The organism is Gardnerella sp. c10Ua_244, assembly GCF_055818055.1.
Genome location: NZ_JARFVS010000003.1, coordinates 115,343 through 173,013, shown reverse-complemented (window position 1 = coordinate 173,013; position 57,671 = coordinate 115,343). Strand labels below are relative to the sequence as shown.

Annotated in this window: 36 protein-coding genes and 3 tRNA genes (2 of these 39 running past the window's edge); 30 read left to right on the top strand and 9 right to left on the bottom strand. The window is 39.2% G+C overall.

The features are described 5' to 3' along the window. From uvrB to glgX, 14 genes are all read left to right on the top strand, one after another. Positions 1-1,544, top strand: the 3' portion of a protein-coding gene (gene uvrB / locus P0108_RS06055) for an excinuclease ABC subunit UvrB (protein WP_116431778.1). It extends 571 nt beyond the left edge of the window; only the last 1,544 of its 2,115 coding nucleotides appear in the window; the start codon falls outside the window, past its left edge; it ends in the stop codon at positions 1,542-1,544. A gap of 235 nt (positions 1,545-1,779) precedes the next feature. Continuing rightward, positions 1,780-3,219 carry a pyruvate kinase gene (gene pyk, locus P0108_RS06050; RefSeq protein ID WP_116431777.1) on the top strand — a complete coding sequence of 480 codons (1,440 nt, stop codon included), beginning with the start codon at positions 1,780-1,782 and terminating at the stop codon, positions 3,217-3,219. A gap of 232 nt (positions 3,220-3,451) precedes the next feature. Beyond that, positions 3,452-3,525: transfer RNA gene (locus P0108_RS06045), tRNA-Leu, on the top strand. 224 nt (positions 3,526-3,749) lie between these two features. Further along, entirely contained in the window at positions 3,750-5,327 is a 1,578-nt protein-coding gene (locus tag P0108_RS06040; RefSeq protein ID WP_415691623.1) for an alpha-amylase, read from the top strand. Between the two features lie 229 nt (positions 5,328-5,556). Next, positions 5,557-11,241 (top strand): type I pullulanase, encoded by a 5,685-nt coding sequence (gene pulA, locus P0108_RS06035; RefSeq protein WP_473730865.1) that lies wholly within the window; start codon positions 5,557-5,559, stop codon positions 11,239-11,241. A 669-nt stretch (positions 11,242-11,910) separates the two neighbouring features. Continuing rightward, positions 11,911-12,537, top strand: a complete 627-nt coding sequence (locus tag P0108_RS06030) for a hypothetical protein (RefSeq protein ID WP_004111317.1) — start codon at positions 11,911-11,913, stop codon at positions 12,535-12,537. Positions 12,538-12,680: 143 nt separating this feature from the next. Next, on the top strand, positions 12,681-13,262 hold the full coding sequence (locus tag P0108_RS06025; RefSeq protein WP_012914058.1) for a tryptophan transporter: 582 nt from the start codon (positions 12,681-12,683) through the stop codon (positions 13,260-13,262). Between the two features lie 202 nt (positions 13,263-13,464). Beyond that, entirely contained in the window at positions 13,465-15,348 is a 1,884-nt protein-coding gene (locus P0108_RS06020; protein WP_103013977.1) for an ABC transporter ATP-binding protein, read from the top strand. A gap of 59 nt (positions 15,349-15,407) precedes the next feature. After that, positions 15,408-16,181, top strand: coding sequence for an energy-coupling factor transporter transmembrane component T family protein (locus P0108_RS06015; protein WP_004111322.1), 774 nt, complete (start codon positions 15,408-15,410; stop codon positions 16,179-16,181). Positions 16,182-16,235: 54 nt separating this feature from the next. Beyond that, positions 16,236-17,321, top strand: coding sequence for a 1,4-dihydroxy-2-naphthoate octaprenyltransferase (gene menA, locus P0108_RS06010; RefSeq protein ID WP_033888750.1), 1,086 nt, complete (start codon positions 16,236-16,238; stop codon positions 17,319-17,321). Positions 17,322-17,553: 232 nt separating this feature from the next. Then, entirely contained in the window at positions 17,554-18,342 is a 789-nt protein-coding gene (locus P0108_RS06005; protein ID WP_004111325.1) for an ANTAR domain-containing response regulator, read from the top strand. A 78-nt stretch (positions 18,343-18,420) separates the two neighbouring features. After that, positions 18,421-21,468, top strand: a complete 3,048-nt coding sequence (gene polA, locus P0108_RS06000; RefSeq protein ID WP_421783135.1) for a DNA polymerase I — start codon at positions 18,421-18,423, stop codon at positions 21,466-21,468. Between the two features lie 21 nt (positions 21,469-21,489). Beyond that, a complete protein-coding gene (locus tag P0108_RS05995; protein ID WP_004106979.1) occupies positions 21,490-22,374 on the top strand; it encodes a Nif3-like dinuclear metal center hexameric protein in 885 nt (294 codons plus the stop codon). Positions 22,375-22,455: 81 nt separating this feature from the next. Beyond that, a complete protein-coding gene (glgX, locus tag P0108_RS05990) occupies positions 22,456-24,585 on the top strand; it encodes a glycogen debranching protein GlgX (protein ID WP_012914065.1) in 2,130 nt (709 codons plus the stop codon). A 107-nt stretch (positions 24,586-24,692) separates the two neighbouring features. Here glgX and P0108_RS05985 read toward each other — a convergent pair whose 3' ends face one another. After that, the gene (locus P0108_RS05985; RefSeq protein ID WP_421783137.1) at positions 24,693-25,796 is read right to left on the bottom strand and encodes an ABC transporter permease; all 1,104 of its coding nucleotides are present in this window, start codon (positions 25,794-25,796) and stop codon (positions 24,693-24,695) included. A 184-nt stretch (positions 25,797-25,980) separates the two neighbouring features. Here P0108_RS05985 and P0108_RS05980 point away from each other — a divergent pair. Together P0108_RS05980 and aroA are read left to right on the top strand one after the other, a co-directional pair. Then, positions 25,981-26,054, top strand: a tRNA-Pro gene (locus tag P0108_RS05980). A gap of 81 nt (positions 26,055-26,135) precedes the next feature. Next, on the top strand, positions 26,136-27,497 hold the full coding sequence (gene aroA / locus P0108_RS05975) for a 3-phosphoshikimate 1-carboxyvinyltransferase (protein ID WP_033888764.1): 1,362 nt from the start codon (positions 26,136-26,138) through the stop codon (positions 27,495-27,497). An 80-nt stretch (positions 27,498-27,577) separates the two neighbouring features. On the opposite strand, the gene P0108_RS05970 is transcribed toward aroA, so the two are convergent. The 3 genes from P0108_RS05970 to P0108_RS05960 all read right to left on the bottom strand — a co-directional run bounded on the left by P0108_RS05970 (position 27,578) and on the right by P0108_RS05960 (position 33,429). Then, positions 27,578-28,807 (bottom strand): acetate/propionate family kinase, encoded by a 1,230-nt coding sequence (locus P0108_RS05970; protein WP_064621523.1) that lies wholly within the window; start codon positions 28,805-28,807, stop codon positions 27,578-27,580. A gap of 150 nt (positions 28,808-28,957) precedes the next feature. After that, positions 28,958-30,664, bottom strand: coding sequence for a phosphate acetyltransferase (gene pta / locus P0108_RS05965; RefSeq protein ID WP_473730864.1), 1,707 nt, complete (start codon positions 30,662-30,664; stop codon positions 28,958-28,960). Between the two features lie 287 nt (positions 30,665-30,951). Next, positions 30,952-33,429 (bottom strand): phosphoketolase, encoded by a 2,478-nt coding sequence (locus P0108_RS05960; protein ID WP_004111342.1) that lies wholly within the window; start codon positions 33,427-33,429, stop codon positions 30,952-30,954. 402 nt (positions 33,430-33,831) lie between these two features. On the opposite strand from P0108_RS05960, the gene guaA reads away from it, so the two are divergent. The 11 genes from guaA to P0108_RS05905 all read left to right on the top strand — a co-directional run bounded on the left by guaA (position 33,832) and on the right by P0108_RS05905 (position 48,679). Further along, the gene (guaA, locus tag P0108_RS05955; protein ID WP_004111344.1) at positions 33,832-35,394 is read left to right on the top strand and encodes a glutamine-hydrolyzing GMP synthase; all 1,563 of its coding nucleotides are present in this window, start codon (positions 33,832-33,834) and stop codon (positions 35,392-35,394) included. Between the two features lie 969 nt (positions 35,395-36,363). Beyond that, positions 36,364-36,495 (top strand): lacticin 481 family lantibiotic, encoded by a 132-nt coding sequence (locus tag P0108_RS05950; RefSeq protein WP_004111352.1) that lies wholly within the window; start codon positions 36,364-36,366, stop codon positions 36,493-36,495. A gap of 34 nt (positions 36,496-36,529) precedes the next feature. Continuing rightward, entirely contained in the window at positions 36,530-39,235 is a 2,706-nt protein-coding gene (locus P0108_RS05945; RefSeq protein ID WP_116440595.1) for a DUF4135 domain-containing protein, read from the top strand. Then, the gene (locus P0108_RS05940) at positions 39,222-41,312 is read left to right on the top strand and encodes a cysteine peptidase family C39 domain-containing protein (RefSeq protein ID WP_004111355.1); all 2,091 of its coding nucleotides are present in this window, start codon (positions 39,222-39,224) and stop codon (positions 41,310-41,312) included. The genes P0108_RS05945 and P0108_RS05940 overlap by 14 nt, the downstream gene beginning before the upstream one ends. A gap of 52 nt (positions 41,313-41,364) precedes the next feature. Next, positions 41,365-42,246, top strand: a complete 882-nt coding sequence (locus P0108_RS05935; protein ID WP_421783139.1) for an ATP-binding cassette domain-containing protein — start codon at positions 41,365-41,367, stop codon at positions 42,244-42,246. Next, positions 42,243-42,995, top strand: coding sequence for an ABC transporter permease (locus tag P0108_RS05930; protein WP_004111358.1), 753 nt, complete (start codon positions 42,243-42,245; stop codon positions 42,993-42,995). The genes P0108_RS05935 and P0108_RS05930 overlap by 4 nt, the downstream gene beginning before the upstream one ends. After that, entirely contained in the window at positions 42,992-43,732 is a 741-nt protein-coding gene (locus P0108_RS05925) for a hypothetical protein (protein WP_004111359.1), read from the top strand. The genes P0108_RS05930 and P0108_RS05925 overlap by 4 nt, the downstream gene beginning before the upstream one ends. Continuing rightward, positions 43,675-44,958: a sensor histidine kinase gene (locus P0108_RS05920; RefSeq protein ID WP_157754340.1), complete on the top strand. Its 1,284-nt coding sequence runs from the start codon at positions 43,675-43,677 to the stop codon at positions 44,956-44,958. The genes P0108_RS05925 and P0108_RS05920 overlap by 58 nt, the downstream gene beginning before the upstream one ends. Further along, positions 44,951-45,634: a response regulator gene (locus P0108_RS05915; protein WP_004111361.1), complete on the top strand. Its 684-nt coding sequence runs from the start codon at positions 44,951-44,953 to the stop codon at positions 45,632-45,634. Before P0108_RS05920 ends, P0108_RS05915 begins: the two co-directional genes overlap by 8 nt. 709 nt (positions 45,635-46,343) lie before the next feature. After that, the gene (locus P0108_RS05910) at positions 46,344-47,732 is read left to right on the top strand and encodes a PTS ascorbate transporter subunit IIC (RefSeq protein ID WP_116440596.1); all 1,389 of its coding nucleotides are present in this window, start codon (positions 46,344-46,346) and stop codon (positions 47,730-47,732) included. A gap of 215 nt (positions 47,733-47,947) precedes the next feature. Continuing rightward, positions 47,948-48,679, top strand: a complete 732-nt coding sequence (locus P0108_RS05905; protein ID WP_473730863.1) for a GntR family transcriptional regulator — start codon at positions 47,948-47,950, stop codon at positions 48,677-48,679. 94 nt (positions 48,680-48,773) lie between these two features. Here P0108_RS05905 and P0108_RS05900 read toward each other — a convergent pair. From P0108_RS05900 to P0108_RS05880, 5 genes are all read right to left on the bottom strand, one after another. Next, positions 48,774-48,861 (bottom strand) — tRNA-Leu (locus P0108_RS05900). 114 nt (positions 48,862-48,975) lie between these two features. Beyond that, a complete protein-coding gene (locus P0108_RS05895; RefSeq protein WP_004111364.1) occupies positions 48,976-50,922 on the bottom strand; it encodes an FAD-binding protein in 1,947 nt (648 codons plus the stop codon). Positions 50,923-50,962: 40 nt separating this feature from the next. Then, positions 50,963-52,507 (bottom strand): DNA-processing protein DprA, encoded by a 1,545-nt coding sequence (gene dprA, locus P0108_RS05890; RefSeq protein ID WP_004111365.1) that lies wholly within the window; start codon positions 52,505-52,507, stop codon positions 50,963-50,965. Beyond that, a complete protein-coding gene (locus P0108_RS05885; RefSeq protein ID WP_473730862.1) occupies positions 52,504-54,147 on the bottom strand; it encodes a YifB family Mg chelatase-like AAA ATPase in 1,644 nt (547 codons plus the stop codon). The genes dprA and P0108_RS05885 overlap by 4 nt, the downstream gene beginning before the upstream one ends. After that, on the bottom strand, positions 54,147-54,695 hold the full coding sequence (locus tag P0108_RS05880; RefSeq protein WP_116431760.1) for a YraN family protein: 549 nt from the start codon (positions 54,693-54,695) through the stop codon (positions 54,147-54,149). The genes P0108_RS05885 and P0108_RS05880 overlap by 1 nt, the downstream gene beginning before the upstream one ends. 320 nt (positions 54,696-55,015) lie before the next feature. Here P0108_RS05880 and P0108_RS05875 point away from each other — a divergent pair, with 320 nt between their 5' ends. The 3 genes from P0108_RS05875 to P0108_RS05865 form a co-directional block, all read left to right on the top strand. After that, positions 55,016-56,338: an O-acetylhomoserine aminocarboxypropyltransferase/cysteine synthase family protein gene (locus P0108_RS05875; RefSeq protein WP_421783695.1), complete on the top strand. Its 1,323-nt coding sequence runs from the start codon at positions 55,016-55,018 to the stop codon at positions 56,336-56,338. A 270-nt stretch (positions 56,339-56,608) separates the two neighbouring features. Further along, positions 56,609-57,448, top strand: coding sequence for an ABC transporter ATP-binding protein (locus tag P0108_RS05870; RefSeq protein WP_473730861.1), 840 nt, complete (start codon positions 56,609-56,611; stop codon positions 57,446-57,448). Positions 57,449-57,465: 17 nt separating this feature from the next. Next, positions 57,466-57,671: the beginning of an ABC transporter permease gene (locus tag P0108_RS05865; RefSeq protein ID WP_415697784.1), read on the top strand. Its footprint extends 2,488 nt past the window's final position; 206 of the gene's 2,694 nt are visible here — the first part of the coding sequence; it begins with the start codon at positions 57,466-57,468; the stop codon falls past the right edge of the window.

The following is a 57,671-nucleotide window of genomic DNA, read 5'->3' as shown; positions in this document are numbered from 1 at the left end:
ATGACATTGCGTTTACGCGCGGAACTTTTAGAGTGCGCGGTGACACGGTTGAGATTATTCCAGTGTACGAAGAATTAGCTGTGCGAATTGAGTTCTTCGGTGACGAAATCGACAGAATTACTATGTTACATCCTCTTACAGGAGAAGTAATTCGCCAGGAGAGTAGCGTTCATATTTTCCCAGCATCTCACTACATTGCAGGACCGGAGCGCATGGAGCGCGCGTTAGAGGCGATTGAAAAAGAGCGCGACGAGAGAGTAGCTCAGCTTAAAAAGCAGAACAAATTGCTGGAAGCTCAGCGTTTGGAAATGCGAACTACGTACGATTTGGAGATGCTTCGCCAAGTTGGTGTATGCCCAGGAGTGGAGAATTATTCTAGGCATTTTGACGGACGCGATGCAGGCACGCCTCCGCATACTCTGCTTGACTTTTTCCCGGATGACTTTTTGCTAGTTTTAGACGAGTCGCATGTAACAGTGCCGCAAATTGGAGCTATGTATGAAGGCGATGCTTCGCGCAAAAGAACGCTTGTAGAACATGGCTTTAGACTGCCATCGGCAATGGATAATCGACCGTTAAAGTGGAAAGAATTTTTGGAGCACGTTGGTCAAACTGTGTATCTTTCTGCAACGCCTGGAGATTACGAGCTTGGGCTTTCAGATGGTGTAGTTGAGCAAATTATTCGCCCTACCGGCTTGCTTGACCCTAAGATTGAGGTTCGCCCTGTAGAAGGTCAGGTTGACGATTTGCTTGCGGAAATCAAGGAGCGAGTAGCAAAAGATGAGCGCGTGCTTGTTACTACGCTTACAAAGAAAATGGCGGAAGACTTAACTGATTACTTCCTTGAGCTTGGTATTAAAGTTGAGTACTTGCATTCAGATGTTGATACTTTGCGCAGAGTGGAGCTTTTGCGTGAGCTTCGCGAAGGCAAAATTGATGTGATTGTTGGCATCAATTTGCTTCGTGAGGGTTTGGATTTGCCGGAAGTCTCGCTTGTTGCGATTTTGGATGCAGATAAGGAAGGTTTCTTAAGATCCTACCGTTCGCTTATTCAAACGATTGGCCGTGCTGCTCGTAACGTTTCTGGAACTGTTCTTATGTATGCGGATACTGTTACTGATGCTATGAGCAAGGCGATTAGCGAGACAGAGCGCCGTCGCGAAAAGCAAATCGCGTATAACAAGGCTCATGGAATTGATCCTAAGCCTTTGCGAAAGAAGATTAGCGATGTGAACGATATGCTCGCTAAAGAGGATGTTGATACGCAAACTTTGCTAGCAGGCGGTTACAGGAATGCTAATAAGGCTGGGAACTCGCATTATGGCGTGCCAAAAGAGCCGAATCTTGGGCAGCAAAGCAAAGAAAAGCGTATGGCGAATGTTTCTGAGCTTCCGCAAGACGATATTATGTCGCTGATTAAAAATTTGAGTGAGCAGATGCATGTTGCTGCAGAGCAGTTGCAATTCGAGCTTGCAGCGCGTTTGCGCGACGAGATACGCGATCTAAAGAAAGAGTTGCGCCAAATAAGCGATGCTCAAAGTTAGAAAATAACTATTATTCTCAATTATTATTCAACTATTGTTCAAGCATTATCTGAGCGTTATTCAAGTATTATCTGCGATTTTATGTTATTTTCTGTGAGCGTTCACAAAACGCCGAATAAATACAATAAGCGGTCACAATACGTTGATACACTGGAAAGCGGAATTGGGCGTTTTATGGTTTCTATCATTAAATCGCTCATAAAAAATAAACAGAAATAGAAAATAGGTAGGCATTATGCGTAAAGCCAAAATCGTTGATACTATTGGTCCAGCTACCGAATCCTTGGAAGGTATTACCAAGCTTGTTGAAGCCGGTATGGATGTTGCTCGTTTGAACCGTTCTCACGGCACTCCTGAAGATCATTTGCGCGTTTACAACAACGTTCGTGCAGCTTCCAAGTCCACTGGCCGCAATGTTGCTGCTCTTGTTGATTTGCAAGGTCCAAAGATTCGCTGCGGTTGGTTCAAGAAGAACGCTGAAGACGAAGATAAGGTTTATTTGGAAGAAGGTCAGGAGTTCATCATCACTACTGATGATGTTGAAGGTGACGAGCACCGCACTTCTACAACTTTTAAGGGCTTGCCAGGAGATTGCCACGCAGGCGACCCAATCCTTATCGATGACGGTAAGGTTCGTCTTGAGGTAACCAAGGTAGAAGGCAACGACGTTCACACTAAGGTTATTGTTGCTGGTCCAGTTTCCAGCCACAAGGGCATTAACCTCCCAGGTGTTGCAGTTTCTCTTCCAGCTTTGACTGAAAAGGATGAGGCTGATCTTCGTTGGGCTATTCGCACCGGCGCTGACATTATTGCTATGTCCTTCGTGCGTTTCGCTACCGATATTGATCGCGCTCACGAAATCATGGACGAAGAAGGTCGTCGTATTCCAATCGTCGCCAAGATTGAAAAGCCACAGGCTGTTGAAAACTTGGAAGAGATTGTTAAGACCTTCGATGGCATTATGGTTGCTCGTGGTGATATGGCTGTTGAAATGCCTCTCGAAGAGGTTCCACTGGTCACCAAGCGTTGCATCGAGCTTTCTCGTCGCTATGCAAAGCCAGTTATCGTTGCTACTGAAGTTCTTGGCACAATGGTTAACTCTCCAGTTCCAACTCGTGCAGAAGCTTCTGACTGCGCTAACGCTGTTCTCGACGGTGCTGACGCAACAATGACTTCTAACGAAACTGCTGTTGGTAAGTACCCAGATGTTACCGTAAAGACCATGTCCCGTATTTCTCAGTACGCAACTGAGCACGGCTATGATCGCATTCCTGCTGTTGAGCTTGATATGTCTAGCACCGGTGCTGTTTCTTCTGCAGCTGTTGATTTGGCAGATAAGCTTAATGCTAAGGCTATTGTTGCTTACACTCAGACTGGTCGCACAGTTCATCGTATTTCTCGTGAACGTCCAACCGCTCCAATCTTTGGCTTGACTAACAATGAGCACACTTATCGTTGGTTGGCTTTGAGCTGGGGCACTGAAGGCTTCTTGATTGATGAAGATTACCATGACATGAATCGTCACGATTTGATGATCTTCACCGACAAGGTTCTTCGCGAAGCCGGTAAGGTTTCCGATGGTGATCAGATTGTTATCTTGAGCACTGCTCAGGGTGAACGCCAGGCTGGTCGTACTGACTCCATCTACGTTCACACCGTTGGTGCTTGCGACTAATTATTTGATTCTGCGTTCTTGTACTAATACGCTAGTTCTTCTAGTTTAAGTGCATTTGCGCAGTAGTATAGTTTGCATAATGCGCGCTAGCTGTTTTGCAGTTTGCGCGCATTATGTTATGTATGATCAATATTGTTGATTTGCGACACGCGCAAAATGCTTTAACTATTTGCATGTGGCTTAAAGTGTGCTATAGTCGACAAGTCGCAAAAAAATGCGGAAAATTAAAAATGCCCCTGTATCCCAATTGGTAGAGGAAACAGCCTCAAAATCTGTGCAGTGTGAGTTCGAGTCTCACCGGGGGCACGTGCACGACGTCGCTTAGCTTGCTAGGCGACGTTTTTATTTTGTATTTTAATGTCTCGTACATAAACAATAAGCGTATAATAATAAAAGTATTCTCGCACAATGAAAAGTGCTGTACGTATGTGAAAGGAACAACGATGATCCACAGTGCACAATTGCAAGTAAGTGAGCGTAAAAAAAGTAATTATGCTTGCGAATTAATCGATAATTACAAGCGCAATGTAATGTGCTCTTTTACTGCAATTGCTGCAATTGCTGCTGTAGCAACAGTATTAATGTGTATTTTTGCTATTGTCCCAAACTCTTCGGCATTTGCTTCAACTAAATCAACAGACGGTCTTCCGCCAAAAGGTGTGATTGTTACTGCTTTTCAGCAAAATTGGAAAAGTATTGCAAAAGAGTGTAAGCAAACTTATGGTCCTGAGGGTGTGAGTTATGTACAGGTTTCGCCGCCGCAGGATCATATTAAAGGTACAGCGTGGTGGACTTCTTACCAGCCAGTTAGTTACAATCTAAATTCAAAGCTTGGCACTGAAGACGAGTTTAAAAATATGATTACTACTTGCAAGGCTGCTGGTGTTGGAATTGTTGTTGATGCTGTAATTAATCACACAACCGGCGATGGTAATAAAGATACTGTAGGTGTTGGCGGTAGTAAGTATGATGCGGCAAATCAAAGCTATCCGGATGCTGGTTACACAAAAGATGATTTTCACCAAATAGATAAAGATATTTACACATATAAAGATGCGCAAGTCGTTTGGAATTATCGTTTAGTTGGTTTGCTTGATTTGGATACTTCTAAGCCGCATGTGCAAAAAATTCTTGGTAACTATTTTGCAAAATTGCTAAAAATGGGTGTTGCAGGCTTTAGAGTTGATGCCGCAAAACATATGTGTCCTGAGGATGTGAAAGGCATAAAAGAAGCTGCTGCTAAAGCTGCTGGAACGAAGCCTGAAAACATATGGTGGATGCAAGAAACAATTGGTTTCCCTGAACAAGATCCTAAAATTCAGCCGGATCAATATGTTGGTACAGGCGAAGTAGATGAGTTTGAATACTCGTATCGCTTGCGTAATTATTTCTATGGTTCAATTGAGAATTTGTCTCATATTACAGATCAGCTTATTCCTAATAAGAAAGCCGCTATTTTTGTGACTAACTGGGATACTGAGCGTGACAATTCGACTCGAGTTCTCACTTATAAGGATGGAGCAAAGTACGAGTTAGCTAATGCTTTTATGCTTGCTTATCCTTATGGAACACCAAATATTTATTCTGGATATAAGTTCACGCAGCGCGATGATGGTGCTCCTGGTGCAACTGATACGCACATTCCAGATGTAAAGTGCGGCAAGAATTCAAAGTGGCAATGCGCTCAGCGTTGGACTTCGATTCGTGGAATGATTGGATTCTATAATGCTGTTAAGGGCACGAAAGTGACTCAATGGCAAGATGACAACGATAATAACATTGCTTTTAGTCGCGAAAACAAGGGATTCTTGGCGATTAACAATACTGACAAGCCTAAAAATGTGAGTTATAAAACTGATTTGCCTGATGGTGAGTATTGCAACGTATATGCTTCACGTAAATGCTTTAGCACAGTTACTGTAAATGGTGGGAAAGTAGAGACAACTATTCCAGCTTATTCTGCTATTGCTTTGCATGTTAAGGCTGTAGAGCATTTTGGAAGTACTTCCACGTTTAGTACTGTTACGATGATTGTAATTGTTTTCGCTGTGCTATTGATTGAACTAGCTTTGATTTTGCGCAAAAATAAGGCAGGTTCTAATAAGTAGGATGTGAAGTAAAAGACGATTTGGAAATAAATTTATATTGATATTATTACAGTTTTTGTATAGTTATTGCAATATTGTCAGTATGTAGATGGTATAATTTTCTCCGCTGATTGTACATATTATTAGGCGATGGTTAGCATCATAGTTGTGCTAGCCATCGCTTGTGTATTAGAGCTATTAATGCGTCCAAGGAAGGAGCGCGTTAATACCAATGGAGGAAAGGATACTGATGAGTCATCGTCGACACTTTGCATCGAAGATGGTTGCTATTGTTGCGTCTGTTGCAATGCTTGTAACTGGTTTTGCTGTTACAATTAGCGCAAACGCTGTGACTAGCGGGGAGTCTAGCAATAGCAAAGAAACTTCTTCGAATGTAACTCTTAAAGGTAAAGGTGTTATTGTTACTGCATTCCAGCAGAATTGGAAGAGTATTGCTCAAGAGTGCACTAAAACTTATGGCCCTGAAGGTGTGAAGTATGTGCAAATTTCGCCTTCTCAGGATCATATTAAAGGTAAAGCTTGGTGGACTTCTTACCAGCCTGTGAGCTATAAGCTTGATTCTAAACTTGGCACTGAAGCTGAGTTTAAAGATATGATTAAAACTTGCAAAGCAGCAAAGGTTGGAATTATTGCAGATGCTGTAATTAATCACATGGCTGGCGTTGATAATAAGGATACTGTTGGCGTTGGTGGTAGTAAGTATGATGCTGCTTCGCAGACTTTTGAAGACGCTGGATACACTAAGGATGATTTCCATAAGAGCACTGAAAATATTAAAGATTACACGAATGCTGAAGAAGTTTGGACTCACAGACTTGTTGGTTTGCTTGATTTGGATACTTCTAAGCCGCATGTTCAGCAAGTTTTAGGTAAGTATTTTGCAGATTTGTTGAAGCTTGGTGTTGCTGGTTTCCGTGTTGATGCTGTAAAGCATATTTCGCCAGAAGATATGAGGGGCATTAAAGCTTCTGCTATAAGGCAATACAACGAAAGTGTTGAAGATAGCAAAAAGATTCATGACATCTGGTGGATGCAGGAAACTATTGGCAATCCTTCAGAAGCTCAACAAATTCAGCCAGCTGCGCATTTGAATGAAGGCGAAGTTAACGAGTTTGGCTACTCTTACCAGCTTATGCAAAGTTTCAAAGGCTCGCTGATGAAGGCAAGTAAGCCTTTGAACAAAGTTCAAGACGGAATGGTTAAGAGCGATAAAGCTGCTATTTTCGTTACGAATTGGGATACAGAGCGCGGTAACAGCGTGCTTACGTATAAGGACGGTCGTCGTTACGCTTTAGCAAACGCTTTCATGCTCGCGTGGCCATACGGCACTCCAAACGTGTATTCCGGATACAAGTTCGATAAGAATGATGATGGTGCTCCTGGTGCAACTGAAACGTCTGTTCCGGAAGTAACTTGTGGTGCTAATTCAAAGTGGCAGTGCACTCAGCGTTGGACTTCGATTCGTGGAATGATTGGATTCTACAATGCTGTTCAAGGTGCGAAAGTCACAAATTGGCAGGATGATGGCGATAACAACATTGCTTTTAGCCGCGAAAAGAAGGGCTTCTTAGCGATCAACAATTCTCTTGACGAAAAAGAAGTTTCTTATAAGACTGATTTGCCTGATGGTGAGTACTGCAATGTGTATGCTGCAGGAGACTGCTCTAAGACTGTTAAAGTTGAAAAAGGTGAAGTTAGAACCAAGATTGGCGCTCGCGAAGCAGTAGCTTTACATGTTAATGCCACAAAGGCTAATCCTCCGGCAGGCTCTGCCGCAGACACATCTGATCCTCAATATGGTGAAGAAAAGCCTGATGCAGGTATGCCAGAAGATCCTACAACGACCATTTACTTTAAGCCAGATGAAAAGTTTAACGGTAAAAAAGTATATGTTCACTACGGTATAGGCTCAAGCTGGACTCAAGCTCCTGGCGATGAGATGCAAAAGGCTTGCGATAGTTGGTATAAGAAGACAATTAGAACCAATGACAAAGTTTATGAAGCAGTGTTTAACGATGGCAAAGGTTACTGGTATCACGAAGGAGATAATAATAACTTTAAGATTCCAGCTCACACTGATTCGTATGTAGCTCAAGATCACAAGGGTAGCGTTGGAGTAAATCCTTGCCCAGTAGCATATAATCCAAAGACTACTGTTCGTATCCACTACAAGCCAAAAGCTGGTGATACTCGCGATATTGGCGTTTATTTGTGGGGCAAAGACAAGGATGGTAAAGATTTACCTGGAGCTTGGCATAAATTTAATGGCACTGATAAATTCGGAAAAGTTTTTGAAACTACGGTTGATGGTTCTTTTGAAAACAAGTCACTTTCCTTTATTACTACTACAAAAGATTGGAATAAAGACGGTGGCGATCGTGCTATTGAAAACTGCGCAAGTGGTCTTGCTGAAGCTTGGGTAACAGGCGGATCGGATACTACGCAGTTTGCTGCTCCAGACAACCTTAAGAAGAAGCCAAAAGAGCTAAAGGTAACAGTTCATTATCGCAGGAATGCTGGCGATTATGAAGGCTGGAACATGTGGACTTGGAATGACGGAACCGGTGGTACTGCTCGTTACTTCACTTCGCATGACGATTATGGCAAAGTTGCAACCTTTACTGCTAAGAATGATGCTGGTATTGACAGTGTTGGCTTCAAAGTTAGAAAATCTACGCCAATTAACGCTTGGGATCAACAAGATCCTAGCAATCGCAGTATTCCAAACAATGCGATTAAGCTAGATGCAAATAATCCAAACAAGGGTAGTGCTGAAGTCTGGTTAATGCAAGATGACATGACAGTGTACTTAAACGCTACTATGCCACAACTTACAGCTCACGTGATGTCTGCTGATATTGCTGGCTTAAAGAAGTTAGTTGTAAAAGTGTCTGGTGACGTGTCTTCTGTAAAAGATTCTGACGTAACACTTTTGGATACTAGTGAAAATCCTAGCAAGAAAGTTGAAATTGCTTCTGCTAAAGCTAATGGTTCAGAGATTACTATCGAAACCAAGAATGACCTTAATATTAAGCATAAGTATGAGTTGAGTATTAAAGGATTAGCTACAGGTATTAAGCTTTCTGCTTCCTCAAAAACTGGTGCTAGCGTAATTCGTACCGATGAGTTCGATAAGAAATACGCGTACAATGGTGATGATTTAGGTGCTGTGTATTCTGCTTCTTCAACTACTTTCAAGCTTTGGGCTCCAACAGCAACTGAAGTAAAGCTGATTACTTATAAGTCGACTGCTGAAAAAGCTGAAAAAGACAAAGAAACAGCTATGAAAGCAGAAGATCGTGGCGTATGGTCTGTAAAGCTTGAAGGTGACAAAGCTAATACAGCTTACGCATATGAAGTTCATTTTGCTGATGGCACAGTGAATGTTTCTGCTGATCCTTATGCGAAAGCTGCAGTAGTAAACGGTGAGCGTTCTGTTGTATTAGCAGATAAAGACGCAGGCAGTGCTGGAAATCGTATGCCAAAGTTTACGAATCCAAGTGACGCAACAATTGCAGAAATGGATGTTCGTGACTTTTCGATCAATCCAAACTCTGGTATTAGCGATGCTCATCGTGGCAAGTATCTTGGCGTAGTAGAAGAAGGCACTAAGACTAAAGATAAGCAGAATGTTTCTGGCTTTGATTATTTGAAGTCGCTTGGTGTCACTCACGTACAAATCATGCCAATGTATGATTTTGGTTCTGTGAATGAAACTGGTGACTTGAGCTATGGAAAGCAAGGCGCTCAAAACTGGGGTTATGATCCGCAAAACTACAATGTTCCTGAAGGATCTTACTCTACAAATCCTGCCAATCCAACAACGCGAGTTCAGGAAGCTAAGCAAATGATTGCTGGCCTTCATAAGGCTGGTTTGCGCGTGATTATGGATGTTGTTTACAACCATGTTTACGACGCACAAAATCATTCGTTTAACAAGACAGTTCCTGGATACTACTTCCGCTATAAGGATGGTGCTCTGAATGGTAATTCTGGATGCGGTAACGATACTGCGTCTGAACGTCAAATGATGCGCAAGTATATTTTGGATTCTGTGAAGTATTGGGCTACGCATTACAACCTCGACGGCTTCCGATTTGATTTGATGGGCTTAATTGACCTGAAGACTATGCAAGAAGTGCGTGCTGAGCTTAATAAGATTGATCCTTCAATTATTGTGCTTGGTGAAGGCTGGGATATGAATGAACTGCTTCCTAAGAGCGAGTCTACTATTCAACCAAATGCTTATAAGATTCCAGGAGTAGCGTTCTTTAACGATTCATTCCGCGATTCTGTAAAAGGTTCTGTGTTTGCTGCTAAGGGTACTGGTTTTGTCAATGGCAATACAGATAAAGGTGTTAAGGCTTTGCTTGAGCATAATTTGCTTGGTTGCCAATTTGGCACGAGTAGTACTGTTAAGTGCTGGAATGGTAATGCTGAAACGCACTTTGCTGATGCAGGTCAAATTGTTCAGTATGTTGAAGCTCACGATAACTTGTCGTTGTATGATAAGCTAAAGGTCTCTGCTCCTAACGACACTGAAGACGTACGATTGAGACGAGTAAAGCTTGCAAATTCAATGATTTTGCTTTCTCGCGGCATGCCGTTTATTCAGCTTGGTCAGGAATTCTTGCGAACTAAGAATGGTAACGATAATAGTTACAATGCTGGCGATAAAGACAATGCTCTTGATTGGAATCGTGCTGCTGACAAGTCTGATTCCGTGAACTATTTCAAGGGATTGTTGAAGCTACGTAAGAGCATTAAATCTCTTCGTGATTTTGATTATGCAATAATTAACAAGAACATGAAGATGATTGATGGCACTCCTGATGGTGTAATTGCTTACACACTTAACGATGCAGATAAGCAATATGTTGTAGTGTTCAATGCTAATAATGCTGAAACTCAAGTAAAGATTCCAGCAGGAAAGTATTCTGCACTTGTTGCTAATGGCAAAGTGAATGATACTGCTCAAGATGCAACTGTTGCTGATGATGGCACATACAAGATTGCTCCTGTTTCTACAGCAGTATTGCTTAGTAAAGATAAGGAATCTAAGCCAATTCCTCCGGATGCAAAGCCTGGTGATGAGCCTGGCAAACAGCCTGAGAATCCGTCTGAGCCTGGTGAAAAGCCAAAGCCTGGTGAGGATCCTAGTAAGAAGCCTGAGAAGCCAAAACCTGATCAGCCTGGCACAAAGCCAGCTCCAGCTCCAAAACCTGGTGAGCATCAGCAAGTTCCTGCTCCTGCTCCGAAGCCGACTCCGTCTGAGTCCAGTGAACAATCAAAGCCGTCTAAGCCTTCTGTTCCGTCGGAAAAGCCAGTTCCGTCGGAAAAAACAGAAAAGCCGGCTCCAGCTGATTCTGCTAAACCAGCTCCAGCTAAGCCAGCAGAATCTACTCCTGTACCTGTTGCTCCGAAAACAGTTCAGCAGCTTAATCCAGAATTAAAGGGAACTCTTAGCGTTGGTAACAATAACGTTGCAACTGCAGGTGTTGTTAACAGTGTGAGAATTAATGTTGTAAACAAAGAGTTCACCGAGCGTTTGCAGCGTGATGGAGTAGTTTATGCTTACGCGTATATCTATTCATCTCCACGCTTGCTTAAGGGTGCTGATGGTTCAAAGTTTGTGACTGTTCGCATGGTTAATGGCAAGCCTCAATTTGATGCTCAGTTCCCAGCTGGATATACCGGAAAGCATACGGTTGTTTTGGTTGACGAAAAAGGTAATCAAGTTGCTTGGACTGAAATAACAGTAGTAAATAATGCTGTTAAGAAGAATGTTCATGCGTTAAGTTCAACAGGCAGTAGTGTAGCGCAAATCGCATTTATTATTGCAATATTGTTGCCTGTTGCAGGTGCTTTCTTGATTAAAGTAAGGCGTTCTAAGCATCTGTCTTGCAATTATTAAAATCCAAAGTGCTTTTCGCATAATTTTGTGTTTTGTGATTAAGTACTGAGGTTTTAATAAAAAATGAGGGTAGTAGCAATTGCTAAGCTATTACCCTCATTTTTTATTTTTGCTTGCGTGTTGCGCTTATTTTTAGAAATTTTTTGCTTTGAATAATTTCGGGCGTTTTTTAAAATTATAGTAGCTGTTTTCCTTATGTAAGAATGGTTTATAGGAGATTTTTAAAAAGTAATGTTTTGCTTATATTTTTGAAAATATGATTATATTTTACGAATCAATATTTGCATTTGTACTTTTGCAGTGTTAGCATCATTTCCAACACAAATAAATATCGAATACTTCGGTTGAGGTTTGTGTGTGAGCCACAGTCAGCTAATGAGCTTAAGGAGGCAGTTATCATGCGTAACATGAACATGAATGCTGAATCTCACAATGCTCTTAACGCTGCTCGTATGTGGTGGTGGCAGTCTTCTCTTTGGTGTGAGTTTACTCTGAAGTTTTAGAAGCTGCGTATAAAAGCTTATAAAAGACCTCCGGGGTAAGCCCGGAGGTCTTTTTGTATATAAGCTTAAATTTTAAAAAATAACCAAATCACAAATCACAAATAACAACAAAATATTCGATAGCTTTGTATTCAAATAATATGAAGCTTAAACAAGGAGAGAAATCATGGCTCAAGAAATTAACGAAACCGTTAAGGAAGCTTACAACAATGGTGCAAACGCAACTACAGATGCTGCAGCTGCAATGATGCAAAATGTGAAAGTTAAGAATCACGCATTAGATATTACTTCACTGGTGTTAGTTGCAGTGCTTTTTGCTGCAGGATGCATTCTTGACTTTACTGTTGCAAAGTCTCTTTCTATTGGAAATATTCAGCCTGAGTTCGTTATTGCTTCATTCTGCTTGTCGATTTTGCTTGTTAGACCGAAGATTTACCAGGGTGCTATTATTGGTGCTTTGGCTGCAACGTTAATTCAATTTAATACTTCGATTCCGTTCCTTGAGTATGCTTGTGATATTCCAGCTGCAATCATTATGACTGCAATATTAATTGGTTATATTCGCGTGTTCCCAAAGGATGCAGCTCGTAAAGTAAGCGTATTCCCATTTATTGCTACTTTCATTACTACAGTAATTTCCGGTTGCATTTTTGCTCTTATTGCAGCTTTCTTTATTCTTCACTCTCCAAATATGGTAATGGTTATGTTGCCAATTATTTTGGGAACTGCAGTATTTAATGCAGTTGTTGTTGAAGTGCTTTACGCTCCAATTCGACTTGTTTTGCACAAGTAAAACAACATTGAAGAATAAGTAAATAAATTAACTTGAATAAACGCAAACAAATATAAACAAACATAAATGAATGTAAGTAAGCATAAATAAATATCAAAAGTCGATAATTAAAATTTGATTATCGCATTATGAAGGAGAAGATTATGAATCAGGAAATTAGCGAACATGCAGATAGCATGATTAATGCTGTAAGCATTAAAAAGCATGCTTTAGATATTACGTCTTTAGTGTTGGTTGCAGTTCTTTTTGCAGCAGGATGTATTCTTGACTTTACTGCTGCAAAAGCACTTTCAATTGGAAACATTAAACCAAACTTTTTAATCGCATCATTCTGTCTTGCAATCTTGCTTGTTCGTCCAAATGTTATTCAGGGCGCGATTATTGGTGCTTTGGCTGCAACTTTGATGCAATTTAACGCATCTATTCCTGGTCTTAATTATGTTTGCGATATTCCGGCAGCGATTGTTATGACTTTGATGATTATGGCTTATGTTCGCGTTTTCCCTAAGGATGCTGCTAGAAAGTTCAGTATTTTCCCACTTATAGCAACTTTTATAACTACAGTTGTTTCTGGTTTAATATTTGCTTCTACTGCATCTTTCTTTGTTCTTCATTCTCCTAAGACGATTTTTGTTATGCTTCCAATCATTTTTGGAACTGCTGTGTTTAATGCTGTTGTTGTTGAAGTGCTTTACACCCCAATTCGACTCGTTCTGCATAAGTAAGTGTTTGAATTTGTTTTGGATGATTTATTTTAGATGATATGTATTTTGGATAATATGTATTTGATGATTTTGTTGAATAGTTTGTGCTGGATAATATGCAGCAAGTCATATAATCATCAAAGAATATAATCGCAGAATAAATATAATCGTAAGATATCATTAGTAATTGTAATTGTTAGGTTTCTAAGAGTTAGGAATTATTGTGCCTTTGCTTGAGCTAAAAGATGTGTCTTTTAAGTATGTGAATCGGAATAAAGATGATTCTTTAGACTCTTCAGAGGCACAAGATTCCACTTTTGCACTAAAAGATGTAAGTCTTAGCGTAGAATCTGGCGAATTTGTGGGAATTATTGGTCCTTCTGGCTCTGGAAAAACAACTCTTGCTTCGCTTTTTTCTGGCGCGATTCCGCATCATTATTCTGGCGAACTTTTAGGAAGCGTTAAGATTGCGGGTCAAGACACTAACAATCTTGCTTTAACTAACATTGCTTGCTTGGTTGGATCTGTTATTCAAGATATTGATGCGCAAATGGTTGCCGCAAATGTTGAAGATGAGATTCTTTTTGGCTTAGAAAATTTTGGCGTTGCGCATAGCGAAATACCAAGTCGAATAGATGAAGCTTTGCAAATTGTTGGCATTAGTGATTTGCGTAACCGTGATTTAGACACTTTGTCTGGAGGTCAAAAGCAGAAGGTTGCAATTGCTGCTATTCTTGCGCTAAAGCCTAAAGTTATGGTGTTAGATGAGCCGACGTGCGCTTTAGATCCTGTTTCTTCTAAAATGATTTTTTCGATTCTTAAAGATTTGAATAAGAATTTTGGAATAACGGTTGTTGTAATTGAGCAAAAAGTTGCGCTTTTAAGCGAGTATTGCAAGCGTTTAGTTGTGCTTTCTAATGGCATTTTGTCGCTTGATTTGCCTGTTAGCCAAGCGTTGAAAAATATGGATTTGCTTTATTCTATTGGAATAAATTATCCGCGTACTACGCATTTGGTTAATGATTTACAGCGTGAGAATATTTGCTCTAAAAGCGATTTGCCTGTGTCTGTAGAAGATACAGTAAATACTATTGTTAATACGATTAATAGTGAAAAATCTTTGACTTCACATGTTGATTCACATAGTGAATTTGATAATCGTGAATGCGATTCAAATAAATCGGCGCTTGCTTGCGACTTTTCACACGAATCGCAAGTCTCTACACAATCTTACGCACAAAATAAATCGAAAAACGATTCACCATGTCTTTCGCTTAAAAACGTCAGTTTTTTGTATCAAAGTGGCGTTAGTGCGCTAAAAAACGTGTCTTTTGAAGCTTACGCTGGAGAGCTCGTAACTCTTGTTGGTAGAAATGGTGCTGGCAAAACAACTATTACCAAAATTATTAATGGTTTATTAAAACCAACAGAAGGCAACGTAACAATTGATGGCGTTGACACTAAGTCTCTTCGTATTAGTCAAATAGCAAAATATGTATCTACCTTATTTCAAAATCCTGACCGACAATTATGCAAAGAAACGGTACTTGAAGAAGTTACTTTAAGCTGTATTTTGATTGGTCAGAATGAGGACGAAGCTAAAGCTCACGCAATGGAAATTATTGATGAGTTGGAGCTGGATTCTGAAGCTAGCCCGTTTATGCTCTCTCGTGGCCAGCGTCAAATGGTTGCTTTAGCTGCAACAGTTGTAACAAATCCTAAGATTCTTCTTCTTGACGAGCCAACTTGCGGTCTTGATTACAAGGAATGCATGAGAATTATGCAAGTTGTAGAGCGTTTAAGAAAAAACGGTTGTTGCGTGATTATGGTTTGTCACGATATGGAAGTTGTGCTTGATTATGCAACTCGACTTATAACAATTAATGATGGAAAGCTTATTATTGATGGTTCAGCGTACGATGTGTTTGAAAAACCGGAAGTGTGCTCTGCTGCAGCATTGTATCCACCATTATTGTGTTCCGTTTCTCAAGGCTTGGTTGCGCATGGATTTAATAAGTGCAATGGCTTGTATGTGCGCGAAGAATTAGTAGAAGCGTTGCGCGGCGAAAAAATCACAAAACAGACTGTACAGAATCAGCAGAATTAACAGAAGCAATAGCAAATAAAAGTAGCAAATAAAAGTAGAAGTAAAGGCGTCTGATATTTATGAAAACGAGATTATTAACTTACCAGCCAGGTAACACTTTTCTTCATCGCACTAATCCTATTGCAAAACTAATTCTTGCTACGAGTGTTGTAATAAGCGTGTTTATTGCTAAACAGTATTCCGCGCTTATTGCGCTTGCAGCTATTATTTTTATTGGCATGGCTTTTACTCGTGTTGTTAAAACATTATCTGGTCTTATTAAAGCTATGTTAATAATTTCTTGCGTAATGTTTTTGCTGCAGACTGTTATTGCTCAAAGTGGCAACTATATTTTCTTGTGGTTCACATTGCACGGCATTGATATTGGTGCAAAAGCTGCTTTGAGATTGTTCTGCTTTGCTTTTCCTCTTGTTACCGTACTAACAGTAACTAAATTAAACGATCTTGCAAATGCTGTAGTCCAATATTTGCATATTCCATATTGTTACGCTTTTACTATAACTACTGCGGTTCGTTTTGTGCCTATTTTTGCGCAAGAAATGTCTCAAATCACAGAAGCTCAAATGGCTCGCGGAGTTGAATACGATAGTAAAAATCCATTTAAAAAATTAAAACTTATGATGCCTCTTATTGTGCCTCTTTTGGTTTCTTCAGTGCGTAAAGCAGATAGTTCTGCACTAGCAGCGGAAGAGCGCGGTTTTTATTTGCGCACACGCAAGTCTTCGTATTACAAATACCCATTCGGATGGCGTGGATTCTTGTCTCTAGTTATTTCTGCACTTATTATTGCTTTACCAATATGCACTTCAATCTTTTTGCCAAATTTAGTATAAAATATTTGTGTAAATCATAAATAAATAAATCATAAATAATTTATGAGGCTTTTGATGAAAAGTGTAAAAATTTGGCTTAAGGGTGCAAGAATTTACACGCTTCCAATAGGCTTAGTTCCTGTTGTTATGGCGTTTGCGGTTTCATTTAGAATGATACGATTTTCGTATTTTGAAGAACCAGTTATGCATCTAGAGCAATGTTTTATACAATTTTTCTTGTGCTGCATGGTTGCTGCGTTTATACAAATCGCCGTCAATTATGCCAATGATTATTGTGACGGATTGAATGGCTTGGATGAGAATCGTAGTTTGCGTGCTTTAAGTAGCAATAATTCAAAACCTTTGTGCGATGTATCTTGGCGCCTTGCAAATGCTGGAATTTCCGCGAAATCTGTGCTTAAAGCCGTAATAATTTCTGCTTTTATTTCTTGTATTTTTGGTTTGATTATTGTTTTGCGAACTGGAATATATTGGTTTATTTTACTTGGAATTGCGTGCTTTGCTGCAGCATGGTTTTATGCAGGAGGTAAACATCCTTACGGTTATAAGGGTTGGGGAGAAGTAAGTGCGTTTGTATTTTTCGGCCCTGTTCCTTTTATTGGTTCGTTATGCGCAATTACATATGGAATTGGTATTCCAGAAACTAGCATATTTATCAATAACAGGCAAAGGATTTTGGCTTGTGTGCTAATATCTTGCATTCCTGGTGCTTATTCGGCTTGCTTAATGATGGTAAACAATCTTCGAGATATTAAAAGCGATAAAGAACATGGAAAAATAACTGCTATGGTTAAAATTGGCGAGCGCAATGGCAGACGTTTATGTGCTGCTATGAGCATTGTTTCTGCTGTTCTTTTGATTGCATATTCTGTTTTGATTATTGCGTTACCTTCAGCAGTGCCGTCAATATGGCGCTTTTATAGTGTTGAAATTTTCCTCAGTTTTAGTGCAATTGTATGCAATTCTTCGTGGCATTTATTTTTTGCTACTTTTCAGTGGATTTTATTGTTGGTTATTATTATTAAAGCCTATAAATTTACTAAATGTGTGCTTATGGGTGACTATAAGGATGCTTTTCCTATGTGCGTTGCTCAGGCAATACTTGGTGCGTTGGCTGTATTATTATCTGCGATTATATAAAATAAGCAAAATAGTGCTAATTGTATGTGCTTGTTCGCGCGTCTTGCAATTCTTATGATATTATTAATTGACACGAACATGGTGCGCATGCGGTATTTTAATGACTTGCAGATTGTGTTATGATGCGCAATTTTCGCTAGTGTTTGTGAGTGTGCCGTTGCGCGAACGCCATGTTAAAGATGCATGGCGATGTTGTCCTGTGAATGTGTGGCAATGAAGTGAGGTTTTGGATATGCCAGGTATGGATGAAAATGAAGGGACAGAGCCAGCAATGCCTGAGGTACTTACTGATGATGAGCTGCGCAAAGCTGCAGATGATGAAGCTGTTCAGCGAGAAGCTAAAGAAAAAAAGGCCAATCATATTCGTACTGTAGTAGTTGCAGAAGATGAATCAGTTAATCGTATGGATTTAGTTGCAATGCTTGAAGATAACGGATATCAAGTTATAGGTCAGGCTGCTAACGGTCAAGAAGCTATTGAGTTGACTCGTGAAAATCATCCAGATGTTGTATGCATGGATGTTAAGATGCCTGTTATGGATGGCATTACTGCCGCTGCAACAATCTGTGATGAGAATATTGCTCCTGTAGTAATGCTCACTGCTTTTTCACAGTCAGATTTAGTAAAACAAGCAACTGGTGCTGGAGCGATGGCGTACGTTACTAAGCCATATGAAGAATCTAAACTTCTTCCTGCTTTGGAAGTTGCTATGGGTCGCTTTAGTGAAATCAACGATTTATTAGATAGTGTTGAGCGTGCAGAAAACAAGTTACACGATGCTGAAGATCAGTTGAAGAAAACAGAAGAAAAGTTGAAGAAAGCTGAAGATACTTTAGAAGAACGTAAGCTTGTAGACCGTGCTAAAGGTCTTCTTATGGATAAGGCTGGATTCTCTGAGCAGGGTGCTTTCCGCTGGATTCAAAAAACTTCTATGGATCAGCGTATCCCTAAGAAGCGTCTTGCAATGGCTATTATTGCAAAGTATAGCGATGATAAAGTAGAATCTTCATCTGAAAATTAGTAGGGTTATATTTATTCATTTTTATATAAGTGCATAGTTATTTATTAGTAATTACGGAACGTGGGTGAGTAGTCAACAGTGAATACCGACATCGTTGAAGAACATTCTTCGGAACTTAAGAATGAGAAAGGAACGTTGTTGGTTGTCGATGGCCATTCTCTTGCGTTCCGTGCTTTTTTTGCAATATCTGCGGATAATTTTTCTACTCGCTCTGGGCAAGCAACAAATTCCATTTGGGGATTTATTACTATGCTTTCACAGGTTGTAAAAAAAGAGAAGCCTGACCGCTTAGCTATTGCTTTTGACGTTAAAGGTGGAACTTTTAGAAATACTATGCTGCCTCAATATAAAGGTACTCGTGATGCTGCTCCACAGGAGCTTCTTTCGCAGCTTCCTATCATTCAACAGATGCTTAAAGCTCTTGGTGTCACTTATATTGAGAAACCCGGTTATGAAGGTGATGATGTTATTGGCACTCTTGCAGTAATGGGTTCGAATGCCGGTTATAGAACTTTAGTACTTTCTGGCGATCGTGATGCATTCCAACTTATAGATGACAATATTACTGTTTTATATCCAGGACAGCATTTTAAAGACTTAAAAGAAATGGATAAGAATGCTGTTTATGAAAAATATCATGTTACGCCTAAGCAATATCCTGATCTAGCAGCGTTAAGAGGAGAAACTGCAGATAATATTCCAGGAGTTCCAGGTGTTGGAGATGGGTACGCTGCTAAATGGATTAATCAATTCGGCAGCCTAGAAAATATTATTGAACATTCGAATGAGATTAGCGGTAAAAAGGGAGAAGCTTTAAGAGAAAATATTGATCAAGTTCGTTTAAACCGTAAAGTTAATGCTTTAGTTTGCGATTTGGATTTAGGCGTAACTGTAGATGATTTGTGCTTTGGTGATGTTGATGCTGCAAAATTAGGAATCTTGCTGTCTCAACTTGAATTTGGCGAATTAAAAAAGAGAAAGATTCTCAAAACTTTTAGCAACGGTATGCAACAATCTATCGAAAATAATATGCGTATAATGTTTTCGTCTACGTATGAAGGTGACGCTAATAATGATAAGCTAGCTCAAAGTGCTCAATCAAATATTGACGCAGAAAATTTTCAAGAAATGCTAGCAGGCATTGACTTACATCATGTTAAAACTGTAGAGGACTTTATTGATTGGGAGAATTCAGTTTCTTCTTTGCTTTATACAAAAATAAAGAAAGATTCAAAAAATACTGAAGACACTTTTGAAGAATTAAATTCCGAAAAAATTATAAATAATTCTCGTAAATGTGCCGAACCTATACTGAAAAATCAAGAAGTTGTAATATACGCTCATGAGTGCAATAAGAATTCAAAACATCATTTTGAGTTGATTGCAGATTGTTTAATAATTCTTATTGCTAATAAAGCTGCAATATTATATACGACTGATTTGCAATCGTCAGATCAAGCTTTGCTTGAGATGTTACGAAAGTTCTTGCAAAAAAATTCCTCAATAACAGTATTGCATGATTATAAAAAGCATTTGGGATTGCTAAAATCGCTAAAATTATTCGATTCGAATAATTCATTTGGCACTCCACTTCTTGATACTCGATTGGCATCATATTTATTGGAGCCTGATTTTCGAGCTGAAACGTTAGAAAATATGGCTGAACATTATTTAGATATTCAGTCAGATGAAGATAATTTGGGTGAAAATGAAGCTAAGCAGGGTGAGCTTGATCTTCTTATTGACGATGGAATGCCAGCTAGTGAAGAAGAAACTAATGAAAAGCAAACTCAAGCGTGTGAAGCTAAATTCTTAAGAACTACGCTTCTTATTCGTCTTTTGGCTCTTCATTTTGCTTCAACACTTGATGATAGAAAACAAACTGGTTTGATGACTGATTTGGAAATGCCTATTTCGCGAGTTTTGCGTGGCATGGAAGACGTCGGTGCTGCAGTTGATATGCAACGTTTAAGTGGTATGCTTAAGCAATTTTCTGCAGATGCTGAGTTTGCGCAAAATATGGCTTGGAAAGTTGCAGGTAGTTCTGTTAATTTACAAAGCCCTAAGCAGCTGCAGCAAATACTTTTTGAGCATTTTGGTCTTAAACCTACTCGTCGCACAAAGAATGGCTCGTACACGACTAATGCCGAAGCTTTGCAAGCTATGTACGTTAAACTCGATCCCGAAGAACCTGCAAGTCAATTCTTGGGTGCTTTACTTAAACATCGCGAAACTAATAAATTGAAACAGATTGTGCAAAGTTTAATTGATGCAGCTCATTATGACGATAGGCGCATCCATACAACTTTTGAGCAGACTATTGCAGCAACTGGACGTTTAAGTTCTGCTGATCCTAATCTTCAAAATATTCCTAATAGGAATGCTGCTGGTCGTGAAATTCGTGCTGCTTTTATTCCAGGAGAAGAATTTGAATATTTAATGAGTTGTGATTATTCACAAGTTGAGCTTCGTATTATGGCCCATGCATCTCATGATAAAACTCTTATTGAAGCATTCCGTTCCGGCGTAGATTTTCATAAATATGTTGCTAGCTTAGTTTATAAGATTCCTGTTGAACAAGTAACGCCGGATCAACGTTCTCACGTAAAAGCTATGAGCTATGGATTGGCATATGGATTGAGTACTTATGGGCTGGCAAAACAACTTTCTATTAGTCCGGCTGAAGCTGAAATGTTAAAAAATAAGTATTTTGATACTTTTGGCAATGTTCATGACTATTTGGAATCTCTTGTGTCGAAGGCAAAAGAACTTGGGTACACAGAAACTATGTTTGGTCGACGTAGGTATTTCCCGCAACTTTCTTCCAATAATCGTGCATCTCGTGAAGCTGCTGAGCGCGGAGCTCTTAATGCTCCAATACAAGGTACTGCAGCAGATATTATGAAACTTGCTATGCTTCGTGTTGATTTGGGATTGCGTGAAGCAAAAGTGCGCAGCCGCGTAATATTGCAAATACATGATGAATTGATTCTGGAAATTTCACATGGTGAGCAAGCGCAGGTAGAAAATATTGTGCGTAAAGCTATGGAAAATGCTGTGCATTTAGACGTTCCTCTTAATGTTTCTACTGGAGTTGGTGTAGATTGGCAACTAGCAGCGCATTAGCACTGCTTAAAGGTAGAAGAAATGATTAGATTAAGCAAAGTAATTGAAGCTATAGAAACATTGTACCCATTAAGCTTTGCTGAAGAGTGGGATGAGCCTGGTCTTATTGTTGGAGACTTGAATTCCCAAATTCAGCGAATCGTATGTGTTAGTGATCCTACGATTAGCGCAGTTGATCGAGCGTTATCAATGGGTGCAAACCTATTAGTGACTCATCATCCGCTATTTTTCAAAGCTGTGCATGGAGTTTCAAACGAAACTGTTCGTGGCGAAATTGTACAGCGCTTAATTAGTAATAATTGTGCGCTATGGGTTGGTCACACTAATGCGGATGTCGCGTGGCGCGGAGTTGCTCATGCTGCGGCAGAGTATTTTGGTCTTCATAATTTGCGCCCAATTGTTGTTTCTAAACAGATTGATTCTGCTGGACGTAACATTGGCTTAGGCAGAATTGGTGTTTTGGATGTGCCAATATCATTGCGTGATTTTGCGCAAAATGTTTTTAACGTTCTTCCTCATACAAAAGTTGGTGTTCAAGTTGCTGGAAATCTTGATGCGAAAGTTAGTACAGTAGCTGTTTTGCCTGGTTCTGGGGAAAGCTTGTTAGATGAAGTTCGCAAGGAAAAAGTTGACGTATATGTTACAAGCGATTTGCGTCATCATCCTGCACTTGATGCAATTGAGCGAGCTAAATATGAATCGAAACTGCGTCTTTCTTCTGGTGAAGATTACATTCAACACACATATCCTATGATTATTAACACTTCTCATAGTGCTATTGAATCATTGTGGTTTACTTATGCGATTAATGATATTGCTGATTGCATAGAAGAAATGTATGGAGAGCGTCCAGAAGTTGCTTGGTTAGGTGAAGCTTGCGATCCATGGAATTACGTTATTAATTGAGGCTTTCATTTAAATTCAATCTTTTTTTAAATAACGTCAACATGACGTGAAAACTACTCGAATATATGAGATACTTATATTATGCATATACGACCAGGTTCCATGTATCCGCTTGGCGCAAACTATGATGGCGCTGGCGTGAATTTTGCGCTGTTTTCCGAAGTTGCTAAGCGTGTTGAATTATGTTTATTTGATGAGCATGATAACGAAACACGTATTGATATGACTGAGCAGAACTCATACGTGTGGCATAACTATGTTTCAGGCATACAGCCTGGTCAGCGTTATGGTTATCGTGTTCACGGACCTTATGATCCTTCTCATGGTTTATGGTGTAATCCTCATAAGTTGTTGCTTGACCCATATGCCAAGGCGATTGAAGGAAATATAGACGGTGATGAGAGTCTTTTCTCGTATTGGTTTGATAATCCAGATGATATTTCAGCAATGAATACTTTAGATTCTGCGGATCATACGATGAAGGCTGCAGTTATTAATCCGTATTTTGATTGGGGTAATGATCAGCACCCTATGATTCCGTATCATGATTCCGTTATTTACGAAGCTCATGTTCGTGGAATGACTAATCTTGATAAACGTGTTCCTCCAGATATTAGAGGCACTTATGCTGGACTTGCACATCCAAGCGTTATTTCTTATTTAAGGAAGCTTGGTGTTACTGCAATAGAATTGATGCCTATTCATCAGTTTGTAAACGATTCTTTCTTGCAAAATAAAGGATTAAGTAACTACTGGGGATACAACACTATTGGTTTCTTCGCTCCTCAAAATTCTTACTCCAGTTCTGGTCAGCGCGGAGAGCAAGTTAACGAATTTAAATCAATGGTTAAGGCATATCATGCTGCAGGTATGGAAGTTATTCTAGACGTGGTTTACAATCACACTGCTGAAGGCAATGATCGTGGTCCTACTTTGAGTTTCCGTGGTATTGATAATCGCGCATATTATCGCCTTGTAGATAATGACCAGCGTCATTATTTTGATACTACCGGTACTGGTAATTCCTTACTTATGCGTTCTCCAAAAGCATTGCGGTTAATCACAGATAGTTTGCGTTATTGGGTAACTGAAATGCATGTTGATGGCTTCCGTTTCGATTTAGCAGCAACTCTTGCGCGTCAGTTCCAAGAAGTAGATAAACTTTCTGCATTCTTTGACATTATTGAGCAGGATCCTATTATTTCAAGTGTAAAACTTATCGCTGAGCCTTGGGATATTGGTGTTGGTGGATATCAAGTTGGTGGATTCCCTCCAAGTTGGTCCGAATGGAATGGAAGATATCGCGATTGTGTCCGCGACTTTTGGCGTTCACAACCATCTACATTACCTGAATTTGCCAGTAGACTTATGGGTAGCTCAGATTTATATGAGCAAAATGGACGAAAGCCTGTAGCTTCCGTGAACTTTATTACAGCTCACGATGGCTTCACTATGAACGATTTAGTTAGCTATAACGAAAAGCATAATGAAGCTAATAAGGAAGGCAATTGCGATGGTGCGAACGACAATCGTTCGTGGAATTGCGGTGTTGAAGGACCTACTAATATTCACGATGTTAATGAATTGCGTGAACGTCAAATACGTAATTTGTTCTCAACTCTTTTGATGAGCCAGGGTATTCCTATGATATGCGCTGGTGATGAAGTCATGCGTACGCAGAAGGGCAATAACAATGCTTATTGTCAAGATAACGCTATTTCGTGGATAAGCTGGGATTATAACGAAACTCAACGAGATATGTTCGATTTCGTTTCCAAGCTTATTCACTTGCGATTAAAGCACCCTGTGTTGCATCGTCGTCGTTTCTTTACGGGTCGTTCTGCTGGAGATGATGTAAGCGATATTCCACAAGTTGAATGGCTTGATCATAACGGTACTGTTATGGATATGGAGGACTGGTCAAATACTCATGCTTTATCTGTGATGATTTATTTGAATGGTTCGGATATTCCAGAAACTGACTGGTATGGAACGAGAATGGTTGATAATGACTTTATTCTTATTTTTAATGCGCATTATGAACCTATTACTTTTACTTTGCCAGATAAACGTTATGGTGAGAAGTGGAAGTTGATCGTGGACACATATAATCCAAAGGGTCCAGAATTGTTATATGAGGCAGGATTTAATATTGTTGCACAATCTCGTAGTTTCTTGCTTCTTATGAGTGAGCATAAACCAGAACATTAAATATTATGCTTTATTTGTAAAGAATTTCGTGACTTGTAAAAACTAAAAGCAGCGCAGAAATTTAAGTTTCTACGCTGCTTTTGTTAGTTTAATTTATCTTTTTGTTCTTATTCTATTTGTGCTTTTGAGCTTCTATTTAATACTAAAGCTTGATTTATTTTTGATTGAAGACGATCGCTTTGCATAGCCGCAACTTGTCGTGAAAATACAATAATCCATCCAAGAAATAGCAGACACGATAATGCTTCAACATTTGTAAGAGTATTATTTCCATGTATCCACTGATTTCCTGCCCACGCAGTAAGAATAACCGCTAAATCGGAAGCAATATAGAATGTGCGAGAAAGCTTAGGCGCAAGCCATGGAAGACATACAAGCATTGTGCAAATTAATCCTGTTACTCCTCGAGCACACAAATCATGTAAGAAAGGATGTGGTGTGTATCTAAAAGTTCCTATTCCAATAAACGATATTCCTCCAAGAATCAGCAAAGCTGCCATAACAGTTGTGCGCATCTTGAAGTGTTTAATTAGTTTTTGGCTATTGTGTTGCAGCATTTCATGCTGCGTTGCAACGAATTCAGTAATAGCAAAGTAGCTCGTTATGATAATGCAAATTCCTGACAAAACAAGTGTTGCATTAAACATACTAGCTGCAAATGTTGTGCGGTCTCCAAGTTGAGAGAAATTATTGTTATACCAGCACGGATCATCTGTCGTAAGACCTGCAGTTGCAGCTCCAGAAATAACGAATAATGGCAGGAGAGAAGCCACTGTTTTAGCTTCGAGAAGTTCAGCCTGAATAAGAGTTGCGTATCCAACAATTCCAGATAATGCTGAGCATAATACTGGTAAATAACTGTTCATTGCTGCTCTGCCAATAATACTATTAATAATAGATAGCAAAGCAAAAGACATAAGAAACATTGTCGCGCCGTAAATCGTAGAAAGTGCTGTTATTTCAAACGCATGCTTAGCTACTCGAATTAAGTGATGGCTGATAACTTTTTTATTTGTACGCAAGTATCCAACAATAAAAGCGCCTACGCTGCACAAAGACACAATAGTTGAAGCTGTAAGGAATAGTCGCTGACTAATTTGCCAAAACGCTGGCATTGTTACCATATACATTCTCATAATAATCATTCCACAAGCTGCGCAAACTATGAATGATATTAAGCCCATTGCCTCTGTTCGCTGGAAGCGTCCCATACTTAGCCCCTTTTTCTTCAAACTAATTCTATTGTATCGTTTGGTAGCTAGTAATGAGTTTTGCTAGTTGAATTTTGTAATGAAGAAAAAATTTTCATAATACGTGTGTCGTAATTTGCATTTGTCTGCAAAGTGCGCTATTGTAATTGATTGTGCTTGGAACTGGTAATCAGTTCAAAAGTCTCGGGGTGTAGCGCAGTTTGGTAGCGCGCCTGCTTTGGGAGCAGGATGTCGCAGGTTCGAATCCTGTCACCCCGACTTTTTATATCTAATGAAATATGCGTATTTTTGCTTTTTATTCTTATTTAGCAGTACATGTTAATCGATAGTATTCATAGTATGAGTGATATTAACGATATTGCAGATTGCACTACTCCTTGGAAAGCACCGTATGCTAATCATCAATTAAAAGCTTATATTGAGGTTCCTGGCAGTAAATCTTTGTCGAATCGTTATTTAATTTTGGCAGCTTTGGGCACAAAATCAGTAGTTTTACAAGGATTATTGCGCTCGCGCGACACGGATCTTATGATTAACGCTTTATCTACATTTGGCGTTAGATGTGAGTCATTAAATGAAGATGGAACTAAGCTTCGTGTAATTCCTCCAGAAGACGGAGTTTTTAGAGTTCCAGATAATGCTGAAGTGTATTGCGGTTTAGCTGGAACTGTAATGCGTTTCGTTGCAGCTTTAGCTTTATTTGCAAATAAAGCTGTGCGATTTGATGGCGATAAGCAAGCTTATGCTCGTCCTATGAAGCCAGTTCTTGACGGTTTAGAGCAGCTTGGTGCTCGCGTAAAATATCACGAAGAAGAGGGTTTTTTACCTTTTACTATTACGCCACCTTCAGTCGAATTTAAAATAAATAATTTTTCTGAAAAAATCGTGCAAATTGATTCTTCTTCATCATCACAATTTATTTCTGCGCTGCTTCTGATTGGTTCACGTATTCCTGGTGGATTAGAGCTTAAACATATTGGTGACACATTGCCAAGTATGCCACATATTCGCATGACTATGGACGATATTTGCAAAGCGGGTGGGTCTGTAAATATGACTAGCAACGCAATGTGGCATGTTAAAGAGAGTAAAATAAATCTAGCTAACGTTGTTACTATAGAGCCTGATCTTTCTAATGCTGCGCCATTTTTAGGAGCATCATTGATTGCTGGAGGAAGTGTCAGTATACCTAATTGGCCGTTTTCTTCAACTCAACCTGGAGGATTGCTTCCTGGAATATTAGAAAAAATGTGTGCAAAAGTTAATTTTGAAAAAACAGGTGATGATGCTGGAATAATGCATGTGGAAAGCGATAGTGCGATTAAAGCAATTCCATATCTTGATTTGAGTGCAGCAGGGGAGATTGCTCCTAGTATTGCAGCTATTCTTGCTTTTGCGGACGGTCCAAGTGAACTTCATGGTATCGCGCATTTGAGAGGGCATGAAACGAATCGTTTGCAAGCGTTAGTTAATGAATTGAATCGAGTTGGGATTGGCGCTAAAGAGCTCGAAGATGGAATTCGTATTGAGCCAAGTAACCATATGCATGGGGAAGTAATGGAAACTTATGCGGATCACAGAATGGCAACTTTTGCTGCAATGCTTGGATTGCGCATAGAAAATATAAGAATCAAAAATATTTCTACTACTCGCAAAACGATTCCTGATTTTCCAGGCATGTGGCATAAAATGCTTGAATAACAAATAATCCCGAGCCTTTTTGACCCGGGATTATTTATATCTATTTATTTGTTTGTTCTACGCAGTTAAGCGCAAACAATTTAGTGCTTGAACTTGTTGCCGTAGCTATCTTCGCCAGCTTCAGCAATAGCTGCAGCCTTGCGTGCGATAGCCAACTCTTCGTTCGTTGGAATTACAGCAATAATCACAGAGCTGTCTGGAGTGGAAATAACGCGTGGCTCCTTAGAACGAACCAAATTCTTTTCCTTATCGAGCTTAACGCCGAATGGCTCAAGCTTTTCGCATACGCGAGCGCGTACAATTTCGTCGTTTTCGCCGACACCAGCTGTGAAGGTAATGACATCAACGCCGCCCATTTGAGCAGTATAGTTGCCAATATAACCAACAATGCGGTGCACGTATACGCCGAGAGCGAGCTTAGCGTTTTCATCGCCTTCTGCGATGAGCTTGTGAATATCACGCAAATCGCCATGACCAGTCATACCCATCATGCCTGAACGCTTGTTGAAGAGAGTATCAAGTTCGTCCACGTTCATGTGAGCGTTGCGAATAAGGTGGAAGACTACAGCTGGATCAATATCGCCGGTACGGCCACCCATCATTAAGCCTTCGAGTGGGGTTAAGCCCATAGAGGTTTCAACTGGCTTGCCAGAAATCTGAGCAGAAGCAGAAGCACCGTTACCAATGTGCAAAACAATCTGCTTCAAACCTTCTGCAGGCTTACCTACAACGCTTGGAACAACAGAGCCAATGTATTCGTGAGAAGTGCCGTGAGCACCGTAACGACGAATATGATAGCGGTCTGCAATTTCCTTATTCAAAGCATAAGTTGCTGCAACCTGTGGCAAAGCATGGAAGAAGGAAGAATCGAATACCATAATCTGCGGAACGTCTGGCAAAAGTTCAGTCATGACTTCAGCGCCAACAGCTTCTGGGCCGTTGTGAAGTGGAGCCAAAACTGCCAAATCCTTAACCTTATTGATTGTCTTTTCATTGACTAATGCAGGCTTAGGGAATGTTAAGCCACCCTGAACAACGCGGTGACCGACAGCAACAATGCCAGACTCTGAAAGCTTTGGACCATATTCTTCGAAGAATCCAAGTACGCGTTTTAAGCCCTGCTCGTGGTCGTGAACTGGCTCATCGAACTCATGCTTTTCGCCATTGAATACGTGCTTGTAGTGTCCGTCAACTGGCTCGCCAATCTTCTCAACGATGCCGGAAGCGATACCTTCACCGCTTTCTAAGTCAACGAGCTGATACTTAATCGAACTGGAACCAGAATTGATAACAAGAACGGTTTTTGCCATGTGGGCATCCTCCATAAGTATTGATAAGGCTTGTAAATTGCCACGCTCTAGTTTAGCGTTAAGTTCCTACAAACTTAAAGATATTGAGTGCAATGCAATACCTAAAAATCGTGTATGCACTGTGGTGCTGTTTTAGGAGCTTTATTATGTTTATTCTGATTGTGCTTCTAAAGCGGTTAAAGCAACAGTATTAATAATATCTTGTACTAAAGCTCCTCTAGATAAATCATTTACAGGCTTATTTAATCCTTGCAAAATTGGACCAACAGCCAGCGCTCCGCTAGAGCGTTGCACGGCTTTATAAGCGATATTTCCTGCGCACAAATCAGGGAATACGAATACATTCACATGACCAGCAATACTATTATTTTTTGCTTTTGCTGCAGCAACTGTAGGAGACCATGCTGCATCAAACTGTATAGATCCAACAATTGCTAAATCAGGTGCCTTTTCTTTCGCAATGCGTGTTGCTTCTTCTACAGTATCAACATCTGGTCCTTTGCCGGAACCAAGCGTTGAGTAGGATAGCATTCCAACTTTAGGGTTGAGCCCGAAAGTCTCAGCAGTGTGTGCAGACTGAATAGCAATATCAGCAAGCTGTTCTGCACTAGGATTTGGGTTGATTGCACAATCTGCAAATACAGATACGTGATCTTTGAAGCACATAAGGAATGCTCCAGAAACCAGCTTAGAACCAGGCTTAGTTTTGATAACTTGAAGAGCAGGACGTACAGTGTTAGCTGTTGAATTTACTGAACCAGAAACAAGACCGTCTGCCTGTCCTAGTACTACTAGCATAGTGCCGAAGTAGCTTGCATCTGTTAGTTGTTCACGTGCTTGTTTTTCTGTCATTTCTTTCTTTGCTCTTAATTCGCAAAGTTTTGTAATCATATGGCTTAGCATTGCTTCATCGTGCATAGATTGGAAACTAGCTTTGCAAAGAGAATTGAGATTTAGTTCTTCTGCTCGAGCAAGAATAGATTCGCGTTCTCCAATGATAATTAGATTTACAATATCACGTTCTAGCAAATAGTTTGCTGCTTTAAGAATGCGATCTTCTTCTCCTTCTGGAAGAACTATAGTTTTCTTATTTTCTTTTGCTTTTCCTAATAAACTGTATTGGAAAGCATAAGGTGTAGTTGGAGCTTTAAATGGTTGGTGGAGAGCATTAAGAACATCATTTTCTCGAACGCAATTTACGAATGTTTCTAATGAAGAATTTTTAGTTTCTTCATCTATTGGTGGCAAAACCCATAATGGAGTTTGGCTTACTCGGGATGCTTCGTCGTCTGAGTTTGCATAATTCCTAGAGCTATAGTCACGCATCAACTCAGCTCCAAGTTCTGGATCGCAGTTTGTAACAAATACTCCTAAAACCTGTGTGCATGATTTAAGAACGCAAGCATTAGCAGAATCTATAGTTTGTAAAATTTGTTGTGAGTTTCTGCCTTGAGCTGAAACTGTGAGAAAAACAGGTGATGCCAAGTCAGCTGCAACAGTTGCGTCGAAAGAAAACAGTTCTGGATCATATGCTGGGTTTGCGTCACTAGAAACAATAATAGAAGCTTGAGCAGAAGTGGATTGCAATAATTCGTTATAGCGTGCAACGATATCTCCGCGCACTGTATCTTTATTTGTTCTAACTATTTCTGGAGTTGTTGCAATAACTTGCTCTAATTTCGTTGAAGTATTTGCGATACCCAAAAGTTGTTTAGTAAAAGTGTCATTTGGTTGAGCGCATGGACGAAAAACAGTAGTGCTGTAGTTATTAGACAGAATATGTGTTATTCCGAATGTAACAGCATTTCTGCCGTACATATCTTCGTTGCCGATAATTGTTACATTAATATGCGACACGATGCGTTCTCCTTTGATACTTCGTGTTACTGCTAGGTTTATATTGTTAATGTAAGTTTTGCATTTTGCAATATAAACAAACTTTTTCTATTGTACGGCTTATCTACGTTGTACACGCACAAAATAGTAATTATAAATGTAATTTATTTTGCATATAACCAGTTTTATTGCATTGTTTGTTTTTAATAGATGAAGCTTTTTTGTTTTAATACACAAAACGGGAGCCAACCTTTTGATTGACTCCCGAAATGTTTTAGCTAACCAGTTTTAACTTTATCAGCTTAAAACTACTCGTTATCGCCTGCGGTTGCAGCGGTAGCGGTGACAGCGCCTGGCTTGTCGGTCTTAACGCCTGGCCATACCCAATCGGTGTAGTCTGGGTGATCAAGACCCTTGTCGACTGCATACTGGAAGGCTTCGAGGCGGAAGTCCTCGAGCTTCTTGATTTCGTCGGCATACTTAGCTGCGTCAACCATGCGCAAAGCTTCAGCGGTAAGCTCGTAACGATCCATGTCGTTCACGCGAACCATGTCGTATGGCGTGGTGGTGGAGCCCTGCTCCTTGTAGCCATGGACGTTGAAGTTGTCGTGGTTTGGACGATCGTAAATCAAGCCGCGAACGTCATGTGCATAGGAGTGATAAGCGAAGAGGACTGGCTTGTCAGCAGTGAAGAGTTCAGTGAACTCTTCGTCAGTCAAAGCTTCGTTGTTTTCCTTAGCGGACTGCAACTTGAGCAAGTCAACAACGTTAACAACCTTGAACTTAACGCCAAGCTTGTTCAACTTGTCGGCAGCTGCCATCAATTCCTGCTGTGGAACATCACCAACACCAGCGAGAACAACCTGAACTTCGTCATTGTTCTTAGCGTTGGAAGCCCACTTCCACTCAGCAGCACCCTTCTCGAGCTCTTCGCGAGCTTCGTCGAGAGTCAACCAAGTAGCAGCTGGCTGCTTACCAGCGAAGATAGCATTAATCATGTTGGTAGACTTGTAAGCCTTTTCAGCAACAGCAAGCAACATGTTGGAATCTACTGGGAAGTAAATGCCAATTACGTGATCGTTGTTGAAGGTCTTGTTCAAGAGCACGGAGGTTACGCCTGGATCCTGGTGCGAGAAGCCGTTGTGATCCTGACGCCATACGTGAGAGGATACCAACAAGTTCACAGAGGAGATTGGCTTACGCCATGGAATCTCGCGAACGGTAGCCTCAAGCCACTTTGCGTGCTGGTTCAACATGGAGTCGATAACGTGTACGAAGGACTCGTAAGAGCTCCAGATGCCGTGACGACCGGTGAGCAAGTAACCCTCGAGGAAGCCTTCCATCTGATGCTCGGAAAGCTGCTCGGTAACCTGGCCGGTAACAGCCATGTGCTCATCAACTAAGCCGGAGAGATAGCCAGCATCCCACTGCTTATTGGTTACTTCGTAAGCAGCCTGCAAACGGTTGGAAGCAGTCTCATCTGGTCCGAAGATACGGAAGGAATCTGGGTTGTTCTTGATGATGTCACGAGTGTAAACACCAAGACGACGGGTAGCTTCGAGCTGACCCCAGCCGTGACCGAATTCCTTAACTTCCTTGACTTCGTAATCTTCAAGCTTTGGAAGCTTCAAGTCTTCACGAATACGACCACCATTGGCGTTTGGATTTTCGCCAATACGGAGTTCGCCCTTTGGCATGAAGGAAAGAACGTCTTCCTTAACAGCACCCTTTTCATCGAAGAGCTCTTCAGGCTTGTAGGACTTCATCCAGTTCTTCAAAACCTCGAAGTGAGCTTCGGTATCGCGAGCAGATGCCAGTGGCACCTGGTGTGCACGCCAAGAACCTTCGGTCTTCTTGCCATCGATGAACTTCGGGCAGGTCCAACCCTTTGGAGTGCGGAAGATAATCATTGGGTAGTAAGGACGAGTTACATCGTTAGTTTGAGCCTCAGCCTTAATATCGCAAATTTCATCGAAGATAGTTTCGAACATGTCAGCGAAGCGACGGTGGATGGACATATGATCCTCATCGTCGAAGCCAGCAACGAACTCGTATGGTTCGTAACCCATGCCATGGAAGAACTCATGAAGCTCTTCATCGGAAATACGGGAAAGAATTGTTGGGTTAGCGATCTTATAGCCATTCAAGTGCAAGATTGGAAGCACGATACCATCGGTACGTGGGTTCACAAGCTTGTTGGACTGCCAACCGGTAGCCAAAGGACCGGTCTCAGCTTCACCATCGCCAACGATTGCTGGAACGAACAAGCTTGGGTTGTTCATAACAGCGCCGTAAGCGTGGGAGAGTGCATAACCAAGCTCGCCACCTTCGTGGATGGAGCCTGGGGTTTCAGGAGCGAAGTGAGAAGGAATACCGCCTGGGTAAGAGAACTGGCGGAAGAACTTCTGCAAACCAGCTTCGTCCTTTGTAATCTTTGGATAGTACTCAGTGTAAGTACCGTCGAGGTAGGACTGAGCAGTACCAGCTGGACCGCCGTGGCCTGGACCCATGATAATCACGGTATTCTGCTGGTGGTCAGCAATGAAACGGTTGATGTGGCCAATAAGGAAGTTAAGACCTGGAGTGGTGCCCCAGTGGCCCACCAGGCGATGCTTAACGTCTTCGCGAGTGAACGGCTCCTTCATTAGAGGGTTGCTGCGAAGATAAATTTGGCCAATTGCAAGATAGTTGGCAACGCGCCAGTACTTGTCTACGCCTTCGATAGCTGCCTCGGAAACTGGAGCGTTGAGCTTCTTCCAAGGTGTGCCAATAACAGGACTCGTCATGTGTACTCCTGTACTCAAGCACTTTTCAGTGCAATTTGATCATTACCATTTGGTTATAGAGACTGGAAAACAAATGTATTACAGCTCTTTTTCCATCCGTTTCAGTATAGTGCCAGCGTCTGACTTTTGTTCGTTTGGTTACTTCTTCGTGCATTTGTGTTGAAAAAATGTGTGATTATGTGCGTAAAAAATGAGCCATTTGTATAGATTATGTTATATTTAATGTTCATTTTATACTTTATAGTTAAGCGTTTCGCACAAAAATCTGTCAACGTTATTTTGCAGTGTTAGACTGTACGTGTAACTTTTGTGTTTAATTTTCGGCGTTTTGTAATTACGTAACGTCGCAAAGTTTCACTATTATAAGTTGAATCGTATTAGAACTTATATATAAGGAGAATCATGGCAAAAGGACCAGTGCTTGTCGTTGATTTTGGCGCTCAATATGCTCAGCTTATTGCTCGTCGAGTGCGCGAAGCAAATGTGTATTCAGAACTTGTTCCTCACTCTATGCCAGTTGACGAAATGCTTGCTAAGGATCCTCAAGCTATTATTCTTTCAGGCGGTCCTGCTTCTGTTTATGAACCAGGTGCTCCTGACATTGATCCAAAGATTTTTGAAGCAGGTGTACCGGTTCTTGGTATTTGCTATGGCTTCCAGGTAATGGCTCATGAGCTTGGTGGCGATGTCGATAAAGCTGCACTTGGTGAGTATGGCAAGACTGCTGCAACTATTGATGATTCTGAAGGTTTACTTTCCGGATCTCCATCTGCGCAGAATACTTGGATGAGTCACGGTGTTGCTGTTAAGCGTGCTCCAGAAGGTTTTACGGTCTTGGCTCACACAGAAGGTGCTCCAGTTGCAGCAATGCAAGACGAAAGTCGCAAACTTTACGGTGTGCAATGGCATCCAGAAGTTAAACACACTCCATTGGGTCAGGAACTTATATCTACATTCTTACATAAGTGTGCAGGACTGAATAATAATTGGAATCCTTCTAACATTATTGAGGATCAAGTTGCTAAGATTCGCGCAGAAGTTGGGAATGCACAAGTTATTTGTGGTCTTTCTGGTGGCGTAGATTCTGCTGTTGCTGCAGCATTGGTGCATAAAGCAATTGGCAATCAGCTTACTTGCGTTTTTGTTGACCACGGTTTGCTTCGTAAAGGCGAAGTTGAGCAGGTTAAGCATGATTTTGTTGAAGCAACAGGCATTAAACTTATTGCAGTTGATGCAGAAGATGACTTTTTGAACGCACTTAAAGGCGTGAGTGAGCCGGAGCGCAAGCGCAAGATTATTGGCGAAAAGTTTATACGCACTTTTGAAAAAGCTCAGCGTCAAGTTATTGAAGAAGCTGGTAAAACTGGAGCTGAAGTTAAGTTCCTTGTGCAAGGCACACTTTACCCGGATGTAGTTGAGTCCGGTGGTGGTGATGGTGCTGCAAATATCAAATCTCATCACAATGTTGGAGGTTTGCCAAAAGATTTGAAGTTTAAGCTTATTGAACCTTTGCGTACTTTGTTTAAGGATGAAGTTCGTGCTATTGGAACTGAGCTTGGACTTCCAGATGAAATTGTTTGGCGTCAGCCATTCCCGGGTCCTGGTTTAGGTATTCGTATTGTGGGTGAGATTACACGCGAACGCTTAGCTGTTCTTCGTGAAGCAGATGCTATTGCGCGCGAAGAGCTCTCTAAAGCTGGATTGGATCGCGATATTTGGCAATGCCCAGTTGTTTTGCTTGCTGATGTTCATTCTGTTGGTGTTCAGGGTGATGAGCGCACATATGGTTCTCCAATTGTTTTGCGTCCTGTGAGCTCTGAGGATGCCATGACAGCTGATTGGTCTCGTGTGCCTTACGATGTATTGGCAAATATTTCTACTCGAATTACGAATGAATGTCGTCAAATTAATCGTGTAGTGCTTGATGTAACTTCTAAGCCGCCTGCCACGATTGAGTGGGAGTGACCGTCAAAGTAAATATGTAATCTGTAACGATTATTTAAGTCTTCTTAAATTAAGATTATATAAATTAATTTGTTTATAACTGAAATAGATCGTCAATGACTTTCAAAAGTAGCATGCTTAATTTTAGAAGTTTTATTTTATGAGTCGCGTTTACTATTACCAGAGTGTTTTTAAAATGACGTGGATATGTGTGCCCCTTTCCTATAAATGTTTAGAAAAGGGGCACATGTAGTATCAGAGTGAGTTGCAGAAAGTATATCTGTTAATGATTTTGTATCGTAACTTTTTCATTTCTTATTTGATGTATCATGATTATAATTAGTTTTGTATTGGTAAAGATCTTGGATAATACGTATCAATTAATAGATATTTATCTATAATCTATAGATTGAATTATTGTTTATATTTGTTGTTTAAATATTATGATTCTTTGTTTGCTGTTTTGCAAAAGTAATATGAAAAGTTTTTTTATACTCTTATAAATGGGAGTTTTCAATAAAAGTTGTCTTTTGTCTGGTCCTCATCGAATTTTTTTTCGCCTATAATCCGAGTTGTGTGCACGGCTTATTAATAGTTGGTGTTTTACTCTAGAGGTTTTTATTTTGCAAAGACATAGGCTATGACAAACTTAGCTATTCCTGTATTGTTTGAAGAGGATCCCTAACGTTGTTGAGTGGTGAAGTTATTTGTAGATATGTTTTAAAAGCTATCATTTTAGTATGAGGAATGTTTATGATGCTGTGTATTCAATAGCTTAGGTGAGTTGCATGTATCAAAAACTAACATGAAGATATATATCTTATGCATAGAACTACATGTACCCTATAGTGGACAAAATATGCATGTTGATGGATAGGCACTTTTATATTTGTGATTATTAAATTGTCCTAAGTAACTAGGAATAGGTGAAGTTCTTCCTAATCTCTATTAACTACATTATTTTATTTGGATACCTCAAAGGAGACGAACATGAAAGATGTACTTGTTGAGATTACAGATGCTGAATTAGATGAAATTCTCGGTGCTGGAGATGGAGTCATGCATACATTGACTCATGAATGCCATATGAACACTTGGCAATTCTTGTTAACCTGCTGTTAAGACCATAAAGAAGTTAGGAAGGATTTCACCTAAAATGGTTACTGATGAAACCAATGAGCTATATCAGTTTAATGGTGTATTCGAAAAAGTTAGAAGTGCTGATATTCGTCTTATAGATACTTCTAATCTGGAGCTGGAGCATGTGCTTGGGCCAACGATAGTACTGTTCCTAGCGAACTATAAAGCCAAGAATGGGAAACCGTCTTTTGCTGATTTCATCAGTCGTTTAGAGCATGATGATACTTTCTTTTCAGAATTCATGCATTTAGCAAGGCATAGGCTAGAAAATGTAGCAAAACTAGAATTAAAAAAGAAAGAATATAAAAAATGGGTTACAGGTTGTTTGCATAGTGATGTTCATCAGATAAACAAGGTTTTCAATTATTCTTTCAATAAGAATAATAAAATATTAACTAAAGTTTGCGGTGATTTACATGAAACACCTCCTTCTTTCCTAGTAGAATCAAAAGACTTTAAGTTGTATTTGAAGCGTGGCTCAAATGGTAATTTACAAGTATTGGAAGTTCTATGGAGCTTAATATCTGAAGATGAGAAAATATTGGATTTGGTTTGGCCAAAAAGTTTAAATTTGGGGGATCATTCTTGGTATGAATCTATTGATCGCAAACCATTATCATCAAAAGAACAGGCTTCAAGATACTACCGGAGATTTGGACAAATTATGTGTTTGGCTTATGCGTTGCGTATGAGCGATTTGCATTATGAAAATATTATTGCTCATGGAGAATATCCTGTAATTATTGATTATGAGACACTAGGTGCGTTAAATATAAATGAAAGTTATCGCAAGAATGATGTTAGTTTTAATTATAAACTATTGAAGCGGATAAATAACAGTGTTCTTATGACAGGAATGCTTCCACTAGCTGCAAATCAATCTGAGCGTGATGATGTTGGTGCTATATCTTCAAAGAGAATACTTAGATCTGTTAAGGAACTGGTTGATATAGGAACTTTAGATATGAGGTTTGAGAGAAAAGATAGAATAGTCTCTACTAACACTGCCTCTCCCTTCTTAAGTAAATATGATGGTGAAGAAAATTTGGCATGGGAAGATTATTACGATGATATATTAGATGGTTTTCATTATACGTATACAGCTATTCTTAAAGTGCGTAAGGAGTTGATTGCTAAGTTAGAAAGTGTTGCTACATCTATAGAAAGTAGAATTTTATTACGTAATACCCGAGAATATGCTGCTGTTATAGAGGCGTTGAAATCATATCGTTTTCAAGAACGTAAGGAATATATTTGGAAGATTTTTTGCGAAAAGAAGTATGGTATTTTATCTTCAAATTTAGTTGACTACGAGCGTTCGGTTCTAGAAGTTGGACTTATTCCGTCTTTTTACTGTAGAGCAAATTCAAAAGATCTTTATGGTGGGAATAAACAGCTACTATGTGAGCTTTCTTTGACTCCTATGACTTTAATGAAACAACAACTTGAAAGGCTGAATACAAAAGATCTTAAATTTCAAGTTGATGTGATTGAGTTTTCTCTTAAAGGTGTAGCTACAGTGCAAAACACGCAATGGATAACCTATTGTGAGACTTGCAAAAAAAATAGTTTAATTGCGCTAAAGTCACAAACACAGATAGCTTCCGATTTATCTTTTAGTATTGAAGAATTCTTTACAAAGTATGCTGTAATTGATAAACATAATTCGAAGAATAGATATTGGTTTGGAGCCAATGTTGATGATCGGGACAATCTAGTTATTGATGTTGTTTCCAGTAATTTATATTCTGGAAGAGACGGTATTGAGACTGTTCTTAAAAATAGTCTTCCCGATGATAAGAATGGTCAATTTACATCTAGTTCAGTTTATTTGAGTTATATGTCTCGTTTGATTGTTGGTGAAGATCGTAATCGATTTTTATCGTGCAATATTAATGAAATCTTGAATTGTGTTCGAAAAGATAGTGTTCATGATGTTCTTGGAGGGAACGCGGGTTTTATTTTTTCTTTGGCTGATATGCACACTGATTATACGCATGTTCTTATTCAAGAAGCTGCATACAGTTTAAAGAAAAAAATGATCTGTGAAGAAGGGATTTTGCGATGGCCTATCGGAAATGAAGTAAGAAAAGCTAATGCCAGCTTTGCGCATGGTAATGCTGGCATAGGATTGTCGCTTCTTAAGGCTGGAATAGTTCTCCATAACGAAGAATACGTCGATCTTGGATTAAAAGCTATAAAGACAGATGATTCATTTATAAATGCAAGTGGTTTATGGGTGGATACGCGTCATATTCCATCAATTCCAACTGCTAACTGGTGTAATGGAACAACTGGTATGGTTCTTAGCCGATATTTATTATTGGAATTGGATAAAACAGTAGGATTTCTAGATTATTTTGAACGTCAAAAAGCTCGTGAAGAAATTCATTTAGGGATTCAACATATTCTTTCTAGCTTTTATTCATTAACAAGTTTTTCTATGTGCCATGGCATTTCAGGTAACCTTAAGTTGCTAATATTTCTTGATAAGCAAGGTCTTTTATCTGTAAATCAAAGTGTTGAATTGAGTCGTCAGATTAAACTATTCCTACGTTATATTGTTGATTTTGGATGTGGGTTCGGTAATAATCGTTTTCAATCTTTAGGACTTATGACAGGACTAGCAGGGATTAAATTGTTCCTCGATGAACTCTCTAATGACAAAGCAACTTTGTTTCCTCTTATTCCAGTAAGGAGTGATGCAAATGAAAATGATTAAACAACAGTCAGAAAAAGATTGTTTACTCGCATGTTTTGCCATGGTTTTGTCTGTTTATGGGATTAGCAGAGATCCATATTCGATTAATCCTGAACACTACCTATTTGAGTCTGATGGATTACGAGCATCTAGTTTGCGATCTTTATGTGAAAAATATGGTCTACTGTTAAAAGCATATCGTATTAATTCTTTAGAGTTGTTGGAATATGCCAAGCAAAGTGATTCAATCTTGATTTTACATTTGATCAACAATCATTATGTTGTGCTATCAAAAGTAAAAAAAGAGTTTTTAGTTATAAACGATCCAGCATACGGTATAAGACGTATTCGTATTGATGAACTTAGTAGAATTTTTTCAGGAACAGTGTTGTCGATTTCTAAAGATTCTTCATCAAAAGTGAAAATCGATAAAAAAGATCCTGTGAAAAAAACTAATGTTTTTTCTTTATTTTCAAAAACTGGTTTTTTGTGGATGCTGCTTTCTTTTATTTGTATTCAAGGTGTTTCATTATTATACGCTGCGTTATTGCGTTGTATAGTTGAGAAAAACAATAGTTTTAACTATTTGTTTATAGCAGTAGGGTGTATAGGGCTAATTACTGTATTGAATTATTTTGTGCAGGTAAAAGCATTAGAAAAAGGGGCTAGAGATTTTGATAGGGCTTATTCAAATCGTCTAATCAAATCAATGACACAACAGCCATTATCTTATTTCGAACGTTCCAGCATAGGTGCTTTAATCGAGAAGTTAGCTTTACGCACTACGGTGCGTGATACGCTACAAAAGGCAATCATTCCTCAACTGTTTTCAGCTATATCTTCTACTGTCCTTCTTGGATTCATAGCCTATTTTACCCCTATTATTTCAGTCGTTCTACTTTTAGGGTTAGCTTTTTTTGCAACCATTAACTATTTCATTGTTAATAGACAAAAAGAATTGACGTTTGATTTTATTCAATCTCAGCAAAACTTATCAACTAGAATTCAACATGATATTGAAGATATTGCTGTTCTTATTTCTACTCGTAAAACCAATTATATTGCAGATAAATGGATTCAATTAAATGATTCACTAACGTCTAGTTATCTATCGCTAACAAAACTAGTTACGTTAGCTCAGTCGTTCTCTTCTTTTTTCACATATGCTTCAAATATTTTTCTGGCCGTTTATCTAGCATTTTGTTTCAAAATGGGCAGTGTTAACCTGGGTGAAATGCTAATGATACAATCATGTGCAGCACTATCTGTATCAGGATTAAAAGATGTGCTTAACTCGTTTACTGGATATGTAACTGTACGACAAAATCTAGATAGGAATAATGACCTTACTGCTACGCAACCTAAACAATTATTTGTCGAAGATTCTTCTAGCTCTGAATTAGTTGCTACAAATTTGAGTGTAACTTTACCAGGAAATAAACATTTAGATTATGGGACTATTCATTTCACTCCTGGAGAGAAGGTATTTCTAATAGGCAGATCTGGTATTGGAAAAACAACCTTTATTAAGACTCTGCTTGGTTTAATACCTCATCAAGGTCTGTTGTATCAGCCGAGTAGTTTTAACGATAAAGTTGGAGTTTCGTTAGCTGATACACCTTTAGGCGGATCCACCATCCGAGAATTTCTTGTGGGTGAATATGATAAAAAAGATGCTAACTTACTTTGGTCGGCACTGGAAATAGTTTCTTTAGATCAACGTATAAAAGAATTTCCTTTAAAATTGGATTCCTTATTGTTGGAAAATGCTTCTAATTTGTCAAGTGGAGAAAAAAAGAGATTAGCTATTGCTCGCGCTCTTGTTTCGGCTCAAAACGGATGGGTTTTTTTGGATGAGCCTTATATTGGGTTAAATCAAGAACTTATAAAAACTATTCATTCGAATCTTAAAAACAACAAACAATTATCAATTATGTTAGTTACGCACAACTTGCGAATGTTGAAACCGCAAGACAAAGTTATATTTTTCAGTGATATTGCATCACCAGAAATTGGTACACATTCGCAGCTATTGAATAGTAGCGAAATGTATCGAAATTATTACAAATCACAAATGAATGGAGATATTAATGTCTAAGTACGCAATTGAAACTTGTAGACTATCAAAAGTCTATGGTGATCAGGCTGTAGTGCGGGATTTGTCTATTCATGTTCCACGTGGAAGCATCTATGGTTTTCTTGGACCAAATGGTGCTGGCAAATCAACAACTATGAAGATGTTGCTTGGTCTTGTTAAACCTTCAAGTGGTCAGATTGTAGAGTTTCGGAATTCTGCAAGTAATGGTAGCTCTAAGAAAGTGTTGCCGGGGTTATTGGTAGGATCGTTGATAGAAGGTCCGGCATTTTATCCTAATTTAAGTGCCTTAGAGAACGTTGATTTGGTTTGCGATTATCTTGGCATTGTTCGTGCTCAAGGTCGAGAAGCACTCGACATGGTTGGGCTTTCAGGTATAACTGGTAAAAAACCAGTGAAAGCGTTTTCTTTAGGAATGAAGCAGCGTCTAGGTATAGCGCTAGCTTTGGCAGCGAATCCACCTGTGTTGATTTTAGATGAGCCAACAAATGGTTTAGATCCTGCTGGTGTAGTAGAAATGCGTCAGCTAATTGTTAATTGGGCGCATAACCGTGGTACGACGGTGATGATTTCATCTCATATACTTTCTGAAATTGAACAGATGGCTGATTATGTGGGGATTATCTCAGCAGGAACTTTACGCTTTGAGGGGCGTATGCAGGATATTTGTTCTGCAGGGTACTTGCAACTACAAGTTTCTGATATGCAATCTGCAGTAGTTCTATTATCTAATTGTGGTATTGATTATAAAGTGGAAGAGACTAGTAGATCCCTAATATTGCCAATTATATCTAATGAAGTAGTAGCAAATTTGGTTGCACATCTTGTGAATCAAAATGTGAAAGTATATAGGGTACAAATGGTTCGTCAATCTTTGGAAGAAGCATTCTTAGAACTAACAGATCCAATTTACACATCAAAGGTGGTCGCAAAATGAAGCAGTTTATTTTAACGCTAAAAAGTTTGCGTCATCGACAGATTTTGCTGATTACATTATTATTCATTGCTGTTGTTGGCTTATGGTTGGGTGCAGCGCTTGCTAAACGTGCTCGTGGCCCCAAAGAGATTCACCTTTATTTGCTAGCATTGAATGAGGTGATGATGTTAGCTATCTACGTGTTACCGATTATTGCTGCAATTGTCGCCTCTAGGGTGGTAACCACATCGCGTGATGGTGGTATGGATACTAAACTGCGTTCTATGGGAATTTCTGCTAGTCGCCAGTTTGGTGCAAATCTTGTTGTAACTATAATGATTACTACGCTAGTTGCTGTTTTCATTTTGGCATTAGCGCTCGTATCATCGTTAATATATGGATTTAATAGACCAAACAACATTACAATAATATCATTATCTGCTTTACTTGCACTGGTAGGAGATGCGATTGCTGTAAGTGCTATACATACATGGGCTGCTACACAATTTTCACAACAAGGTGTGACTCTTGGAATGGCTGTGGTTGCTGCTATAGGTACATCTGCACTTCCATTTGCTGGTTTAAATTATTTATCTTGGATTTTGCCTTGGGGTATTGTTAGTGCTGCGAATCCGGTACTTGGTTCAACTGGTGGCGTGGTTACTATTAGCTCCGAAGCACTACTGTTTGGCGTAGTAGCAGTGATTGTTGGGATTTTCTGGTCTAGTGTGTGCATGTTTTTGATTAAAATTAGAAAGGTGGAACAATGATAAAAAAAACATTTGCTTGGGAATGTAGGAAAAATAACATTACTTGGTATTGGATTGCTTTATTGTGTACGTCTTTTCTTGGATTGCTTATGGGAATTAGTCAATATGAGTCATATGAAGCAGAGTTCAAGGCTCAAGGAGTTACCTATTTAGCAGTATGGGGTCAGTCTGCGTTGTTGCCAACGACATTATTCTTTCCTATATTGCTTGGTGCACTGCAAGCGCAGAAAATGTCTAATGAGCATAATGGCCGTAATATTGCTCGTTTAAAGGCTATTGGAGTTGTTAATAAGTATATTACAACATTGACGCTTCATTCCTTTGTTATTTCTATGTTTTCTGTATTGCTGTTTGGCACTTTACAACTTGTTGCTGGCATATTTCTTCATTTTCATATTTCTGATGTATTTTCTCTAGTTCCTCGTTTATTTGCGATTGCATTAGCGATGACAGCTTGGCAACTGATTGTAGTGGGTATTGGGGTTCGCCTTTCAGGATTTTCTTCAATTGTTACAGTTGTGTTGGTTTCATCACTCATAGGATTTGGAATGGCTATTGTTGCACCCGCATTATCTGTTGTTTATCCACCGGCTCTTCTTGCGTATGCAAGTGCTGTACGTTGTATAGGTGATTTTTATGCGGTAGGTTCGATTGTTATCTCTGTTATGATGAATCTAATGTGGATAATTTTAGGAATGATATTCATAAAGGTTCAATTCAAACGAGCAAGGCTATGAGCACTTATATGCGTGAGAAAGCTTTATTTCATCACGATTATAACGCTAGACGAATATCCTCAAGTAGTTACCGGCTTGGGTTCTTTGACCAAATATATGCAGCTTGGATAAATAACTCTGAGCCGGTATGGATTATTGGAATACTTTCGACTATCTATCAAATAATAATTGGATTACGTAGTGATGCTGATCCGATTATAGTGTGGATGACGGTTGTGCTAACTTCTATTGCAGTATTTGGTAGGCGCCGATATTGGCATATTTCTGTTGCTTTATCTCTTATGGCCGCTAGTATATCTGCCTATTGTGGAGATGTAAATATTGGATTGCTTACCATGTATATTCTGGCTTCTTCAGGTATATGTTTGCTTGATATGCGAAAAATGTTAATAGGTATATTAGCCTTAGGTGCTGGAGTTGTCTTATCAACTCTTTATGGATATGTAGTCTTCGGCAGGAAATTAATTATTCCTGCCATTTCTGTTTTTGTATTTACATCTCTAACTGCTGCTCTAATACGAATGAGAGCAAATCAGGTCAGAGAGAAACAACAAGAACAAGCCATATTATCTGAACTACATGAGAGTGAATCCCAAGCACGAGTTAATGAGAAAGCTACGAGAATGGCAACTGTGCTACACGATTCTGTTGGACATTGTCTTACCGCAATTATTAGCCTCACTGAGGGTCTGCAAGTAGATGATGATTTAGATGTGAAACAGCATGAAATAGTGAAACTTATCAACGAATATGCTAGAAGTGGCTTACGGCAAACGAGAACTCTAGTTAACTCGATATCTGGTGGAGAACAAGATAGTAATAAGGAACATTCTATTACCGATATTGAAGAACTGGTTGCAGGAATCAATAAACTTGGAATACGTGCACAGCTAGAAATAACACCAGTAGTTCCAGAAGTGGGGGTTCAAATTCAATGGGCATACAGGATTATTCGCGAATCTATAACGAATACTTTGAAACATGCTACACATGCTACAGAAATTAGTGTTCAAATCACCATAACGTTGAAAGGAGAACTCGAAGTTGTTGTAATTGATAATGGCAAACAGATGGGTATTCATGAACAGACTCCGTCTACTGGTTATGGTCTTGCTCATATCGCTGCTGATTTAGTCAGTATTGGAGGCTCTATTACTGCAGGGGTCTATGCTAGAGGTGGCTGGAGAGTGCATGCAATTATACCAAAGGAAAATATCTATGATTGATCGCAAAAAAATCCGAGTTATTATTGTCGATGATCAGAAAGCTATCCGTTATGGATTTTCAATGATAATTAACAAATCTGCTACATGTACTGTCATAGGATCTTGTGAAAACGGGCTAGTTGCATTAGATATGCTTGAAAGGTTATCTGCATCGGGTGAGCAGTTGCCGGAAATAATAATTATGGATATTAGGATGCCTGTTATGAATGGGATCATTGCGACAAAACATATTAAAACTAAATACAGAAATATTAAGATTCTTGCACTTACTACTTATGATTATGACGACTATGCATTTAAAATGCTAAGTTCTGGAGCTTCCGGTTTCCTACTAAAGGATGTGCGCGGACCGCAACTTATATCTGCTATTGAAGCTATTAATGCAGGAGATGCTGTGCTAACTCCAAGAATAACAGGAAAGATATTAGCTCGTCATGTTTCTCAAATCAGTGCAAGTCAAGATGTGCAAATAGCTAGAGCTAAATTTGATGCTCTAACAGAACATGAAATTGAAATAGTAAGCCTTGTGTCATGTGGTCTCAATAATGCAGAAATTGCTGAGAAGCTTTTTATTGAACCTGATTCAGCCAAAAAAGCTGTCTCTCGTATTCTTGCAAAACTGGGGATGCGTGATCGCGTGCAACTAGCTATAGAATGGATAAAAACTTCTAATTGAGTAAAAATAAAAGTCATACTCTAATTAGACATATGTAAGACAATTCACATTTACGAAATAAATCGAAAAATTTAATAGTTTTGCACTCAAAAACGATAAAAACAATTATGTGGTATGAACTGTGCTAAAAATTAAAAATATTTTACTCAGCAGTTTTATATGTATTGTATATTTGAAAAAGTGGGAGTGACAGTTTTTGATGAGAATTATTGACCGAAATATAAACATATGTTTATACAGTAAAACATATGTTTATTTTCATTAAAAACTGTAATAATTACTGATTTTATAAAGCACTTCGTGAAAATGGAGTGCTTTTTTCTGTATATTGGTGTGTCGAATTTTCTAAAAACAGGTAAAAATTTCGAATTTTATTGATATTTAATAAATACTTTCGTTATAAATAGTGTTATTTTAATTGTTTATAATGTTTAAACGATATAATGAATTTGACATGAAACAACAGTATGAGCTGTAACAGTAGTTGTTGGCTGGGTATAAAAACTACTGCTCGTAGTAGCTCTTACTACTTTGCTTCATTGCGGAACCGTGAATTTTGTATGTGTAGTTTTACTGTGCTACGAAACTAATCGTGTATTTCGAATAGTTTCGCCTACGGTATCGTTTGCGAAGTTTGTAAGATATTTTTGCCGCCAATAATTGCGTAAGCCGCTCAAACTATATCGATTAATATGGTAAGGAGAGTTACGTGGACGGAATTCTGTCAGTACTGCTCGATATTTTCAGACAGCCATCTGTTATAGTTGCGCTTATTTCTTTTATTGGGCTTGCAGTGCAAAGAAAGAAATTCTCGGATATTTTGCAAGGATCAATCCGTACTCTTGTTGGTTTTCTTGTTTTAGCAGCTGGTTCTGGAGTTATTACTGAAGCGTTGAACCCCTTTGGCAAAATGTTTCAATACGCATTTCATGTGCAAGGCGTAGTGCCGAATAATGAAGCAATTATTGGAACTGTTTTATTGAAGTATGGCTCTGAATCTGCGCTTATTTTCTTCTTTGGAATGATTGTTAATATTATTCTTTCTATTACTTCTCGTTTTAAATTTATCTATTTAACGGGTCACGTAGCTTTCTATATGGCAAGTATGCTTGCAGTTATATTTAATGTTGCAGGATTTAGCATGTGGGAAGTTCTTTTATGGGGTTCAATTGCTCAAGGATTGTTTACGACAATTTCTCCAGCACTGGTGCAGCCGTTTATGAAGAAAGCTTCAGGCAAAGATGATGTTGCTTTAGGACATCCTGCTGGTACTGGTGTTGCTTTAGGTGCGTTAATTGCAAAGCTTACTGCTTCAAAAAAGCGTCCTTCTAAGTCAACTGAGGATATTAAATTCCCAGCAGCATTGGGATTCTTGCGTGATACAACAGTTCTTATCACGCTTTCTATGGCTGTTATTTATATAGTAGTGGCACTTTTTGCTGGATCTTCGTATGTCGAAACACATTTATCTAATGGTCAAAACTTCATTGTTTTTGTTATGTTGAAGGCTGCAACTTTTGCTGCAGGTGTTTATATTATTCTTGCAGGCGTGCAGATTGTTCTTGACGAAATTGTTCCAGCTTTTAAGGGAATATCGGAAAAGCTTGTTAAAAATGCGCGTCCTGCTTTAGATGCACCAATGACTTTTGGCTTTGCTCCTAATGCTGTTCTTATTGGTTTCTTAGCTAGTTTCTTTGGCGGTTTGCTTGGAATGACGCTTATGGCGATTTTGGGAACGACAATTATTATTCCTGGAATTGTTGCGCATTTCATGGCTGGTGGTGCTGCAGGAGTATTCGGTAATGGTCAAGGTGGAATACGTGGTTGCTTGACTGCATCATTTATTAATGGTCTTTTTATTACTTTCCTTCCGTTGTTCCTTTTGCCAGTGCTTGGCGATTTGGGAAGCGCAAATTCTACATATTCTGATGCGGATTATGGTGTATTTGGTGTAATACTTGGTCACGCAAATATTGTCGGTGGTCGTACTGTTTTAATTTCTGTAATACTTATTGCACTAATATTGTTCTATTCTGTTTCGATATTGATGAATAAACGCGATTCTAATAATTTTGAAAAGGTTGAAGAAATAAAATAAGTAAAGAAAATAAAAATACAATTAAATAATTGTATATACATATAAAAATTAAAAATTTTTTTACTCATTTTCTTATTTATTTGTACATTTTATTGTATGACTGGTAGGATAACAGAGTTATTAGTTTTGCATGAGCCGTTGTTACTATGCTGTGTTTTACACAAACTAGTATCAACGGCTTTTTCATATTAGCGTTTAGCTAGGGGAGAGTGATAATGGTCGAAGGTGTGCCTAAATACTTTGCTGTGCGAGATAATCTACGCGCTCGCATTGATTCTATGGAAGCGAACGAACAATTACCTCCTGAAATTGAATTGTGCAAACAATACAATGTGAGCCGTATTACTTTGAGGCATGCAGTCGATAACCTTATTACTGAAGGATTACTTGTTCGTGAGCAGGGTAGAGGAACATTTCGAGCTTCTTCAATTATTCCTAGTTATAGTCAAGAAGTAATTTCTGATCGTGCGCAAGGATTTTACGAGCAGACTTATTCTAATGATGCAAAAATTAGAATAAAAGTTATTGAAAACGATGTTATTCATGATGAAGATGCTGCTGCTCGTTTAGGCCTTGATCCAGTAGATGAATTGATATGTTTGAAACGCTTGCGTTATGTTGACGATGTTTTATCGCGTTATAGTGTGCTCTATTTGCCTGCTTCTCGTTTTCCTAAAATTTTGACGCATGATTTTTCAGATGAGTCGTTATCTGATTTTTTGCTTAAAGCGTACGCTGTTCAACTTGTAGAAAATGAAGTGTCTGTGCATATAGAAAATCTATGTGACAGGCTTGCAGCAGTACTTAACCTTGAAGTTGGAACTCCTGCAATTACAGCTTATTCTACTGTAAAAGATAAGTTTGGTACGATTATTGCTTTTGGTGCATCTGTTTATGCGCCAAATTCTGGTGAGATTCGTTTCCACCTGCATTCAAATGCTGCTTAATTAAACTTTAGGGCTAACTAAGAATGTCTTAGCTAGCCCATTTTTGTGTTAAAAAACAATAAAACCTTGCTGGTTTTCCAGCAAGGTTTTTTCGTGTCCGGAGCGGGAGTTGAACCCGCACGCCTGTAACAAATAGGCACTAGCACCTCAAGCTAGCGCGTCTACCATTCCGCCACCCGGACAGGTGTTTTAGACAACAGATAAGACTATAACATCTTTTTTTCTTCTTCGCTTCGGCGTGTTGAAAAAATTACGAATTTTCAAAATATTTATATATGAAAATAGTAATAATAGTTTTAAATTATGCTATTTTCAGTATAAAAATCTCCTTTACTATCTTGTTTAAAATCAATAATATTCACTGACTTTTTTGCCAAGTTTCCATCAAAGTCAATGAACGAGTGTTGTGGCAATGAAGAAATATCATGTTTTGGATAGTCTCTTCTAAAGAAAGCACCTCTAGATTCATGTCTAGCAAGTGAAGATTGCAATGCTGCTTTTGCAAGTAGTGACATGTTCTTTATTTCCCATATTGCAGTAATTTCTTGGTTAAAAACTAAATTATTGCTATGGATGTGTAATGATTGAATTTTAGGATCTATAAATTCTTGTATGTCATTGAGTGCTTTTTTAATTGATTGTTCGTCACATGATATTGCAACAGCGTTTTCCATGATTTTTCCTAAATCTGCAAATAATTTATAAGGATTATCTTCTTCTATTTGTGAAGACTCGCCGTTATAGCTGTTGTTTGTAAAATCTGTAGCTTGCTTCGCACTTGTTTCCATAAGCTGATTAAGTTCATTATTTCTTTGTTTATATAAGACTTGTAGTGCAGTATTATTTGAGAAAGTTTTATTGGTTTCGTTGGTTTCGTTGGTTTTGTTACTGTTAGTTTCGTCATCCTTGTTTAAGTTTTTCAATTCTTTTGCTATTGTTGCTCCCGCGCGATTTCCAAAAAGGCATGCGTCAAGCAAGGAGTTTCCTCCTAATCGATTAGCTCCGTGCACTCCTACGCATGAGCATTCTCCGGCAGCGTATAAACCATAAACAATAGTTTGGTTGTTATTTTGCCATCTATATACTTTTCCATCCAAAGTTATCGGTATTCCGCCCATTGTGTAGTGAGCTGTAGGACGAATTGGGACTAAATCGCAAGTTGGGTCAAGATGAGCATATTTTTCAATAGTTTCTGTGACTTGTGGCAAGTATTCTAACATATTTTCTCGGCTGATATGTGTCATATCTAGCCAAACGCAATCGTTATGTGAATTGCTTTGTTGCGTGGTTGTTGAATCGTTTACACCTCTGCCTTCGCGAATTTCTTGGGCAATTGCACGAGAAACAACATCTCTTGGAGCTAAATCTGCATGTGCTTCATCGTATTTTTTCATAAAAGCTTCGCCATTTGAGTTCCTAAGCACGCCGCCTTCAGCTCTTGCTGCTTCTGAAAGCAGAATACCAGTATGAGCTAGTCCAGTAGGGTGGAATTGAATGAACTCGCAGTCTTCAAGTTGTAATCCTGCTTTTAAAGCTAAAGCCATGCCATCGCCTGTTAAATCCCACGAATTAGATGTTGTTGCAAATAATCTTCCCGATCCGCCTGTAGCTAAAAGTAGGAATCTAGACTTTATTGCTCGCAAGTTTCCTGCAGATAAATCAAATGCAACAATTCCTTCAACGCTCATAGTTTGATCGTTTATAGCAACATCTGTTACGTAACAATCTTCAGCAAATACAATATTCTCGGAAACACATTGTTGCCATAAGCTATGTAAAATTTGGTGACCAATACGATCTGCAGCAAAAGCTGCACGTTCAATTGGATTCTTTCCAAAATTAGCAGTATGTCCACCAAAACGGCGTTGGTTAATATATCCATTTTGTGTTCGAGAAAATGCTACGCCATCATGTTCAAGCTGAATAACTGTTTTTGGTGCTTCTTTTGCAAGTAGCTTTGCTGCATCTTGATCGCTTAGCCAATCTCCGCCATGAACTGTGTCATAATAATGCCATTGCCATTTGTCGTGCTCTACATTCCCAAGGCTTGCTGCTATACCTCCTTCAGCAGAACCCGTGTGTGAACGCAATGCTGGCACTTTAGAAATCACTAAAATTGATGGTGTTTTTCCTTCTTTTTTCATGCATGCGTATTCTTCGGATTTAATTAATCCTAGTGCTGCAGATAATCCTGCAGCTCCAGCGCCAACAATAATAACATCGTAGTATTCGCTTGATTGCATACTTTTATTTTCTCACATATCTTGTATTGAGCGCGTTATTTTACGCTACTTTTTGCTGTGATAATGTTAAATTTTCTTTATTTTGTACAATAATTCCTTCCAATTCTAGCAATGCAATTTTTCCAGAAATTTCAGCAATAGATGGTATGTAATCTAATTGTTTTTCTTTGTAAGAAGTTTTTATTATTTCGTATATTCTGTCAACATTTGCAAGTTCGTGTTTGCGTTTGCACGTTGTAATTGCGTCGATAATTAGTTTTTGTGTATTGTCATAATTTTTATAGTCTATACTTAATTTTTCTGGTTTAGGTTGAGAATAAGCAAAGTAGTGATGAGATTGAGGAAACAGAATATCTATATCTTGAGTTGAACACAATATTATAGCTTGTGAATCGTGTATTAGCTTGTTGCATCCCGCATTATTAGGCTGATTGATATCTCCTGGTATAGCGTATAGTTCGCGATTTAAATCCGTTGCCCATGTTGCAGTATTTAGCGCTCCGGATTGTAATCTTGCTTGAGCAACTATAATTTTTGATGCTAGAGCTGCAATAATTCTATTTCGCAATAAAAATCTGTGGCCTACTGGTGTTGTATCTGGGCATAGTTCGCTAATACACACTCCGCCTTTTGCAATAATTTGTTCAAAAAGCTGATAATTGCATCTGGGGCCCATATGATTTAATCCTCCTGCAAATACAGCAATGGTTTTTCCTGTAGGCTTATTTTCATCTATATCTTGTGCATCTAATGCGCCCCAATGTGCTGCTGCATCAATTCCGTACGCTCCACCAGAAATAACAGTATGACCTTTCGAAGCGCAATCATAAGCAAATTGATATGCGAGTTCTCTTCCGTAGTCTGTGCAAGAGCGTGAACCAACAATAGCAAGTGGATTATGACATTGTGTTAATGTTTGTGGATTCCCTACGCCCCACAAGCATAAAGGTGGTGAGAAATGACTCTGAAAAGCCAAATCTTGTAATTGTTTCGGCCAATATTTGCTGTGTGGTGCAATAATCCATTGCTTTCCGCCACAAGTGAACCATTGACATAGTGATTCACTATTCCATGTCGGCAAATGCAATAATCGAACGCACCATGTTGAAATAGAATTGTGTAGCACTTCTAAAGATTTAGGCGCATTATTGTTGTGATAACCCCACGCTGTTAAGCCCTTCTTGAAATAATTTTCTAAGAGAGCAAGCTCTTTATGTTTTTTTATGAAACTTAACATTGTAGATACTAATTCTTGATTTTTGTTACGTTTTCTTGAGGTAAAAGTTTTAGAATTGGCATCGTTTTCTTGATCTGCTACTTCACTAATAATTGGAAGTTGCATTTGTTGAGCTGAGCATGCTGATTGTTGTTTCGTATAATTTTTCACAATTGTTTTTAATAGAGAAACAATTTCTTTAGCGCTTTTAGATCCCAATAGTAGTGTGTACATAATTGCATCCGCTCCTTCAAGGCAGAATGTAAGTATTGCACGAGATATTGTTTCTTCGTCTGGTGAAGAAAAATCGCTAGATGTACTAATGGTTTCTTTAGTGTTATCCGTGTTGTTTATGCTCTTAGTATTCATATTCGTGTCCTTAAACTGATAGCTTGTGCAATGTCTGTCATGTCTGGTGAAGTGTGTCCAGAAAGATCAGCAAGCGTCCACGCGAGTCGCAATGCTCTATCTGCTCCGCGCAAACTCAGTTGATGCTTTTCTAATGCACGGTTGATAAGTCCTACAGCTTGCTGTGAAGTGTATTTTCTAAGCCATGTTCCAGATGCTTGTGCGTTGCAATCCCAGCCTTGTTTTATAAAACGGTCGCGAGCAATTTTACGAGCTTCTATTACGTTATCTCGCATTGTTTTGCTATTCAGATACGTGTTTTTAACTGAGTTTTGTGCATTGTCGTGATGATGGTTTGAAATAATAATTCGTTCTACTGGAGGCACATCCATTTGAATATCGATACGGTCAAGAATTGGACCTGAAAGGCGTGAAAAATATCGTGCTCTTTCGCGCTCTTTGCAAGTGCATCGTTCTCCATTTCCGTATGCGTATCCGCAAGGACAAGGATTTGCAGCAACAACAAGCTGGAATTTAGCTGGATAAAGAGTTGTCCCTTTTGAACGAGAAATAGCAATATGCCCTGATTCCAATGGTTCTCTTAGGGTTTGCAATACTCTAGGAGAAAACTCTGGAGCCTCATCCATAAACAGCACTCCGCAATGTGCTCTAGTAATAATCCCAGGTTTTGCAACTCCTGTTCCTCCTCCAATAAGAGAAGCTGCTGAAGCAGTATGGTGAGGTGCTTCAAATGGTGGAATATTGCTAATTCCGTAGTAGGGAAGTGTGCCACAAAGTGAACGAATTGAAGCAACCTCAAGCTGTTCTTGTTCGTTAAGTGGACACATAATGCTTGGTATTCGTGAAGCTAGCATGGTTTTTCCAGATCCTGGAGGTCCAATCATCATCACGTGATGTCCTCCAGCTGCAGCAACTTGTAGAGCCCATTTTGTATGTTCTTGCCCTATTACTTCAGACATATCTCCAATTTCATGTTTTGGTTCAATTTGTAGTGGGGAAGTGCTTTCTTCGTGAATTGACGGATTATAATCTTCTTCTCCATTGTTATAATTTCCATTTCGTTCAAGAACTTGCATATGTTTATACGCAGGGTCTTCTTCAATAAGCTTTAATGATTCCTCGCTCAAACTGCCATGCAATTGCGTCACTAAATCTAAAATATGGTGTATTCCAATAGATTCAATTCCATCTACAAGTTGTGCTTCGGCAAGATTTTCTTGTGGAATAATCATTCGTTTAAAATGCATCTTTTTTGCGTAAAGTGCAATAGGAAGAATGCCTTGAATAGGTAATACTGTCCCGTCAAGATTTAGTTCTCCTAAAATAATTGTATTTTCTAATTCTGTAAGTGGAATATACTTTTCTGCGCTTAGTATGCTTGCTGCGATAGCTAAATCGTATGATGCTCCGCTTTTTGGCATTGAAGCAGGTGATAAGTTTACTGTTATCCTTCCTTCAGGCCATTTGCAATGCAACGCAAAATGAGCTGATTTAACGCGCTTTCTTGCTTCGCTTAATGAAGTGTCAGGTAAGCCGATAATAGAAAAGTTTGGCATATTTCCAGATATAAAAGCTTGCAGCTGAATAGTAAAAGCTTTAAGACCAATAAGTCCTATTGATGTTGCGTTTCCAATATGCATTAGAATGCTCCTTGAACATGCTTGAATTGGATTGATGAATTATCTTCAATTTCTTCCAAGGATTGCAATTCATATGCAGAATCTGGATAAGTGTATTTGTTAATAACGAGAATTGATACAGCATCAAATCGAATACGGTAATGAGGTATGTCGCTTCCGCATTCTTCCAGCCATTTCATACCAGTTGTACGTAATTTGCTACATTTTTCTTGAGTAATTGCTTCAAGTGGAGTGCCACAACGTACGCTTCTTCGAGTTTTTACTTCTACGAATACCAATTTTTGTTCTGGAGTAATCATTACCAAATCTAGCTCTCCATTGCGGCAATGCCAGTTTCTGTCAATAACGTGCCACCCTTTTTGCATAAGTCGCAAAGCGGCGTATGTTTCTCCCAGTTTTCCCAACTCTTTACTTTCAAGAGAATCATCTTGAAGCTCGTTGGACACTTGTTCAAGTTTTTCTTGCAAAAATACTTGAGCAGTTTCAGCGTCGTCAATCTCGTCAAGCGAGATAATTTCATCGTCAATAATGTGTTTTTGTGTAATCATGCTGCTATTTTCTGTGCTTATTGAGCAGTAATCCAGATTTTTTAAGCATTGTGGATAAAAGCTGCATACGGCGTGTTGTATTAGAAATTCAGTATATTTTCCGTATTTTTCTAAAACAAATTTCGCTATTTTTTGCAAACTGTTAATTCGTTATAGCTAATTTTGATAACCGCAGGTATGTACGAATGAACCATAGTGGCATATTGTCGTTATCACTTAAATAAATATGTAAACAGAAAACGGAAAAGTAAGCGGATGCGCAAAGTAAGCTGAAGCAAACTAATCTACTGTTTAAAAAGTCGCAAAACTGGAGGGGTATTATGAGCGATATTGAAGAAACGCAAGGAAAGTATCATTTTGAGACCTTGCAATTGCATGTAGGTCAAGAGCAGGCGGATCCGGCAACTGATTCTCGTGCAGTTCCTATTTATCAAACAACAAGCTACGTATTCCATGATTTTGACCATGCTGCAGCTCGTTTTGATTTGCGTGACGCTGGAAACATTTATGGTCGTTTAACGAATTCTACTCAAGATGTTTTTGAGCGCAGAATTGCAGCTCTTGAAAGTGGTACTGCAGCTTTGGCTGTTGCTTCTGGCGCGGCCGCTGTCGACTATGCTATTCGTAACATTACGCAGCAGGGCGATCACATCGTGTCTTCAAAGAATGTGTATGGTGGAACTTATAACCTGCTTCGTCACACTCTTCCTCGAGATGGTGTAACAACTACTTTTGTCGATCCTAAGAATCCTCAAAACTTCGAGGATGCTATTCAACCAAATACAAAGCTTGTATACTTTGAAACTTTCGGTAATCCTAACGCAGATTTGCCTGATTTTGAGACTATTTCCGAGATTGCTCATCGCCACAATCTTCCTGTTTTTGTTGACAATACTTTCGCAACTCCATATCTTTTCCGTCCGCTTGAGCATGGTGCAGATATTGTAGTCGAATCTGCTACGAAATTTATTGGCGGTCATGGTACAACTCTTGGTGGCATTATTGTTGAAGGCGGCAATTTTGATTGGTCTAAAGTCCCTGGAAAATTCCCAACTCTTACAGAAGCTGACCCAAGTTACCACGGTTTGAACTTCTATGAAGCTTTAGGACCTGTGGCTTTTGTGACGCGTATTCGTGCGATTATTTTGCGCGATACTGGTGCTTGCATTAGCCCATTTGCAGCATTCTTGCTTTTGCAAGGCACGGAAACCTTGAGCTTGCGTGTTGAGCGTCACGTTGAGAATGCGTTGAAGGTTGTTCAATATTTGCAAACTGTGCCAGAGGTTGAATCTGTAAGTCATCCTTCTATTGAAGGTCGTTCTGATCACGAGCTTTATAAGCGTTACTTCCCGAATGGTGGAGGCTCTATTTTTACGTTTGATATTAAAGGTGGAAGGGATGCAGCTCGCGTATTTATTGACAATTTACAGCTTTTCTCATTGCTTGCAAATGTTGCGGACGTAAAATCATTGGTTATTCATCCTGCATCTACTACGCACTCTCAGGAAACTCCTGAAGAATTGGAAGATCAGGGCATTTATGAGGGAACTATTCGCTTGTCTATTGGAACTGAGCATATTGACGATATTCTTGCCGATTTGCAGCGCGGGTTTGATGCAGTTCGTAAAGCAGGACTTGCTTAAATAGAAAAGAGAAAGCAAAGCAAAAATTATTAATTAAAAATATTCCTGAAGATCCATTACCGTTTTATTCGGAGCGCATATTGTATTTGTATGCGCTCCGATTTTTTATACATTCTGTAAATTTGTGCATCATACTTTAGGATGAGACGCTAATTTTTTCTCAATAATTTCCGCCTTACGCACGATGGTAATCAGCTGTATTTTTCCGTAAATTTAAGTATTAGCAGTAGATAACTATGCGATTACTACTTTTTAAGAAAAGGAGCAGTTATGAACAGTCCGTACGAAACAAGCTCATACGAGCAAGAAAATGCTTTAGATTTTAGAGCAGATTTTAACCAAAACTTGATTGGTGAAACAGCAGTTGCAGCTTTGCATGTTGTTAAAGATTTTGGCAAGGGTGCAGGCATTGTTCACGCTTTGCGAGATGTAAGCGTAAGTTTTGAACGCGGCAAGTTTACGGCGATTATGGGTCCTTCTGGCTCAGGTAAGTCAACTTTAATGCATTCCTTGGCTGGTCTTGACAGCGTTAATTCTGGAAAAGTTTTGGTTGATGGCTTAGATATTACAGGCATGAGCGATAAGCAGCTTACGCTTATGCGACGCGAAATGGTCGGATTTATTTTCCAAAGTTTTAATCTTCTTCCAATGTTTAGCGCTGAGCAAAATACTCTCATGCCTCTTACTTTGGCGGGCAAAAAGCCAGATAAGCAATGGTTTAATACTTTGGTTAATACTCTTGGCTTGCAAAATCGCTTAAAGCATAGGCCTGCTGAGCTTTCTGGTGGCCAGCGCCAACGTGTTGCAATCGCTCGAGCTTTAATCTCTAAGCCTTCCGTAGTTTTTGCGGACGAGCCTACCGGAAATCTTGACTCTGCTTCCAGCTCAGAAGTTTTGCATTTCTTGAAGAAGTCCGTAACGGAGCTTGGTCAAACTGTGATTATGGTTACTCACGACGCTGTTGCAGCCTCTTACGCGGATCGAGCAATCGTGTTTGCAGATGGCCAAATCGTTGAAGATGTGCAAAATCCTACTGCGGAAGGCATGAGCAAGATGCTTATGGAACGCAGCGAGGCTGGTATTAGTAATCAGTCTGCTCAATTGCAATAAAAGGTGGTGAAGTTAGAATGTGGAAAATCGCGCTAAAACTTATGCGTAAAAGCGTGCGCATGCTAATCGCCTCTGGAATTGCAATTCTTATAGGCAGCATGTTTATGAGCGCTACTTTGCTTTTTGTAAACAGTGTTGACGACTTGATGGTTCGAAACGCAACAAATGAATTCGGTAGCGCAAATTATGCAATCTCATTTAGGAATCCTAACAGTTCTCCGAG

Bases quoted from the DNA above. Each gene is read 5' to 3' on its own strand.
- pyk (WP_116431777.1), top strand. From the start codon at position 1,780: ATGCGTAAAGCCAAAATCGTTGATACTATTGGTCCAGCTACCGAATCC.
- P0108_RS06040 (WP_415691623.1), top strand. From the start codon at position 3,750: ATGTGCTCTTTTACTGCAATTGCTGCAATTGCTGCTGTAGCAACAGTA.
- pulA (WP_473730865.1), top strand. From the start codon at position 5,557: ATGAGTCATCGTCGACACTTTGCATCGAAGATGGTTGCTATTGTTGCG.
- P0108_RS06030 (WP_004111317.1), top strand. From the start codon at position 11,911: ATGGCTCAAGAAATTAACGAAACCGTTAAGGAAGCTTACAACAATGGT.
- P0108_RS06025 (WP_012914058.1), top strand. From the start codon at position 12,681: ATGAATCAGGAAATTAGCGAACATGCAGATAGCATGATTAATGCTGTA.
- P0108_RS06015 (WP_004111322.1), top strand. From the start codon at position 15,408: ATGAAAACGAGATTATTAACTTACCAGCCAGGTAACACTTTTCTTCAT.
- menA (WP_033888750.1), top strand. From the start codon at position 16,236: ATGAAAAGTGTAAAAATTTGGCTTAAGGGTGCAAGAATTTACACGCTT.
- P0108_RS06005 (WP_004111325.1), top strand. From the start codon at position 17,554: ATGCCAGGTATGGATGAAAATGAAGGGACAGAGCCAGCAATGCCTGAG.
- P0108_RS05995 (WP_004106979.1), top strand. From the start codon at position 21,490: ATGATTAGATTAAGCAAAGTAATTGAAGCTATAGAAACATTGTACCCA.
- glgX (WP_012914065.1), top strand. From the start codon at position 22,456: ATGCATATACGACCAGGTTCCATGTATCCGCTTGGCGCAAACTATGAT.
- P0108_RS05985 (WP_421783137.1), bottom strand. From the start codon at position 25,796: ATGGGACGCTTCCAGCGAACAGAGGCAATGGGCTTAATATCATTCATA.
- aroA (WP_033888764.1), top strand. From the start codon at position 26,136: ATGAGTGATATTAACGATATTGCAGATTGCACTACTCCTTGGAAAGCA.
- P0108_RS05970 (WP_064621523.1), bottom strand. From the start codon at position 28,807: ATGGCAAAAACCGTTCTTGTTATCAATTCTGGTTCCAGTTCGATTAAG.
- P0108_RS05960 (WP_004111342.1), bottom strand. From the start codon at position 33,429: ATGACGAGTCCTGTTATTGGCACACCTTGGAAGAAGCTCAACGCTCCA.
- guaA (WP_004111344.1), top strand. From the start codon at position 33,832: ATGGCAAAAGGACCAGTGCTTGTCGTTGATTTTGGCGCTCAATATGCT.
- P0108_RS05950 (WP_004111352.1), top strand. From the start codon at position 36,364: ATGAAAGATGTACTTGTTGAGATTACAGATGCTGAATTAGATGAAATT.
- P0108_RS05945 (WP_116440595.1), top strand. From the start codon at position 36,530: ATGGTTACTGATGAAACCAATGAGCTATATCAGTTTAATGGTGTATTC.
- P0108_RS05940 (WP_004111355.1), top strand. From the start codon at position 39,222: ATGAAAATGATTAAACAACAGTCAGAAAAAGATTGTTTACTCGCATGT.
- P0108_RS05930 (WP_004111358.1), top strand. From the start codon at position 42,243: ATGAAGCAGTTTATTTTAACGCTAAAAAGTTTGCGTCATCGACAGATT.
- P0108_RS05925 (WP_004111359.1), top strand. From the start codon at position 42,992: ATGATAAAAAAAACATTTGCTTGGGAATGTAGGAAAAATAACATTACT.
- P0108_RS05915 (WP_004111361.1), top strand. From the start codon at position 44,951: ATGATTGATCGCAAAAAAATCCGAGTTATTATTGTCGATGATCAGAAA.
- P0108_RS05905 (WP_473730863.1), top strand. From the start codon at position 47,948: ATGGTCGAAGGTGTGCCTAAATACTTTGCTGTGCGAGATAATCTACGC.
- P0108_RS05895 (WP_004111364.1), bottom strand. From the start codon at position 50,922: ATGCAATCAAGCGAATACTACGATGTTATTATTGTTGGCGCTGGAGCT.
- dprA (WP_004111365.1), bottom strand. From the start codon at position 52,507: ATGAATACTAAGAGCATAAACAACACGGATAACACTAAAGAAACCATT.
- P0108_RS05885 (WP_473730862.1), bottom strand. From the start codon at position 54,147: ATGCATATTGGAAACGCAACATCAATAGGACTTATTGGTCTTAAAGCT.
- P0108_RS05880 (WP_116431760.1), bottom strand. From the start codon at position 54,695: ATGATTACACAAAAACACATTATTGACGATGAAATTATCTCGCTTGAC.
- P0108_RS05875 (WP_421783695.1), top strand. From the start codon at position 55,016: ATGAGCGATATTGAAGAAACGCAAGGAAAGTATCATTTTGAGACCTTG.
- P0108_RS05870 (WP_473730861.1), top strand. From the start codon at position 56,609: ATGAACAGTCCGTACGAAACAAGCTCATACGAGCAAGAAAATGCTTTA.